Source organism: Micromonospora sp. DT68 (assembly GCF_049847245.1).
Taxonomy (GTDB): Bacteria; Actinomycetota; Actinomycetes; order Mycobacteriales; family Micromonosporaceae; genus Micromonospora; species Micromonospora profundi.
Genome location: NZ_JBNCNZ010000005.1, coordinates 226,965 through 283,478, shown reverse-complemented (window position 1 = coordinate 283,478; position 56,514 = coordinate 226,965). Strand labels below are relative to the sequence as shown.

Annotated in this window: 55 protein-coding genes (2 of these 55 running past the window's edge); 36 read left to right on the top strand and 19 right to left on the bottom strand. The window is 72.0% G+C overall.

The features are described 5' to 3' along the window. The 4 genes in view from ACPXB1_RS12040 to ACPXB1_RS12025 are tightly spaced (each overlapping or abutting the next) and all read left to right on the top strand, a layout consistent with a single transcriptional unit that may run on beyond the window. Positions 1-912, top strand: the 3' portion of a protein-coding gene (locus ACPXB1_RS12040; protein WP_053660030.1) for an urease subunit alpha. 792 nt of this gene lie to the left of the window's left edge; only the last 912 of its 1,704 coding nucleotides appear in the window; its start codon lies beyond the left edge, outside the window; the stop codon is at positions 910-912. Beyond that, a complete protein-coding gene (locus ACPXB1_RS12035; RefSeq protein ID WP_425735232.1) occupies positions 912-1,613 on the top strand; it encodes an urease accessory protein UreF in 702 nt (233 codons plus the stop codon). The genes ACPXB1_RS12040 and ACPXB1_RS12035 overlap by 1 nt, the downstream gene beginning before the upstream one ends. Then, entirely contained in the window at positions 1,603-2,367 is a 765-nt protein-coding gene (gene ureG / locus ACPXB1_RS12030; protein WP_082377661.1) for an urease accessory protein UreG, read from the top strand. Before ACPXB1_RS12035 ends, ureG begins: the two co-directional genes overlap by 11 nt. Continuing rightward, on the top strand, positions 2,367-3,122 hold the full coding sequence (locus ACPXB1_RS12025) for an urease accessory protein UreD (protein WP_425735231.1): 756 nt from the start codon (positions 2,367-2,369) through the stop codon (positions 3,120-3,122). Before ureG ends, ACPXB1_RS12025 begins: the two co-directional genes overlap by 1 nt. A gap of 690 nt (positions 3,123-3,812) precedes the next feature. Here the strand turns inward: ACPXB1_RS12025 and ACPXB1_RS12020 are convergent. Beyond that, complete coding sequence (locus ACPXB1_RS12020) at positions 3,813-4,316, bottom strand: MarR family winged helix-turn-helix transcriptional regulator (protein ID WP_425735230.1); 504 nt, start codon at positions 4,314-4,316, stop codon at positions 3,813-3,815. A gap of 96 nt (positions 4,317-4,412) precedes the next feature. On the opposite strand from ACPXB1_RS12020, the gene ACPXB1_RS12015 reads away from it, so the two are divergent. The 7 genes from ACPXB1_RS12015 (at position 4,413) to ACPXB1_RS11985 (ending at position 11,572) form a co-directional block, all read left to right on the top strand. Beyond that, positions 4,413-5,495: a substrate-binding domain-containing protein gene (locus ACPXB1_RS12015; protein ID WP_355588976.1), complete on the top strand. Its 1,083-nt coding sequence runs from the start codon at positions 4,413-4,415 to the stop codon at positions 5,493-5,495. Between the two features lie 504 nt (positions 5,496-5,999). Then, complete coding sequence (urtA, locus tag ACPXB1_RS12010; protein WP_082377684.1) at positions 6,000-7,244, top strand: urea ABC transporter substrate-binding protein; 1,245 nt, start codon at positions 6,000-6,002, stop codon at positions 7,242-7,244. Between the two features lie 75 nt (positions 7,245-7,319). Next, a complete protein-coding gene (gene urtB / locus ACPXB1_RS12005) occupies positions 7,320-8,207 on the top strand; it encodes an urea ABC transporter permease subunit UrtB (protein WP_355588978.1) in 888 nt (295 codons plus the stop codon). Beyond that, a complete protein-coding gene (gene urtC / locus ACPXB1_RS12000; RefSeq protein ID WP_355588980.1) occupies positions 8,204-9,391 on the top strand; it encodes an urea ABC transporter permease subunit UrtC in 1,188 nt (395 codons plus the stop codon). The genes urtB and urtC overlap by 4 nt, the downstream gene beginning before the upstream one ends. After that, the gene (gene urtD, locus ACPXB1_RS11995; protein WP_355588981.1) at positions 9,388-10,335 is read left to right on the top strand and encodes an urea ABC transporter ATP-binding protein UrtD; all 948 of its coding nucleotides are present in this window, start codon (positions 9,388-9,390) and stop codon (positions 10,333-10,335) included. Before urtC ends, urtD begins: the two co-directional genes overlap by 4 nt. Next, a complete protein-coding gene (gene urtE, locus ACPXB1_RS11990; RefSeq protein WP_425735229.1) occupies positions 10,332-11,027 on the top strand; it encodes an urea ABC transporter ATP-binding subunit UrtE in 696 nt (231 codons plus the stop codon). The genes urtD and urtE overlap by 4 nt, the downstream gene beginning before the upstream one ends. A gap of 59 nt (positions 11,028-11,086) precedes the next feature. Further along, entirely contained in the window at positions 11,087-11,572 is a 486-nt protein-coding gene (locus ACPXB1_RS11985) for a molybdenum cofactor biosysynthesis protein (protein WP_355588985.1), read from the top strand. Positions 11,573-11,593: 21 nt separating this feature from the next. Here ACPXB1_RS11985 and ACPXB1_RS11980 read toward each other — a convergent pair whose 3' ends face one another. From ACPXB1_RS11980 to ACPXB1_RS11970, 3 genes are all read right to left on the bottom strand, one after another. Then, positions 11,594-11,971 carry a nuclear transport factor 2 family protein gene (locus ACPXB1_RS11980; RefSeq protein WP_355632909.1) on the bottom strand — a complete coding sequence of 126 codons (378 nt, stop codon included), beginning with the start codon at positions 11,969-11,971 and terminating at the stop codon, positions 11,594-11,596. A 136-nt stretch (positions 11,972-12,107) separates the two neighbouring features. Beyond that, positions 12,108-12,539 carry an ATP-binding protein gene (locus ACPXB1_RS11975; protein ID WP_355632906.1) on the bottom strand — a complete coding sequence of 144 codons (432 nt, stop codon included), beginning with the start codon at positions 12,537-12,539 and terminating at the stop codon, positions 12,108-12,110. 108 nt (positions 12,540-12,647) lie between these two features. Continuing rightward, entirely contained in the window at positions 12,648-13,490 is an 843-nt protein-coding gene (locus tag ACPXB1_RS11970; RefSeq protein ID WP_425735228.1) for a copper resistance CopC family protein, read from the bottom strand. Positions 13,491-13,588: 98 nt separating this feature from the next. On the opposite strand from ACPXB1_RS11970, the gene ACPXB1_RS11965 reads away from it, so the two are divergent. Together ACPXB1_RS11965 and ACPXB1_RS11960 are read left to right on the top strand one after the other, a co-directional pair. Further along, entirely contained in the window at positions 13,589-14,059 is a 471-nt protein-coding gene (locus ACPXB1_RS11965) for a hypothetical protein (RefSeq protein ID WP_355588993.1), read from the top strand. A 5-nt stretch (positions 14,060-14,064) separates the two neighbouring features. Then, positions 14,065-15,453 carry a hypothetical protein gene (locus ACPXB1_RS11960; protein WP_355588995.1) on the top strand — a complete coding sequence of 463 codons (1,389 nt, stop codon included), beginning with the start codon at positions 14,065-14,067 and terminating at the stop codon, positions 15,451-15,453. An 83-nt stretch (positions 15,454-15,536) separates the two neighbouring features. Here ACPXB1_RS11960 and ACPXB1_RS11955 read toward each other — a convergent pair whose 3' ends face one another. Both ACPXB1_RS11955 and ACPXB1_RS11950 read right to left on the bottom strand, forming a co-directional pair. Beyond that, a complete protein-coding gene (locus ACPXB1_RS11955; protein WP_425735227.1) occupies positions 15,537-17,234 on the bottom strand; it encodes a hypothetical protein in 1,698 nt (565 codons plus the stop codon). Between the two features lie 149 nt (positions 17,235-17,383). Beyond that, positions 17,384-18,949 carry an FAD-dependent oxidoreductase gene (locus ACPXB1_RS11950; protein WP_425735226.1) on the bottom strand — a complete coding sequence of 522 codons (1,566 nt, stop codon included), beginning with the start codon at positions 18,947-18,949 and terminating at the stop codon, positions 17,384-17,386. 75 nt (positions 18,950-19,024) lie between these two features. Here ACPXB1_RS11950 and ACPXB1_RS11945 point away from each other — a divergent pair, with 75 nt between their 5' ends. Continuing rightward, positions 19,025-19,612: a helix-turn-helix domain-containing protein gene (locus ACPXB1_RS11945; RefSeq protein WP_355589001.1), complete on the top strand. Its 588-nt coding sequence runs from the start codon at positions 19,025-19,027 to the stop codon at positions 19,610-19,612. 174 nt (positions 19,613-19,786) lie between these two features. Here ACPXB1_RS11945 and ACPXB1_RS11940 read toward each other — a convergent pair whose 3' ends face one another. From ACPXB1_RS11940 to ACPXB1_RS11930, 3 genes are all read right to left on the bottom strand, one after another. Further along, positions 19,787-20,689 carry an RNA polymerase sigma-70 factor gene (locus tag ACPXB1_RS11940; RefSeq protein WP_425735225.1) on the bottom strand — a complete coding sequence of 301 codons (903 nt, stop codon included), beginning with the start codon at positions 20,687-20,689 and terminating at the stop codon, positions 19,787-19,789. Positions 20,690-20,821: 132 nt separating this feature from the next. After that, complete coding sequence (locus ACPXB1_RS11935) at positions 20,822-22,567, bottom strand: sulfatase-like hydrolase/transferase (protein ID WP_425735299.1); 1,746 nt, start codon at positions 22,565-22,567, stop codon at positions 20,822-20,824. Then, the gene (locus ACPXB1_RS11930; RefSeq protein ID WP_425735224.1) at positions 22,567-23,502 is read right to left on the bottom strand and encodes a CDP-alcohol phosphatidyltransferase family protein; all 936 of its coding nucleotides are present in this window, start codon (positions 23,500-23,502) and stop codon (positions 22,567-22,569) included. Before ACPXB1_RS11930 ends, ACPXB1_RS11935 begins: the two co-directional genes overlap by 1 nt. A 93-nt stretch (positions 23,503-23,595) precedes the next feature. Here ACPXB1_RS11930 and ACPXB1_RS11925 point away from each other — a divergent pair, with 93 nt between their 5' ends. From ACPXB1_RS11925 to ACPXB1_RS11890, 8 genes are all read left to right on the top strand, one after another. After that, positions 23,596-24,579, top strand: a complete 984-nt coding sequence (locus ACPXB1_RS11925) for a zinc-dependent alcohol dehydrogenase (RefSeq protein WP_355632894.1) — start codon at positions 23,596-23,598, stop codon at positions 24,577-24,579. Between the two features lie 2 nt (positions 24,580-24,581). After that, complete coding sequence (locus ACPXB1_RS11920; RefSeq protein ID WP_425735223.1) at positions 24,582-24,980, top strand: 6-pyruvoyl trahydropterin synthase family protein; 399 nt, start codon at positions 24,582-24,584, stop codon at positions 24,978-24,980. Positions 24,981-25,057: 77 nt separating this feature from the next. Then, complete coding sequence (locus ACPXB1_RS11915; RefSeq protein WP_355589422.1) at positions 25,058-26,083, top strand: glycosyltransferase family 4 protein; 1,026 nt, start codon at positions 25,058-25,060, stop codon at positions 26,081-26,083. After that, positions 26,080-26,895 (top strand): class I SAM-dependent methyltransferase, encoded by an 816-nt coding sequence (locus ACPXB1_RS11910; protein ID WP_425735222.1) that lies wholly within the window; start codon positions 26,080-26,082, stop codon positions 26,893-26,895. The genes ACPXB1_RS11915 and ACPXB1_RS11910 overlap by 4 nt, the downstream gene beginning before the upstream one ends. A gap of 64 nt (positions 26,896-26,959) precedes the next feature. Next, positions 26,960-27,898 carry a lysylphosphatidylglycerol synthase transmembrane domain-containing protein gene (locus ACPXB1_RS11905; RefSeq protein ID WP_355589424.1) on the top strand — a complete coding sequence of 313 codons (939 nt, stop codon included), beginning with the start codon at positions 26,960-26,962 and terminating at the stop codon, positions 27,896-27,898. 58 nt (positions 27,899-27,956) lie between these two features. Continuing rightward, positions 27,957-28,649, top strand: coding sequence for a GTP cyclohydrolase II (locus ACPXB1_RS11900; protein ID WP_425735221.1), 693 nt, complete (start codon positions 27,957-27,959; stop codon positions 28,647-28,649). Then, a complete protein-coding gene (locus ACPXB1_RS11895; protein WP_425735220.1) occupies positions 28,646-29,359 on the top strand; it encodes a RibD family protein in 714 nt (237 codons plus the stop codon). The genes ACPXB1_RS11900 and ACPXB1_RS11895 overlap by 4 nt, the downstream gene beginning before the upstream one ends. Positions 29,360-29,580: 221 nt before the next feature. Beyond that, on the top strand, positions 29,581-32,343 hold the full coding sequence (locus ACPXB1_RS11890; RefSeq protein WP_425735219.1) for an Hsp70 family protein: 2,763 nt from the start codon (positions 29,581-29,583) through the stop codon (positions 32,341-32,343). Positions 32,344-32,361: 18 nt separating this feature from the next. Here the strand turns inward: ACPXB1_RS11890 and ACPXB1_RS11885 are convergent, their stop codons facing one another. After that, a complete protein-coding gene (locus ACPXB1_RS11885; RefSeq protein ID WP_425735218.1) occupies positions 32,362-32,793 on the bottom strand; it encodes a Rieske (2Fe-2S) protein in 432 nt (143 codons plus the stop codon). Between the two features lie 198 nt (positions 32,794-32,991). On the opposite strand from ACPXB1_RS11885, the gene ACPXB1_RS11880 reads away from it, so the two are divergent. Further along, on the top strand, positions 32,992-33,564 hold the full coding sequence (locus ACPXB1_RS11880) for a nucleosidase (protein WP_425735217.1): 573 nt from the start codon (positions 32,992-32,994) through the stop codon (positions 33,562-33,564). A gap of 9 nt (positions 33,565-33,573) precedes the next feature. Here the strand turns inward: ACPXB1_RS11880 and ACPXB1_RS11875 are convergent, their stop codons facing one another. Beyond that, entirely contained in the window at positions 33,574-34,257 is a 684-nt protein-coding gene (locus tag ACPXB1_RS11875; protein ID WP_355589021.1) for a low temperature requirement protein A, read from the bottom strand. Between the two features lie 153 nt (positions 34,258-34,410). Here ACPXB1_RS11875 and ACPXB1_RS11870 point away from each other — a divergent pair, with 153 nt between their 5' ends. From ACPXB1_RS11870 to ACPXB1_RS11855, 4 genes are all read left to right on the top strand, one after another. Continuing rightward, positions 34,411-35,340: a S1 family peptidase gene (locus ACPXB1_RS11870; RefSeq protein ID WP_355589023.1), complete on the top strand. Its 930-nt coding sequence runs from the start codon at positions 34,411-34,413 to the stop codon at positions 35,338-35,340. A gap of 94 nt (positions 35,341-35,434) precedes the next feature. Then, complete coding sequence (locus ACPXB1_RS11865) at positions 35,435-36,445, top strand: sugar kinase (protein ID WP_355589025.1); 1,011 nt, start codon at positions 35,435-35,437, stop codon at positions 36,443-36,445. A gap of 3 nt (positions 36,446-36,448) precedes the next feature. Then, the gene (locus tag ACPXB1_RS11860; protein WP_355589027.1) at positions 36,449-37,192 is read left to right on the top strand and encodes an IclR family transcriptional regulator; all 744 of its coding nucleotides are present in this window, start codon (positions 36,449-36,451) and stop codon (positions 37,190-37,192) included. Then, positions 37,189-37,797, top strand: a complete 609-nt coding sequence (locus ACPXB1_RS11855; protein WP_425735216.1) for a bifunctional 4-hydroxy-2-oxoglutarate aldolase/2-dehydro-3-deoxy-phosphogluconate aldolase — start codon at positions 37,189-37,191, stop codon at positions 37,795-37,797. Before ACPXB1_RS11860 ends, ACPXB1_RS11855 begins: the two co-directional genes overlap by 4 nt. Positions 37,798-37,887: 90 nt before the next feature. Here the strand turns inward: ACPXB1_RS11855 and ACPXB1_RS11850 are convergent, their stop codons facing one another. Genes ACPXB1_RS11850 through ACPXB1_RS11830 form a run of 5 tightly spaced genes read right to left on the bottom strand, consistent with a single transcriptional unit; the run spans position 37,888 to position 43,500 of the window. Next, entirely contained in the window at positions 37,888-38,463 is a 576-nt protein-coding gene (locus ACPXB1_RS11850) for a GNAT family N-acetyltransferase (protein ID WP_425735215.1), read from the bottom strand. Next, complete coding sequence (locus tag ACPXB1_RS11845; RefSeq protein WP_425735214.1) at positions 38,453-40,522, bottom strand: penicillin acylase family protein; 2,070 nt, start codon at positions 40,520-40,522, stop codon at positions 38,453-38,455. The genes ACPXB1_RS11850 and ACPXB1_RS11845 overlap by 11 nt, the downstream gene beginning before the upstream one ends. Next, complete coding sequence (locus ACPXB1_RS11840) at positions 40,519-41,340, bottom strand: ABC transporter ATP-binding protein (protein ID WP_355589033.1); 822 nt, start codon at positions 41,338-41,340, stop codon at positions 40,519-40,521. Before ACPXB1_RS11840 ends, ACPXB1_RS11845 begins: the two co-directional genes overlap by 4 nt. Positions 41,341-41,369: 29 nt before the next feature. After that, positions 41,370-42,398 carry a FecCD family ABC transporter permease gene (locus ACPXB1_RS11835; RefSeq protein ID WP_355589035.1) on the bottom strand — a complete coding sequence of 343 codons (1,029 nt, stop codon included), beginning with the start codon at positions 42,396-42,398 and terminating at the stop codon, positions 41,370-41,372. Positions 42,399-42,453: 55 nt separating this feature from the next. Beyond that, positions 42,454-43,500, bottom strand: coding sequence for a FecCD family ABC transporter permease (locus ACPXB1_RS11830; protein WP_355632492.1), 1,047 nt, complete (start codon positions 43,498-43,500; stop codon positions 42,454-42,456). 145 nt (positions 43,501-43,645) lie between these two features. On the opposite strand from ACPXB1_RS11830, the gene ACPXB1_RS11825 reads away from it, so the two are divergent. The 7 genes from ACPXB1_RS11825 (at position 43,646) to ACPXB1_RS11795 (ending at position 53,208) form a co-directional block, all read left to right on the top strand. Beyond that, entirely contained in the window at positions 43,646-44,677 is a 1,032-nt protein-coding gene (locus ACPXB1_RS11825) for an ABC transporter substrate-binding protein (RefSeq protein WP_355589037.1), read from the top strand. A gap of 112 nt (positions 44,678-44,789) precedes the next feature. Beyond that, positions 44,790-46,361, top strand: coding sequence for a pyridoxal phosphate-dependent decarboxylase family protein (locus ACPXB1_RS11820; RefSeq protein ID WP_425735213.1), 1,572 nt, complete (start codon positions 44,790-44,792; stop codon positions 46,359-46,361). A 67-nt stretch (positions 46,362-46,428) separates the two neighbouring features. Next, a complete protein-coding gene (locus ACPXB1_RS11815; RefSeq protein ID WP_425735298.1) occupies positions 46,429-47,709 on the top strand; it encodes a lysine N(6)-hydroxylase/L-ornithine N(5)-oxygenase family protein in 1,281 nt (426 codons plus the stop codon). Beyond that, complete coding sequence (locus ACPXB1_RS11810) at positions 47,706-48,284, top strand: GNAT family N-acetyltransferase (RefSeq protein ID WP_425735212.1); 579 nt, start codon at positions 47,706-47,708, stop codon at positions 48,282-48,284. The genes ACPXB1_RS11815 and ACPXB1_RS11810 overlap by 4 nt, the downstream gene beginning before the upstream one ends. Continuing rightward, entirely contained in the window at positions 48,281-50,119 is a 1,839-nt protein-coding gene (locus tag ACPXB1_RS11805) for an IucA/IucC family protein (protein ID WP_355589041.1), read from the top strand. Before ACPXB1_RS11810 ends, ACPXB1_RS11805 begins: the two co-directional genes overlap by 4 nt. Positions 50,120-50,153: 34 nt before the next feature. After that, entirely contained in the window at positions 50,154-50,654 is a 501-nt protein-coding gene (locus ACPXB1_RS11800; protein WP_355589043.1) for a DUF1772 domain-containing protein, read from the top strand. Between the two features lie 220 nt (positions 50,655-50,874). Next, positions 50,875-53,208: a beta-L-arabinofuranosidase domain-containing protein gene (locus ACPXB1_RS11795; RefSeq protein WP_425735211.1), complete on the top strand. Its 2,334-nt coding sequence runs from the start codon at positions 50,875-50,877 to the stop codon at positions 53,206-53,208. Positions 53,209-53,226: 18 nt separating this feature from the next. On the opposite strand, the gene ACPXB1_RS11790 is transcribed toward ACPXB1_RS11795, so the two are convergent. After that, a complete protein-coding gene (locus tag ACPXB1_RS11790; protein WP_355589047.1) occupies positions 53,227-53,688 on the bottom strand; it encodes a MarR family winged helix-turn-helix transcriptional regulator in 462 nt (153 codons plus the stop codon). A gap of 146 nt (positions 53,689-53,834) precedes the next feature. On the opposite strand from ACPXB1_RS11790, the gene ACPXB1_RS11785 reads away from it, so the two are divergent. Beyond that, on the top strand, positions 53,835-54,395 hold the full coding sequence (locus tag ACPXB1_RS11785) for an NADPH-dependent FMN reductase (protein ID WP_425735210.1): 561 nt from the start codon (positions 53,835-53,837) through the stop codon (positions 54,393-54,395). A 38-nt stretch (positions 54,396-54,433) separates the two neighbouring features. Here the strand turns inward: ACPXB1_RS11785 and ACPXB1_RS11780 are convergent, their stop codons facing one another. After that, positions 54,434-55,561, bottom strand: a complete 1,128-nt coding sequence (locus ACPXB1_RS11780) for a hypothetical protein (protein ID WP_425735209.1) — start codon at positions 55,559-55,561, stop codon at positions 54,434-54,436. A gap of 195 nt (positions 55,562-55,756) precedes the next feature. On the opposite strand from ACPXB1_RS11780, the gene ACPXB1_RS11775 reads away from it, so the two are divergent. Beyond that, the gene (locus tag ACPXB1_RS11775; RefSeq protein ID WP_355589052.1) at positions 55,757-56,419 is read left to right on the top strand and encodes a fasciclin domain-containing protein; all 663 of its coding nucleotides are present in this window, start codon (positions 55,757-55,759) and stop codon (positions 56,417-56,419) included. An 86-nt stretch (positions 56,420-56,505) separates the two neighbouring features. Here the strand turns inward: ACPXB1_RS11775 and ACPXB1_RS11770 are convergent, their stop codons facing one another. Next, positions 56,506-56,514, bottom strand: partial view of a LacI family DNA-binding transcriptional regulator gene (locus ACPXB1_RS11770; RefSeq protein WP_355589054.1) — the final stretch only. It continues 1,035 nt past the right edge of the window; 9 of the gene's 1,044 nt are visible here — the last part of the coding sequence; the start codon falls outside the window, past its right edge — the gene reads right to left on this strand; the stop codon is at positions 56,506-56,508.

The following is a 56,514-nucleotide window of genomic DNA, read 5'->3' as shown; positions in this document are numbered from 1 at the left end:
GCCATCGGCGGGCGGGCCATCCACTCGTACCACACCGAAGGTGCCGGAGGCGGGCACGCGCCGGACATCATCACCGTGGCCGGCGAGCCGAACGTGCTGCCGTCCTCGACGAACCCGACCCGGCCGTACACCCGTAACACCCTCGCCGAGCACCTGGACATGCTGATGGTCTGCCACCACCTCAATCCGTCGGTGCCGGAGGACCTGGCTTTCGCCGAGAGCCGGATCCGACCGTCCACGATGGCCGCCGAGGACCTGCTGCACGACCTCGGGGCGATCTCGATCATCGGCTCTGACGCCCAGGCAATGGGCCGGGTCGGCGAGGTGATCCTGCGGACCTGGCAGAGCGCGCACGTGATGAAGGAACGGGTGGGCGCCCTGCCCGGCGACGGCGCGGCCGACAATCACCGCGCCCGGCGGTACGTCGCGAAATACACGATCTGCGCGGCCATGGCCAACGGGCTGGAACGGGAGATCGGCTCCGTCGAGCCGGGCAAGCTCGCCGACCTGGTGCTCTGGGACCCGGCCTTCTTCGGGGTACGCCCACACCTGGTGATCAAAGGAGGCATGATCGCGTACGCACAGATGGGTGACGCCAACGCGTCGATCCCCACCCCGCAGCCCATGCTTCCGCGCCCGATGTTCGGGGCGTACGGGGCTGCCGCGGCGGCCACCAGCCTCACCTTCGTGGCCCCGGCCGCGCTCGACGCCGGGCTCCGCCTCGATGTGCGGCGGAGGGTGGTGCCCGTCGCCGACGTACGGTCCCGGGGCAAGGCCGACCTGCCGGAGAACAACGCGATGCCCCGGATCGAGGTGGAGCCGGACACGTTCACGGTCCGGATCGACGGTCAGGTGGTGGAACCGGACCCGGTGCCCCAACTGCCGATGGCCCAGCGGTACTTCCTGTTCTGATGGCGACGTCCAGCCTGCTCCTGCTGCTTGCCGACGGGCGCTTTCCGGCCGGCGCGCACGCGCACTCCGGCGGCCTGGAGGCGGCCGTCGCGGCGGGCCGGGTCGACGACCTGGCCTCGTTGGAGGCGTTCCTGATCGGCCGGCTGGCCACCGCCGGACTGGTCGGTGCGGCGTTCGCGGCGGCGGCGCACCGGGCGGCAGCGCCAGACGGCACCGGGGCGAATGAGCACGCCGGGGCCGCCCTGGCGCGGCTCGACGCCGAGCTGGACGCGCGGACCGCCTCCCCGGCGCTGCGCGCCGTGTCCCGCCGGCAGGGCCGGGCGCTGCTGCGCGCCGGGCGGGCGATCTGGCCGGACGCCGCGTTCGCCGACCTGCCCACCACCCCCGGCGGAGCGCACCAGCCGCTCGTCCTGGGGCTGCTCTGCGCCGCCGCCGGCCTCAGCCGCACCGAAACCGCGACCGTCGCCGTGTACGGCACGGTGACCGGTGCGGCGAGCGCTGGCGTACGCCTGCTCGGCCTCGACCCGTACCAGGTCCAGGCCCTGCTGGTCGGCCTCGCCGACGCCTGCGACGGCATCGCCGCCGACGCGGCGCGGGTCGCCGACGACCCACCGGAGCGGCTGCCGGCCGCGGCCGCTCCACTCGCCGACATCTCAGCCGAAGTCCATGCCACCTGGGAGGTGCGTCTCTTTGCGTCCTGACACCGCTGTACCCGCGTCCGCCGCCGAGCCGACCGCTGTGCCGCACGACGAGTCCGTTCCGCATACCCACCCGGAACCGGGGGTGGACCCGCACCCGCCGCTGGCGCGGGCCGGCCGGGCGCTGCGCGTCGGCATCGGTGGGCCGGTCGGCTCCGGCAAGACCGCCCTGGTGGCGGCGCTCTGCCGAGCCTTCGCCGGAGAGTTGCGACTCGGCGTGGTGACAAACGACATCTACACGACCGAGGACGCCGACTTTCTCAAGCGGGCCGGCGTGCTCGATCCGGAGCGCATCCGCGCCGTGGAGACCGGTTGCTGCCCCCACACGGCCATCCGCGACGACATCGGCGCCAACCTCGACGCCGTGGACGAACTGGCCGAGACCGTCGGCCCGCTGGACCTCGTGCTTGTGGAGAGCGGTGGCGACAACCTCACCGCCACCTTCAGCCGGGGCCTTGTCGACCGGCAGATCTTCGTGGTCGACGTGGCCGGCGGGGACAAGGTGCCGCGCAAGGGCGGACCGGGGGTCACCGCCGCCGACCTCCTGGTGATCAACAAGACCGACCTTGCGCAAATGGTGGGTGCCGACCTGGGGGTGATGGACCGGGACGCCCGCGCCCGACGCGGTGACCTGCCAACCCTGTTCCTGTCCATCGTGGCCGATCCAACGGCGGGCCGGGTCGCCGACTGGATCCGGCACGAACTGGCCCACCACGCGGCTCTGTACCCACTCGCCGTGTCGCCCGGCACGACCTGATGCGGGCGTCCGCCCGGCTGGTGGCCCGGGCCGACGGGCGGGGTGGCACGACCCTTGTCGAGGTGCACGGCGAGACGCCGCTGCTGCTGCGTCAGACCCCGGCCCGAAACGGCACCCCCACGGTGTACGTCGTGGGAGGCGCCGCCGGCCCGCTGGCCGGCGACGACCTCCGGTTGGACATCGAGGTGGGGGCCGAGGCGGCGGTACGGGTGCACTCGGTCGCCGCGTCGGTCGCCCTGCCCGGCCGTCCCGGTGCCGTGTCCCGGATGGTCGTGCGGGCGGCGGTGCACGCCGGCGCCACGCTGCACTGGTTGCCGGAGCAACTGGTCGCGGCGGCCGGTTGCGCGCACCTCGCCGAAGCCCACATCGACCTGGCCGCAGGGGCAAGCCTGCGCTGGCGCGACGAGTTGATCTGTGGCCGTTTCGGTGAGGCGCCCGGCAGCGCCGTCGTCCATACCCACGTCGACCACGACGGCCGGCCGCTGCTGCGGCAGTCGCTGGCCGTCGGGCCGCACGCGCCCGGCTGGGCCGGCCCGGCAGTGCTCGGCGGAGCGCAGGCCACCGGCTCGCTGCTGGTGGTCGACCCGTCGCGACCCGCCGAACCACCCCAGGTGCTTGCCGACGGAGCCGTCGTGCGACTGCCCCTCGCAGACGGGCCGGCAACACTGTGGACCGCGACCGCCCCGGACGCACACACCCTGCGCGCCCACCTGACCGTTGAGGCTCGCGCGCACGCGGCCGGGTGGGCTTGCTGAGGGCTGGTGCCACGGCGGCGGCAGAGACGGCTGGGCGGCACGCGGCCTCCCGGACGGCGGCGTCCACCTCGTTGCGCCTCGGCGTCGGCGTGCGCGGCCCGCGGCGGACCTGTCGGCAGCGGCTTTGTCGCCGTCGGTCCCGTCGGCAGCGGTCCTGTCGCGGTGCCCGTCGAGGGCCGCCGGCTGTGACCGCGTGCCGGCAGGCATTGAGCGTGGCACGACGCCGGCGCGCCCGCGGCACTGACGGCAACGACCAGGGAACCACTGACGGCCGCGACCAAGGGGTGCAGTCGTCTCTGCTCGGGCAGGTTGGTCCGAAGCGTGATACCTGTGAGTCATCAAGATGACTCACAGGTATCACGCTCTAGAACCGCCCCGCCGAGGGCTGCTCCAGGGCGGCCCCCACCCATGGCTCGGACCCGCGCCCGCATCGCTGCTGGGATCCAGGTTCTCGGCATCGACCGGGACCCAGGTTTCGGCATCGACCGGCGCGTTCGTTGTGGCGGGATCGGCGCAGCACCCTCGCGGCTGCCTGGGGTGCCCGCGATGGCCTGGGAAGCGCGAGGGGCAGGCGGTGGCGGGCTCTGATGTGGCGCAGACACCGGGCTCTGATGTGGGGCAGGCGTCCGGCGTTCGTGTGAGCGCGGGTATCCGCCGGTGTGGGTACAGGCATCCGGGCGGAGGCGGAGGTCAGCGGTGCAGGCCCGCTGCGGTCGCGCGGTCGTGGTTGTGGTCGCGGTTGTGGTTGTGGTCGTGGCGGGAGGCCGGGTCGAGACGGTCGACCAGGGTGGCGAGCTGGTCGGTCAGGTCGGCCAGGTCGGTGGCGTCCCGGAGGCCCACCTCGGCGAGGTTGGCCCGGATCTGCTGGTCGATGCGCTCGTGCTCGCGGCGGCCCCGGGCCGTCAGGTACGCGCGGATCCGCCGGCGGTCCAGCACGTCGACGCGGCGGAAGACGAGGTTGCGGTCGACGAGTTGGTCGACAAGCTTGGTGAGGGTGCCGGGCGGCAGGAACGCCTCGGCGGACACCTCGCTCATCGGGTGGCCCTGGCCGTCGGCGAGCAGGCAGAGCACCCGCCACGCCTCGATGGTCAGCCCGTCGTCGGCCAGGACGGCGCCCAACCGGCGGGAGAGCAGCCGTTCGGCGCGAGTGAGCGAGCGCAGCAGGTCGGCTGGCGCCCCGGGCACGTCTGACATGGATCTCCCTGGTCCGGTGGCCCTGTCATGTTACCGAGTCGTCCCGGTCAGTGGTGAGCTCTGGTCTTCCGACCTGGGCCGGGCAATCATGTGCTCATGTCCGCGCCGGCAGCGCCGTGGCTCACAGTCGATTCGGCCGTGGTCAGCATCGCGCTGGTGTACCCGATGCGTGGGCCGGCGGGAATGTTCGGCCCGACCTGTGAACTCTGCGCCCAACTGGCGGTCGAGGAGATCAACAGGTGTGGCGGGGTGCTCGGCCGGGAGGTGCGGCTGGTTCCGGTCGACGGTGGGGCCCCGCCCGCCCAGGTGGCCGCCGAGGTCGAGGCGCTGGTGTCGGTCGGGGCCGTGCAAGGCGTGACCGGCTGGCACATCTCGTCGGTACGCCAAGCGCTGGCGCCCCGGGTCGCGCACCGGGTGCCGTACGTCTACACAGCCCTGTACGAGGGCGGCGAGCGTACCGAAGGGGTCTTCCTCACCAGTGAGACGCCGGACGCCCAACTGTGGCCTGCCATGCGGTTGCTCGCTCAGGAGCAGGGCGTACGCCGGTGGTTCGTGGTGGGCAACGACTACGTGTGGCCCCGGCGTACCGCGCGGGCGGCCCAGCGGTACGCGCTGCGCGGTGGTGGTCGGGTGGTGGGACTGAGCTTCCTGCCGCTGGAGACGCACGACTTCGACGAGGTGCTGCGCCGCATCGAGCACAGCGACGCCGACGCGGTGCTGATGCTCCTCGTCGGCGCCGACGCGGTGCGGTTCAACAGGGCGTTCGCCCGGTCCGGTCTGGACCAGCGTTGCCTGCGCCTGAGCACCCTCATGGACGAGAACATGCTGCTGGCCAGCGGTGCCGGTGCGACTCGACGGCTGTACAGCACGGCGGGCTTCTTCGCCGGCCTGGTGACCCAGGAGAACCTCGACTTCCATGGGGAGTTCGCCCGCCGGTTCGGGGTGGAGGCGCCGCCGCTGGGCAGTCTGGGGGAGTCCTGTTACGAAGGTGTGATGCTGCTGGCCGCCCTCATCGGACAGGCACGGACCCTCGACGTGCGGGCGATCGAGACGGCGGCCGACGACGTGGCGTACCACGGGCCGCGCGGGCGGCTGCGGCTGCGGCAACGGCACGTGCGGCAGCGGATCTACCTGGCCGAGGCAGACGGGCTCGACTTCACGGTCCTCGCCCAGCTCTGACCGTCGGCCGCACCGGTCGGCGACGATCGGCGCGTGACGATCGCACAAGCGTGGCACGGTGCTTGACAGCCGTACCCGGCGCGGCCCTAAGATGCTTCCTGTGTGAAGGATCTGGCTTGCGGGCCGGAGCCCACAAATGTGTGCCCACCCTCGGCGGAATCGCCCGCCGTCCATTGTGATGGCACTGATCCGCAGATTTCGTTAACGGGCCGACACCGCTATTTCAGCGCGGTGGCGGCCCGTTTTCGCGTACCCGTCGAACGGTGGCGCGGAAACAGTCAATTAAGGACCGGGAAACCTCCTCGCAATGATGCCGGTCGACGCTTTCGGTGCCCATATCCGAGCCGGTGCCCGGTCGGCGTCCACCCGCCGCACCAGACATCGCCCGCCTCAGCTCCACGGACCGCACCGCACCGTCAGGCACGACATCGACGCAGCCACGACCGCCCGGTCGATGGCGCCGAACGTCCATTCGCCACTTCACGTGCACCGCAGGGAGAATTGATGTCACTATTCCGGGGCCGCCGCATCCTGGCGGGTGCCATGACCCTGGTCGCCGCGGCCGCGATGACCGCGTGCGGCAGCAAGACCAGCGACGAGGGCGGCGCGGCCGGCGTCAGCGCCGACATCTCCGGCGACACCGTCAAGGTGGGCCTGCTCAACTCGCTGTCCGGGACCATGGCGATCAGCGAGGTCACCGTCCGCGACTCCATCATGCTCGCCGTCGAGGAGATCAACGCCGCTGGCGGCGTCCTCGGCAAGAAGATCCAGCCCGTCGGCGAGGACGGCGGATCGGACTGGCCCACCTTCGCGGAAAAGGCCGAGAAACTCATCTCCGAGGATCGCGTCGCCGCCGTCTTCGGCTGCTGGACGTCGGCCAGTCGCAAGGCTGTCAAGCCGGTGTTCGAGAAGAACAAGGCGCTGCTGTTCTACCCGGTGCAGTACGAGGGCCTGGAGCAGTCGCCGTACATCTTCTACACCGGAGCGACGACCAACCAGCAGATCGTTCCCGGCCTCGACTACCTCAAGGCGCAGGGCGTCAAATCGGTCTACCTGGTCGGCAGTGACTACGTCTTTCCGCGTACGGCAAACAAAATCATCAAGGCGTACGCGACAGCGAACGGGATGAACGTGCTGGGCGAGGATTACGCCCCGCTGGGCTCGACCGAGTTCGGCACGATCGTCAACAAGGTCAAGTCCTCCGGTGCGGCCGCCGTGTTCAACACCCTCAACGGCGACAGCAATGTGGCCTTCTTCAAGGAGTACAAGTCGGCCGGACTGACCGCTGCCGCGATGCCGGTGGTGTCGGTGTCGATCGCCGAGGAGGAGGTCAAGGGCATCGGCACGCAGTACCTCGAAGGCCAGTTGACCGCCTGGAACTACTACCAGACCACGCCCGGCGCGGCGAACGCGAAGTTCGTGGCCGCGTACAAGGCGAAGTACGGCGCGGACAAGCCGACAAGCGACCCGATGGAGGCCGCGTACGTCGGGGTGTACCTGTGGAAGGCGATGGTCGAGAAGGCTGGCGCGTTCGACGTGGAGAAGGTCCGTGCTGCCTCCGACGGGATCACCTTCGACGCGCCCGAGGGTCTGGTCACCGTCGACGGGGAGACGCAGCACATCGCGAAGACCGCCCGGATCGGCAAGGTCGGGGCCGACGGTCTGATCACCGAGGTGTGGAACTCCGGCAAGCCGATCGAGCCGGACCCGTACCTCAAGAGCTACCCGTGGGCGAGCGGCCTGAGCTGACGATGCCGGCCCGGGCGGGCCGTGTTGCCGCGCGACCCGCCCGGGCCACCCGACAAGCAGTTCGGAGTACGCACCGTGACAGTCCTCTTCGGTCAACTCTTCACAGGCATCAGCATCGGCGCGGTGCTGCTGCTCATCGCGCTCGGTCTCGCGCTGACGTTCGGGCAGATGAACGTGATCAACATGGCGCACGGCGAGTTCATCATGGCCGGCGCCTACACCACGTACGTCCTGCAACAGAGCATCACCGGCGCCGGAATGTCGCTGCTTGTCGCGCTGCCGGTGGCGTTCGTGGTGGCCGGCACGATGGGTGCGCTGCTGGAGGTCCTGCTGATCCGCAGGCTCTACGCCCGGCCGCTGGACACCCTGCTGGTCACCTGGGGCGTGTCGCTGATGCTGCAACAGTTGGCCCGTGACGTCTTCGGCAGCCCGAACGTGCAGACCCGCGCGCCGGAGCTGCTCACCGGCAACGTGGCGCTGCCCGGCGGCCTGACCGTCGCCAACAACCGCCTGTTCATCCTCGCCCTGGCGCTGGCCGCCGTCGCGGCGCTCACCCTGGCGCTGCGGCTCACCCCGCTCGGCCGCCGGATCCGCGCCGTCGTGCAGAACCGCGACCTCGCCGCCGTCTCGGGCATCCCCACCGCCCGGGTCGACCGGACGACCTTCTTCATCGGCTCCGGCCTGGCCGGGCTCGCCGGTGTGGCGCTCACCCTGCTCGGCCCGATCGGCCCGACGATGGGCACCAACCTGATCATCGACGCCTTCCTGGTCGTCGTGGTCGGCGGGATCGGTCAGCTCAAGGGCACCGTGATCGTCGCCTTCGCCCTCGGCGTGCTCCAGGCCACGGGGGAGTACCTGACCACCCTCAGCGTCGCCAAGGTGATCGTGTTCGTGGCGATCGTCGCGTTCCTCCAGTGGCGACCACAGGGACTGTTCACCCTGCGGACCAGGAGCCTCGCATGACCGCCGTGACACCCGCCCGACCGGACACCGCAGTGCAACCGGCACCTGCCGGCGCCGTACCGCCGAACCCGCCGGAGGGCCGGTCGCGGCTGCGGGCGGCGGCGGGCTTCGCGTTCGGCGCGGCGCTGCTGTTCGCCGTGGCGCCGCTGGTGCTGTCGGACTTCCGGTTGTCGCTGCTCGCCAAGTACCTCTGCGTGGCAATGGTCGCGGTAGGCATCGGGATCGCCTGGGGCCGGGGCGGGATGCTCACCCTCGGCCAGGGCGTCTTCTTCGGCCTCGGTGGCTACGCGATGGCCATGCATCTCAAGCTCGCCGACGCGGGTCCGGGCGGGATGCCCGACTTCATGCAGCTGTACGGGCAGCTCGACGAACTGCCGGTGTGGTGGCGGCCCTTCGCCAGCCCGTGGTTCGCGCTGCCCGCCACGGTGCTGCTGCCGATGGCTGTCGCGTTCGGGCTCGGCTCGCTGGTGTTCCGCCGCCGCGTACGGGGCGCGTACTTCGCCATCCTCAGCCAGGCCCTCGCCGCCGCAATGGTGATCCTGCTGATCGGCCAGCAGGGCACCACGGGTGGCACCAACGGGCTCACCGACATCGAGGGTTTCTTCGGCTACGACCTGGACGACCCGGTAAACCAGCGGATGGTCTACTTCATCATCGCCGGTGTCCTGCTGGCGCTGCTCGCGCTGGCCCGCCAGCTCATCCACAGCCGCTACGGCGAGCTGCTGGTGGCGGTCCGCGACGGCGAGGAACGCGTCCGTTTCCTCGGCTACGACCCGGCGTCGGTCAAGCTCGTCGCGTACGTGGTGGCCGCCGGCATGGCAGGGCTGGCCGGGGCGCTGTTCGTGCCGGCGGTCGGCATCATCTCGCCGGCGCTGATCGGCATCGTTCCGTCGATCGAGTTCGTCATCGGGGTCGCTGTGGGTGGTCGGGCCACCCTGCTCGGCCCGGTTCTCGGCGCGGTCGCTGTGGCCTGGGCGCGTACCGCCCTCTCCGAGCGGTTCCCCGGCACCTGGACGTACCTGCAGGGGTTGCTGTTCGTGGTGGTTGTCGCGTTCCTTCCCGGGGGCCTGGCGTCGCTGTGGGCGCTGGCCCGCCGCCGCGACGGCGGCGCGCAACCGCGCCGACGCGGGTGGTCGCCGCCGGGCCGGCGGCGGGCGGAGCGGACGGAGGTGCCGGTGCCATGAGCGAACGCACCGAGCGCAGCGAGGGCCGTGAGGGCGTGCCCGGCCAGCACGGCATGAGCGAACGCACCGAGTGCAGCGAGGGCCGTGAGGGCGTGCCCAGCCAGCACGGCATGAGCGAACGCACCGAGCGCAGCGAGGGCCGTGAGCGCGTGCCCAGCCGGCACAGCATGAGCGGCGAGCGGCTGGACGGGTTGTCCGTCCGTGACCTACGGGTCAGCTTCGACGGGTTCACGGCGGTCGACGGTGTCTCGTTGGAGGTGCCCGCCGGTGACATCCGGTTCCTGATCGGGCCCAACGGCGCCGGCAAGACCACTCTCGTGGACGCGGTCACCGGCCTGGTGCGGGCCACCGGCTCGGTCCGGTTCGGCGACCAGGAGCTGCTCGGCCGCCCGGTGCACAAGATCAGCCGGTTGGGCATCGGACGGACCTTCCAGACCTCGACGGTCTTCGAGGAGCTGACGGTGGTGCAGAACCTCGACATCGCCGCCGGCGCCCGGCGTAGCTGGGCGACACTTGCCCGTCGCCGCCGTGGCATCCCCGGCGAGGTTGCCGCCGCGCTGGACACGATCGGACTGACCGGGCGGGCCGACCAGCTCGCCGGGACGCTCGCGCACGGCCAGAAGCAGTGGCTGGAGATCGGCATGCTGCTGGTGCAGGACGCGCGGCTGCTGCTGCTCGACGAGCCGGTCGCCGGGATGAGCCACGAGGAACGCGACGCCACCGGCGCCCTGCTGGAGACGGTGAGCCGGGACCGCACTGTCGTCGTGATCGAGCATGACATGGACTTCCTGCGCCGGTTCGCCCGCAGCGTCACAGTGCTGCACGCCGGAAGGGTGCTCAGCGAGGGCACCGTGGCGCAGGTCCAGGCGGACCCGCGCGTACAGGAGGTCTACCTCGGCCACCCGGTCGACGCCGGGTCGGCCTCCAGCGGTCTGGAGGCATGATGCTTACCCTGCGCGGGGTGCACGCCGGATACGGGCGCAGTCGGGTGCTGCACGGAGTCGACCTCGCCGTCCCGCCCGACGGGGTGGCCGTGGTGCTCGGGCACAACGGCGCCGGAAAGAGCACGCTGCTGCGGGTCGCCGCCGGCCTGCTGCGTCCGAGCGCCGGCACTGTCGAGCTGGACGGCGAGGACGTCACCCGCCGCGGGCCGCACGAGCGGGTGGCGCGCGGGATGGCGTACGTCCCGCAGGGCCAGCAGTGCTTCCCGCACCTGACGGCGGCGGAGAACCTGCGCCTGGTCGCCGACGGCCGGCGCGACGGGGCCGTGGCCACGGCGGAGGTGCTGGACCTGTTCCCGGCGCTGCGTCCGCTGCTGCGTCGACGGGCCGGGCTGCTCTCCGGCGGTCAACGCCAGCAACTGGCGATCGCCCGCGCTCTGATCACCCGGCCGCGGCTGCTGATGCTCGACGAGCCGACCGAGGGCATCCAGCCGTCGGTCGTCGCGGAGATCCAGGAACGGATCGTCGAACTGACCCGGCAACCCGGGTTCAGCGTGCTCCTCGTCGAGCAGCACCTGGGTTTCGCGTTGCGGGTGGCGAGCCGCTACCACGTGCTGGAATCCGGCCGGGTGACCTCGCGCGGCGACGGCGGCGCGACGGCGGAACGGGAGGTCCGGGCAGCCCTGGCGGTCTGAGACGGCGGCGAACCTCGAGCCGACCCGGGACACGAGGTCCGGTTCGTAGAATTCGGGCCATGTCGCGGATCGTCGAGTTGCTGGCCTCACCGGTGCACCGCTTCCTGGGCCGGCCCGCCGACGGCCCGGCCCCGGCGCCACCCGGCGAACTGGTCGACGTCGTCCAGATCCGGGCCGGCCTCGGCATCGTCGGCGACCGCTACTTCGGCAAGCCGGCACACCGCGACGCCAGCGTGACTGTCATCGCCCAGGAGTCCCTGCCCGCCGGCACCGGCCTGGCACAGGTGCGGCGCAACATCCTCACCACGGGGCTCGCTGTGGACGAGCTGATCGGGAAGGTGCTCGTCCTCGACTCCGGCGACGGCCCGGTCAGCCTGCGGGTCAACCGAGCCGCCCGCCCGTGCGCGTGGATGGACGTGACTGTCGGCCCCGGGGCGTGGAAGGCGCTGCGCACCACCGGCGGCGTCCGCTGCACACCTCTCAACGACGGCGTGCTGCGCGTCGGGCCGACCGTCGCCACCGTCGAACGGGCGCCCGCGTCCTAGCCCGCGCGCCCACCGGCCGGGTCAGACGATGCCGATGTGGGCGGCGAGAACGCGCCAACCGTGCGGGTCGTCGTGGACCCACGTCCGGGTGTAGCGCAGACGCGCCGCGAACGGCTCACCGTCGAGCGCCCCGGCCACCCGGCCGAGGAAGAACGTCACACCGGTCGACCCGACGACGAGCAGATCCAGCCTCTCCTCGACCAGCTCCTCGATGACCGAGGTGCGGTCCCGGTGCGTGGCCAGGTCCTCCGACTTGGTGTACTGGCTACCGTCGGGACCCACAGCGATCAGCTGGTCCATGAGCAGCTGATCCAGGGCGGCGACGTCGCCGGCCCGTTGCGCGGCCTGCAGTGTGCGCTCGGCGTCGAGCAGTTCCGCCTCGCGTTCGCTGTCCGGCATGCTGCAGTCCTCCGGGTCTCCGTCCCGGCGCCGCCGTCCGGGCTGACCGCATTGTGGCAGCCGGCGCGGCCCGTACGCGGACGCATCGCCGCCGAACCCGCACCTCTTGTCGTACGCGTGCCGCCCCTCGGCCGGCTCAGATGCCCAGCCGGATCCGTACCACTGTTCCGTCGGGGTCGCTGAGCACGGCCACCTCGTCGCAGACCTGCTCGACGATGGCAAGCCCTCGGCCCCGTACCGCGTCGGCGGCCGGCATGCCCCGACCGAACGTTCGTACCGGCCCCTGGTCGACCACGTCGCAGAACAGGTGGCCCTCCTCTGCCCAGAGCCGCACCCGGCCCCCACCGGTCGTGTGCTGCAACGTGTTCGTTGCCAACTCGCTCACCGCAAGCGTCAGCAGCTCCACCCGCTGCGGCGACAGCCCTCGCGCCAGCGCCTCGGCGTGGACGAACGAGCGCAACGCCCGCAGGTCGGTCGCCATCTCGTACGTCATGCTGTCGACGATCGGGGGTGCGGACTGCTCGGCCGCGGTGCGGGTCTCCCGCCGGTCGGCCTCGAAGTGCGCCATGAGACAGCAGCACCTTCCTCGTTGCGAGAGCTGTTGTCGGCACATCATGTCATCCGGCGGTCGGCAGCCCGCTTCGTCCGTTGGGTGACGGTGCGGGACGCGGGCTGTTCAGCCCCGGGGGCGGCCGCCGCGGGCCGGCTTGCGGCTCCCACCCGGGCGCTGTCGGGGCGCGCTGCCGGACCGCGACGGCGTGCGCTTCGTCGCCGCGCGCGGGCGGTCTGCGCCGGGTCGAGGTGACGCCGGCTTGCGGCGGGCTGCCACGACGATGATCGCGCCGACGGCCACCACGACAGCGGCGGGCACCAGCCAGGGCGCAAGCCCGCCGTCCGGCTCGGACGCCTCCGGTTGCGCCGCCGCTGTGGCAGCGGCGGCGGTCGCGGCCGGCACGGCGGACGCCGACGAATGACCTTCGAGCTGTGCGAGCAGGGCGGGGGCCGGTTCGTCGGTCGGGGGTGTCCAGCCGGCCGGCGGCGCCGTGCTCGGACCCTGGTAGTCGAACGTCACGGCGCCCCGCACCGCCTCGCCGTCCGAGGCGACCGAGAGGTAACTCGCCGTGTACTTACCTTTCGCCGGCCAGTGCGCGACAGCCACCATTGCCGGAAAGCCCGTGTGGTAGAGCCGCGGTTCGAAGACGCCGTCGACCATGAAGTACTCCTGGACCGGCTTGTCCAGGCGCTTCGGCTCGCCGTTCGACCAGCCGTTGTCCACCCGCGTGCCGTTCGGGCCGGTGACGGTGAAGTGGGCGTTGTCGGCAGGCTTCTCGGTGAAGTACAACCCGAGCTGGGCCAGCGGCTCCCGGACCACGGTGCCGGTCAACGGGGTGGAGGTGGCCAACTGGCCGTGGGCGGAAGCCGCGGAGGCGGGCCACAGCAGCGTCGCCACAAGCATCGCGACCAGCGCCGCCGAGGCGCGGCTCAGGACGTGGCAGAAAGTGGCGGGCCTCGATCGCATTCGTTCATCATGTCATTTCCCCGGTGCCGAACAAGACGTAGAGTTCACCTCCCGACGATCATCTCCACCCCGTCCCCAGCGTCGTTCGGAGTCCGCCCGTGTTGGTTCGCGCACCCGGTTCCCGCCTTCCCGCACTCCTCGCCACCGGCCTGCTCACCGCGCTGCTCGTCACGGGTTGCGGGCAGGACGACGACGACCCGTCAGTGGCCGCACCTTCGGCGGCACCGACGTCCGCCGCCGCACCGACAACCACCCCGACGGCGGCGGGCAGCCCCACTCCCAGCGCCAGCCCCAGCACACCAGCTGTCGACCGGGAGATCACCGTGACCATCGCCAAGCGGCGGGTCGACCCGCCGACCGGCCGGGTAACGGTGGGCAAGGGCGAGTCGGTCCGGATCACCGTCACCTCGGACGTCGACGACGAACTGCACGTGCACGGGTACGACCTGGGCGCCCGACTGCCGGCCGGCGTTGCGGGCTCGGTGGAGTTCCGCGCCGACAAGACCGGCCTGTTCGAGGTGGAGACGCACGACAGCGAGCTGGTGCTGTTCCAGCTCGTCGTGCGCTGAGCAGGGTGGGCGGCGCTCCCACGCTGCTGGCGCACGGCGTCGGCGGCCGTCAGGACCTGCCCATCACGCTGGGGCAGCTCGTCGTCGCCGCAGCCCTGACGCTTGTCGTCACGTTCGTCGCGCTGGGCGTGCTCTGGCGCGAGCCCCGCCTGGACCGGGACGCGATCGGCGGCCGGCCGGTGCCGGGTTGGCTGACCCGCCTCGTCGACGCACCCGCGTTCCGGGTGGTGCTGCGCGGGCTGGGGCTGCTCGCCGCCGCCTGGTTCTGCGTGGGCCTGCTCGCCGGGCCGGACACGGCCGACAACCCGAGCGCCGGCGCGCTCTACGTGCTGCTCTGGGTCGGTCTGGTGCCCGTCTCGCTGCTGTTCGGCCCGGTCTGGCGAGCTGTCAACCCGTTGCGTACGGTCCACCTGCTCGTCGCGCTTGCCGTGCGGCGGGACCCCGAGCGTGGCATCCGCGAACTGCCGCCCGGCCTGGGCCTGTGGCCCGCCGCCGGCACCCTGCTCGGCTTCGTCTGGCTGGAACTGGTCGCCCCGGACCGGGCCACACTGCCGGTCATCGGCGCGTGGCTCGCCGGGTACGCCGTGCTCATGCTCGCCGGAGCGGCCCTGTTCGGCGCGGGTTGGTTCGACCGGGCCGACCCGTTCGAGGTCTACAGCGCGCTGGTCGGCCGGCTCGCCCCGATCGGCCGGGCCGCCGACGGCGTGCTGGTGTGGCGCAATCCGCTGGACGGCATCGCCGGGCTTCGGCCCCGCCCCGGGCTGGTCGCCGTGGTGATCGTGCTGCTCGGCTCGACAATGTTCGACAGTCTTTCCAACGCCCCGGCCTGGCTGCGTTTCTCCCAGGAGAACGGCCTGCCTCCGGCGGTCACCGGCACCGCCGGGCTGGTCGTGGTCATCGGCGTCGTCGCCGTCGCGTACCTCGCCGCCGTGACCGCCGCCGCCCGCATCGGGCAAACCGGTCAGCCCGGCGGCATGGTCCCGACTGACGGCGCGGTCTCGACCGAGGGTGCGGGGTCGGTCCGGCGGGCGCCCGGGGAGATCGCCCACTCGATAGTGCCGATCGCTGTGGGGTACGTGGTGGCGCACTACTACTCGCTGCTGATCCTCGAAGGCCAGCGCACCGTCGCGCTGCTCTCAGACCCCCTGGACACCGGCGCGAACTGGCTTGGCACCGCGGGCTGGCAACCGCACACCGGGCTTGTCACACCGTCCGGAGTGGCAAGTCTCCAGATCACCGTCATCATCCTCGGGCACCTGCTCGGCACGCTGCTCGCCCACGACCGAGCCCTGTACCTGTTTCCCCGGGCCCGCGCGGTGGCCGGTCAACTCCCACTGCTGGCGCTGATGGTCGCCTACACCGTCGCCGGTCTGCTGCTGCTCTACGCCGGCTAGAACAGCCACCGTCAGCCTCGACGTGGCCGGCGGCCCGACTCCGCGCGATTCGCCGCGTGAGCCGGGCCGGCCGGTCGTCGAGGTCAGTGCCGGCCGGCGCCGTTCTCGCTCACCGGCTGCCCGAAGGGCAGGAACGGCACCGGCACCGGGTCGGCGTCGGGCCGGGCCGGGAAGCGGTCGGCGTCGCCACCGGACTCCTCGGCAGAGAGCGCACGGTCGGTTGACGACGCCGCCTCGACGGTCGGCGTGTCCGCCCGCTCGCCACCGGACCCGTCGGGCCGCTCCTGGTAGTCGGCGGGCTGCTCGTTCCGATCCTGGTCGTTCCGATCCTGGTCGTCGCCGGTCTGGTCAGCCAGCGCCCGGTCGTCGCCTGCCCCGTCGGTGTGCGACCCGTCGGCGACGTCGACACCGTTGCGGTCGACCACCGGCCGGTCAACCGAGGGACGGTCGGGAACCAGCCGCTCGACAAGCGGCTGACCGGCAACCGGCCGGTCAGCGTGGGGACGGGCGCCGACCATCGGGTACTCAGCGGTCTCCGTGCCGCCGGCAGCGGCGGCCATCACTGCGGCGGCGGCCAGGTCGGCCACCCGCTTCGCCTCCCGCTGCACCCGGGCGCGGACCTCCTTGGCGTGCCGCTCGGCGGAGTCGCCGGCCCGGCGGGCCTCGTCCAACCGGGCCGCCTCGGCGGTGAGGTCCCGGCGCACCTCGACGAGCCGCTGCTGCATGCGGGACAGCTCGTTCTCCAGGGTCTCGCCCTCGACACGGATCTCGGCGAGTTGCTGCTCGGCGGTCTCCAGTTCGGTGTGCAGCTGGGTCGACTCCCGCTGGCGTTCCTCGATCTCCTGCTGGAGCGCCGCGAGCTGCTCCCGGTGGCTGGCGGCCTGCTCGTCGGCGCGGTTACGCAGCTCGGTCACATGCTGCTGCGCCTCGGCCAGCAGCGACGCGATCTGTTGCTCGGTCGAGCTGCGCTGCTCGGCCAGTTCCTCCTGGGCGGCGGCCTTCAGCTCGGCGATCTCCTGCTCGGCAGCGCTGCGCCGTTCGGCGACCTCACGTTCCACACCGGCCTGCCACTGGGCCATCTCCTGCTGGTTCTTGGCCCGAGCGGACTGGATCTCCTGCTGGATCTGCGTACGCGCCGACTTCATCAGGGCGTCGGCGGCCACCCGCGTCTGGTTGAGTTGCTGCGCGCTCTGTTCGGTGATGCGCTTCGCCTCGTGCTGCGCACGTTCGTACGCGGCCTCACCGTCGGCGCGCAGTTGCTCCGCGCGTTCCCGGATCGTGGTCAGCTCCGCCTCGGCGACGCTGCGCCGCTCCTCGTACGCCTGCTCCTGCTCGGCGCGCCGCGCGGCCACCTCCTCGGACAGGTCCTGGCGTGCCTGCGCGGCCCGTTCGCGGGTGTCGATGAGGATCCGCTCCGCCTCGGTGCGCAGCTCGTTCGCCCGGTCGGTGGCCGATTCGGTGATGAGAGCGGCCTGCTTCTCGGCGAGGGTCAGGATCTCACCGACCATCGGGCCCAGATCCTGGAACGAGGCGCGGTCCACCTGCACCGGCTGCTCGTGCACTTCGGCCAGTTCGGCACGCAGCCGCTGCACCTCGGCGGTCAGTTCGCGGACCCGCACGGCGGATCGCCCGTGCTCGCCGCTGAGCATCGCGATCTGACCATCGAGCTGCTCCAGGTGCCGGTCGACCTGGCGTTTGTCGTAGCCGCGCAGGGCGAGTTCGAAGCTCGGCCGAGAGGCCGCGTCGTCGCGTGCTGCGAGCGGCTCAGCGCCGATGGACATGCACCATCCTCCGTACGATCAAGGGCGCCGGGCCGGCGGCGCACCGCCGGCCCGGCCGCGAGTGTGGCGCAACGCTACCGCCGTACGCGCCCCGTGCGAAGACCTGCCCCGATCCCTGTTTCCGAAGCTGCCCGTCCTCGGTGGATGGGTCAGCGGCGGCGGGCCACGAGGACCGCGTCGTGGAAGGTGACGTCCGGCTCCGGCCCGGGGCGACGCCGGGCCTCGGCGGTGCGGACGTCCCACTCGGCCGGGTCCAGCCCGGCTGCCACCTCCTCGGCGGTGTACATCATGTCCGGCATGTGCATGCGGTGCCCCGGCGTCCACAGGTCCGACGGGTGGTGCCCGACGATCAGCAGGACGCCACCGGGGGCCACCGCGGCGGCGAGCCGGGTGAACAGCTCCTGCCGGGGCTCCGGGGGCAGGTGCATGAACTGCGCCGACACCAGGTCGTACGCCTGCTCGGCCGGCGGCTTCTCGCGCAGGTCGGCGTGCGTGAACTCGATCCGGTCCGCGACGCCGACGGCCTCGGCGTGCTCGGCCGCCCGGGTCAGGGCGGTGGTCGAGATGTCGACCGCCGTCACCTGCCAACCCCGCTCGGCCAGCCACACCGCGTCGGCGCCCTCCCCGCTGCCCACGTCAAGCGCCCGACCGGGGGTCAGCTCGGCGGCCTCGGTGACCAGTTGCGGGTTGGGTCGGCCGCTCCACACCGCCGGCTTGGACTGGTAACGCTCCTCCCACGCCGGCTCTTCGAAGGCGGTGGCGACAACCTGCCGGTACGCGGCGACGGCGTCACGGGTGTCCTCGGCGATCAGGTCCGCGTTGATCGCCGCGCCGGCCATCAGGCCCGCCGCCGCGGACGTGATCACCTGGCCTCGGAAGTCGGCCACGTTGCCGGCGACCCACACGCCCGGCACCGTCGTCGCCCCGACGTCGTCGGCCGGGATCTGGGTGCCGATCACATGCCCGCCGACCGTGACCTCCTCGGGGGCCAGGCCCAGCTCGACCAGTGGCTCGGCGCGGGCGACGGTGCGGGGCGCGACCACTACCGCGTCCAGCGCGACGACCCGGCCGTCGGCGAGGCGTACGCCGGTGAGCGCGTCGCCGGTCACCTCCAGCGCGGCGACCGGCCCCGGCACCACGGCGATGCCCCGGGCGGCGAGTCGTTCGGCAGCCTCCTCGTCGGGTGCCGGCGCGTCGTGCAGCAGGAGCAGCACCTGGTCGCTCCACTGTCGCCACATCTCGGCCTGGTGCACGGCCATCGGCCCGGTCGCCAGCACACCGATCCGCCGGTCCTGGACCTCCCAGCCGTGGCAGTACGGGCAGTGCAGCACGTCACGGCCCCACCGCTGCGCCACACCGGGCACGTCGGGCAGTTCGTCGACAAGCCCGGTGGCCACCAGCAGCCGGCGGGCACGCACCCTGCCGTCACCGTCGAGGTGGAGCAGGAACCCGTCGTCGTCCCGGGTGACGGCCGCCACCCGTCCAGCGCGGAACTGCCCGCCGTAGCTGGCCACCTCGGCGCTTCCGGCCGCGATCAGCTCGGCCGGCGGCGTGCCCTCGCGTCCCAGGTAGTTGTGGATGTGGTCGGCCGGCGCGTTGCGCGGCTCACCCGCGTCGATCACCAGCACCGACCGTCGCGCCCGGCTCAGCGACAGCGCGCCGCTGAGCCCCGCGGCGCCGCCGCCCACCACCACCACGTCATATGTCTCGCTCACCGGATTTTCCCCTTACTTGTCGGCTGAGCTCCACCATCCGCCGCTACCGGCCTGACGGCAACTATCCTTGCCGTTATGGCAAACGAGGACAGTGTGGCGCTGGCTGCTGTCGGCCCACGGCTACGCGCCCTGCGCCAGCAGCGCGGGACGACCCTGACCCAGCTCGCCGAACTGACCGACATCTCGGTGAGCACCCTGTCCCGGCTGGAGTCCGGAAATCGCAAGCCCACCCTGGAGCTGCTGCTCCCGCTGGCCAGGGCCTACCAGGTGCCGTTGGACGAGCTGGTGGACTCCCCGGTCGCCGGCGATCCCCGCGTACGCCCCAAGCCGATCGTCCGGCACGGCATCACGTTCCTGCCGCTGACCCGCCGGCCGGGTGGCGTTCAGGCGTTCAAAGTGATCTTCCCGCCGGAAGGCACAGCCGGGGAGCGGACCCAGCAGTCGCACGAGGGCTACGAGTGGCTCTACGTGCTCTCCGGCCGGTTGCTCCTGCTGCTCGGCGAGAACGACCTGACGCTTACCGAGGGGGAGGTGGCCGAGTTCGACACCCGGATCCCGCACCGAATTCTCAATCCCGGCCCGGGTGCCGCCGAGGCCCTGATCCTTTTCGGGCCGCAGGGGGAGCGGCTGCACGTCCGCGCCCGCCCCGCCGAGAAGCGGTAGCGCGGGTCGGGGCGCTGGCCGCACACGCGAGGGCCGGACCGGTTCCCCTCCGGTCCGACCCTCGCGATCACCTCGCGCTACGCGCGGGTCTTCGTTGCGCCAGAGGAGCCTAATGGGCGATTTGTATGCCTTTTGCGGATTTGAGGTAGATGTCTGGAAGGGCTGCTCCATTGATCAGCGGCGCAGGTCCGTCTCCTGCCGCATGTGCGAGAGCTTCGCCGGATTGCGCACGGCGTACAGCTCGGTGATGAGCCCGTCGTCGATGCGCAGCGCGACGACCGCGTCGATCTCGCCGTCGAGTCGCAGAACCAACGCCGGATAGCCGTTGGCCTCGACCGGCTCCGCCGACAGGTCGGCGACCAGGTCCGGCCTCGCGGTCAGCAGGCGGGCCACCTTGACGGCTCCGGTGATCGGCCGCGGGATCGCCTGCCGGATCCCACCACCGTCGCCGATCAGCACGACGTCCGGTGCGAGGATGTCGAGCAGCCCCTGCAGGTCACCTGTCTCGACCGCCCGGCGGAACGCCTCGACCGCCTGTCGGGCCTCGGCCCGGGAGACGACCCCGCGCGGCCGACGCGCCGCTACATGTGCCTGCGCCCGGTGCGCGATCTGACGGACCGCCGCCGGACTCCTGTCGACGGCTTCGGCGATCTCGTCATAGGCAAGGTCGAACACCTTGCGCAGCAGGAACACGGCCCGCTCGGTGGGGCCGAGCGTCTCCAGCACCAGCAGCATCGCCATCGAGACGCTCTCGGCCAACTCGACGTCCTCGGCGACGTCGGGCGCGGTCAGCAGCGGCTCGGGAAGCCACGAGCCGACGTAGGACTCCCGGCGCCGACCGAGGGTCCGCAGCCGGTTGAGCGACTGACGCGTGGTGATCTGGACGAGGTAGGCGCGCCGGTCCCGCACCGTGGAAAGGTCGACGTCCGCCCACCGCAGCCACGTCTCCTGGAGGACGTCCTCGGCGTCGGCGGCCGAGCCGAGCATCTCGTACGCCACAGTGAAGAGCAGGTTGCGGTGGTCGACGAACGCCTCGACGGCCGGGTCCGGACACTGCCCATCCGACGTGCTGGTCACGCGCGGCTCCTGTCTCCTCGATCGGGACGCCTCCGCATCAGACACCGACCCGCCGCATTCTGTGACACCGCGCCCCGCGCGGGGAGGGGCACCCACGGCACATCGACAGTCCTGCCGGGCGTCCGGTCCAGGTCAGCGCGGCGCGGCGAGCGGCGGCGGCGACGTCCCGAACGTGGTCAGGAAGCGGTCGCGGAAGGTGTCCATCGGCCACACCGGAGCCTGCGGGCCGGGCCGCAACCCGTCCTGCCAGCCCCAGCCCGCCACCCGGTCCAGCACGGCCCGATCCCGGGCGACGATGGTGATCGGCACGTCCCGGCTCGCACCTTCGCCGGTCACCACAGGGGAGGGCTGGTGGTCGCCGAGAAACACGAGCACCAGGTCGTCGTCCCCGTACGTCTGCACGTAGGAGATCAGCGTCTGAAGCGAGTAGGCGATGGCCTGCCGGTAGCCGGCACGAGCCCGCCCGGTGTCCCGGTCGTCGGTCTCGCCGTCGTCGGCCGCGGCGGCGTCATTGTGGTAGATCGAGCCGTCCCCCACCTGGTCCCAGCCGATCATCTGAGGCACCGCCGTCCACGGTGAGTGGCTGGAGATCAGCGGGATCTGCGCCATGATCGGACGGTCCGCCCCCGCGCGGACCTGCCGCTGGAAGAACGACAGCGTGTACTGGTCGGGCATCGGGGCGTAACTGAAATTCGGACCGCGGTAGCCGAGCGCCTCGGCGTCGTAATAGCGGTCGTAGGAGAAGAAGCCCTGCTCCGGCCACGGCTGGGTGGCTGCCGGCAGCACCCCGACGGTCTGCCAGCCGGCCCGACGGAACGCGCCGTTGAGGGTCAGCCGATCGCTGGACAGCAGGGCGCGGTGCCGCTGCTCGTTGTCCGTCCACAGCCCGGACAGCAGGGTGTCGTGCGCCAACCAGCTGCCGCCGCCGAACGTCGGGGAGGTGAGAAAGCCGCTGCGGCTGCCGTACCCGGCTGAGCGCAGCGCCTCGGTACCGGCGTCAAGCACCGCGTTGACCTGCGGAGCCAGCGCCGGGTTCTCCACCGCGTCACGCCCGTAGCTCTCCACGAACGCGAGGATGACGTCCTTGCCGCGCAGCCCGGTCAGCAACTGCTCACCCGGTACCTCCCGGAACGGGTCGCTGCCGATCTTCGCGGTGAACCGCCCACTGTCGCGCAACCTGTCGTCCACCCGGGCGGCGTGCGCGCCGACGAGTGCCGTGGCACCGGCGTCGGCCACCGGCACGCCGGGCACGATCCGCACCCCGACCACGGCGCAGGCCACCCAGGCGACGGTAAGCGCCGCCACCACCCGCGTCGCCGCCCGCTCGTGACCCACCAGCAGCGCCGCGAACCGCCGCAGCGCCACAGTCACCACAAGCAGCAGCACGACGATCACCAGCACGACGCCGACCGCCGCGCCGAGGGCGCCGGCCCGACCGGCCGAGTCCCTGACGAAACCGAACGCGTCGTCGAGCAGCAGCCAGTCCAGCACCAGGTCGAACGGCCGGTCGAGGGCCGTGCGGAAGCCCAGGTCGGCCAGCTTCACGACGGCCAGCAGGCCGAGCACCGGCCCGACGACGGCCACCACCGCCCGCCGGGGCCGCGCCGGCAACGCCAGCAGCAGCGCGGCGAGGAGCAGCCCCTCCAGCGGGATACGGACGAACGCGCCGGGAGTCAGCTCACTGAGCCGGTCCGGGCCGACAAGCACGCCGTACACAAGCAGAACCGCGAGCGCCGCGCCGAGCGCCCGCCTCGTCCGACCGCGACGGCCGTCGGATCCGGCCGGCACTTCGGGTGTACGCGGGGAGGCGTCGCCGGTGCGCGCGGGGCGCGGACGCTGCGGGCCGGTCAGCCGGCGCAGCCGGTCGGGAAGGCGCATCATCGCGTCCAGTGTGCGGGGACCGTGGCGCCCGAGAGGGTGGCCATCGCGGGTACGGGCAGCAGCGGCGGCACGATGACAGGCGTCTGCCCGTCGGTCAGCGGCAGCGCCACCGGAGTGTGGCCGGGCGCATGGGCCGGTGGCGTGGCCCCGGCCCGTCCGGCGACCAGCCGCGCGGCCGGCGCGGGAGCCAGCGCCACGGCGACCGGGGCGAACCGGGGACGTGCCGCCTGCTGACTGCGGGACGTCGGGCGGCGTCGCCACAGCCAGGCCACGTCCCTGCCGAACGACTCGATCAGCAGCGCCAGCGCCGCCACCAGCACAAGCGTGGTCCACGGCTGTGGCAGAACCTCCGCCGCGGCGACCGCCAACAGGACCCCCTGCGCTGCGGCCACCACCTTGCGCCACAGGCGCGGCGGCAGCGACCCACCCAGCCAGGGCAGCACCGCGCTCGCCGCGACGAACACGTACCGCATCAAACCGATGGCCAGCACCCAACTACCGGCGGCCGGGGCGACGTACACGCTGAGCACCAGGATGAGGAACGCGTCGACCTCCATGTCGAAGCGGGCACCCAGCGCGCTCACCGTGCCGGTGCGCCGCGCGACCTGACCGTCCACCGCGTCCAGCAGCAGGGCCACCGCCGCCACAGTGACCAGCAGCCCCACCGGCGTGGGGCGGGAGAACGAGTCCACCACCAGCGCGGTGACAGCGCCGACCAGGACAGCCCGGGTAAGCGTCACCCGGTCGGCCGGGCCGAGACCTGAAGCGCCGGCCCGGCGCAGACCCCGGCTCAGGGCGAGACAGGTGGCCGCCGCGTAGCCCACCCCGGCCAACCAGCCGGCACCGGTCAGACCCACGGTGACGGCGAGTACTGCGAGCACGACCAGTTGGGCGGTGAGCCCGATCACCGGACCGCTTCGAACTGTGGGCACCGTACCTCCGTGTTTATGATCGACGACCCCGACAGGGAACACGGAAAACACGGCCGTTCGGTTCGGTCCAGAGCGAAGGTGAGGTCCGCGACGGTGATCCGCGAAGCGTACGCCTGCTGGGTGCGCGAGCCCGGCGTGGCGGAGATCCGGCCGCTGTCGCTGCCCGAACCGGGCCCCGACGAGGTGCTGGTACGGGCCCGCTACTCCGGCGTCAGCCGGGGCACCGAGACACTTGTCTTCGCCGGCCGGGTGCCCCCCGACCAGTACGCCTCGATGCGCGCCCCGTTCCAGGAGGGCGACTTCCCCGGCCCGGTGAAGTACGGCTATCTCAACGTCGGCGTTGTCGAGCAGGGCCCGTCGGAACTGCTCGGGCGTACCGTCTTCTGCCTGCACCCGCACCAGAGCGCGTACGTCGTTCCGGCCAGTGCCGTGGTGCCGGTGCCGGACGACGTGCCGCCGGCCCGCGCGGTGCTCGCCGGCACAGTGGAGACCGCAGTGAACGCGCTGTGGGACGCCGCGCCGCTGGTCGGCGACCGGGTCACGGTGATCGGCGCGGGCATGGTGGGCTGCTGCGTGGCGGCGCTGCTGGCCCGGTTCCCCGGGGTGCACGTCGAACTCGTCGACACCGACGCCCGCCGGGCCGGGGTGGCCGGGGCGCTCGGCGTCGGGTTCGCCCGCCCCGACGACGCGGCCGGCGACCGGGACCTGGTGGTGCACGCCAGCGCCACCGCCGCCGGGCTGCAACGCTCGCTTGACCTGCTCGCCCCGGAGGGCACCGTGGTCGAGCTGAGCTGGTACGGGGACCGCCCGGTGCAGGTGTCGCTGGGCGGGGCGTTCCACTCCGGACGGCTCACCGTACGTAGCAGCCAGGTCGGCATGGTGGCACCCGCGCGGCGGGGTCGCCGCAGCTACGCCGACCGGCTGGCCCTGGCCCTGGACCTGCTCGACGACCCGGCCTTCGACGCGCTGATCACCGGCGCGTCCCGGTTCGCGGAGCTGCCCGACGTGCTCGCCCGACTCAGCACGGGCGAGTTGCCCGCGCTCTGCCATCTCATCACCTACGACGACGGGGAGTGACAGTGTTCAGCGTTACCGTTCGGGATCACATGATGATCGCCCACAGTTTCCGGGGCGAGGTGTTCGGCCCGGCCCAGCGCCTGCACGGCGCGACGTTCGTGGTGGACGCGACGTTCCGCCGGCCCGACCTGGACAGCGACGGCATCGTTGTCGACATCGGCCTGGCCACCGAGCAGTTGCGGGAGGTGGTCGGTGAGCTGTCCTACCGCAACCTCGACGACGAGCCGGCGTTCGCCGGGGTGAACACCACCACCGAGGTGTTGGCGCGTACCGTCGCCGACCGGCTGGCCGACCGGGTGCACGCCGGCGCGCTGGGGGACGGGGCACGTTCGCTGGCCGGCATCACCGTCACCCTGCACGAGTCACACGTCGCCTGGGCCAGCTACGAGCGGTCACTGTGATCGGTGCGGGCCGGGCGGCGTCGCACGACCGGCCCGCCGCCGACTCCGCACCAGCCCCTGATGAGCGCCGCCGGGTGGTGCACGTCGTGCTGCCCGGCGACATCGACGACCCGGCCACGCCAAGCGGCGGCAACTACTACGACCGGCGGATCTGCGCGGGGCTCGACGAGCACGGCTGGTCGGTGCGCGAGCACCCGGTGCCGGGGGAGTGGCCGAACCCTGACCCGGTCGCCCGTACGGCGCTGGCCCGGCTGCTCGCCGGCACCCCGGACGACGCCGTGGTGCTGCTCGACGGTCTGATCGCCTCGACCGTGCCGGACCTGCTCACCCCGCACACCCGACGGCTGCGCCTGGTCGTCCTTGTGCACATGCCACTGGACGACGAGGCCGAGGCCCGCGCGCTGGCCGCCGCCCGCGCGGTGGTCGCCACAAGCGAGTGGACCCGGCACCGGCTGCTGACCCGTCACCGCCTGCCCGTCGACCGGGTCCGTGTCGCCCCGCCGGGGGTGACACCCGCGCCGGTGGCGACCGGCTCGCCGGCCGGTGACCGGCTGCTCTGCGTGGCTGCCGTCACCCACCACAAGGGGCACGACGTGCTCGTCGACGCCCTGACCACGATCGCCGGGCGGCGCTGGACGCTCGTCTGCGCCGGCACGCTGACCCGGGAGCCCGACCTGGTACGCCTGCTGCGGGAGCGGCTCGCGGCGGCCGACCTCGACGACCGGGCCCGGCTGGCCGGTCCGCTGACCCCGGCAGCGCTGGACGCCGCGTACGCCGCCGCAGACCTGCTGGTGCTGCCGTCGCGCGGGGAGACGTACGGCATGGTCGTCACCGAGGCGCTGGCGCGCGGTCTGCCGGTGCTCGGCACCGACGTCGGTGGCCTGCCGGAGGCGCTCGGTCACGCCCCCGACGGCACCCGGCCCGGAATGCTGGTGCCGACGGACGATCCGGTCGCGCTGGCCGGCGCGCTGAAGCGGTGGCTGGATGACGGCCCGCTGCGGGCCCGGCTGCGGCACGCCGCGCTCGCCCGACGCGAGACCCTTACCGACTGGCCGGTGACCACCGCGCGCCTGGCCGCAGTGCTCGAGGAGGTGGCGGAGTGACCGCCGAGACCCTGCCGTTCGCCGACTGGCTGCGCCTGCGCGAGCCGGCCGACGCGGCGGCCCGCGCCGAGGACCTGCTGGACGCCGTCCGGCCCCGGCTGACCGGCGGCACCCCGATCCTCATTCACGACCTGGGCAGCGGCACCGGCTCGATGAGCCGCTGGCTGGCCGCCCGGCTGCCCGGCCCGCAGCACTGGGTCCTGCACGACCGCGACCCGGACCTGCTGGCCCGCGCCGCCGCCGGCATGGCCGGGGTGAGCGCCGCCGACGGCGCACCGGTCACCGTGGACACCCGCTGCGGCGACCTCACCCGGCTCACCACCGCCGACCTGGCCGACGGCGCGTTGATCACCGCGTCCGCGCTGCTGGACATGCTGACCGTCGACGAGGTCGACCGGGTGGTGGACGCCTGCGTCGGCCGCCCGGCCCTGTTCGCGGTCTCGGTGACCGGGCGGGTCCGGTTCACCCCGACCGATCCGCTGGACACCGTCGTTCAGGACGCGTTCAACGAGCACCAGCGGCGTATCGTCGACGGCCGGCGGCTGCTCGGCCCGGACGCCGCCGCGGCCACCGCAGCCGCGTTCACCAGGCGGGGCGTGGCCGTGCGGGAGCGGCCCAGCCCGTGGCGGCTCGGCCCGGAGCAGGCCGACCTGACCGCCGAGTGGTTCCGCGGCTGGCTGGGCGCCGCCTGCGAGCAACGCCCCGACCTGGTCGGCCCGACGCGGGCGTACGCCGAACGCCGGCTGGCCGATGCCGCCGCCGGCCGGCTCGACGTGCTTGTCGAGCACTGTGATCTCCTCGCGGGCGGATGAACCGTCGACACCCTGGGTACGTGCACTAGGGCAAGTGGACGATCTTCAGGAAGGACCGGCGCCGATGGTGTGGGCCTGGGCACGAGTGGTCGGCGGGGTGGGTCTGCTCGCCGTCCTGCTGTGGCAGGTGGGCGGCGGTCCGTTCCTGGCCGGGGTACGGCTTATCGACGCGCCGGCACTGACCGCGGCACTGCTCATCGGCGTTCTCACGACGGTCTGCGCGGCGTGGCGGTGGAGTCTCGTCGCGGGTGGGCTCGGGGTACGGCTGCCACTGGCGACCGCTGTCGCGCACTGCTACCGGGCGGTGTTCCTCAACGCGACGCTGCCCGGCGGTGTGCTCGGCGACGTCCACCGGGCGGTGCGCCACGGGCGCGACGCCGGCGACGTGAGCCGGGGCATCCGCGCTGTGGTCTGGGAACGTGCCGCCGGCCAGGTGGTGCTTGTGGGCGTCGCGCTCGTGGTGCTGGCGGCGTTTCCCTCGCCTGTACGGCCGTACCTGCCGGTCTCCGCCGCGGTGCTGCTGACCGTCGGGTTGGCCGCTGTGCTGCTGGCCCGGGTCCTGCCCCGGACCGGCGGCTCGCGGTGGGCCCGGGGCCTGCGCACTGCCGTCGCTGACGTGCGGTCCGGGCTCCTGTCCCGGCGGACCTGGCTCGGTGTGCTTGTCGCCTCCGCCGTCATGGTCGCCGGCCACCTGGCGACGTTCCTGGTGGCGGCACGTACCGCCGGCTCGGATGCCCCACTGTCACGGTTGCTGCCGCTTACCCTGCTGGCCCTGCTCGCCATGGGTCTGCCGCTGAACGTCGCCGGCTTCGGCCCGCGCGAGGGGGTGGCTGCGTGGGTGTTCGGCGCAGCCGGTCTCAGCGCCGCCGAGGGCGTCGCGACCGCCACCGTCTACGGTGCCCTCGTCCTGGTGGCCAGCCTGCCCGGCGCCGCCGTTCTGCTTGCCCGCCGTGCCCGCAAGCCCACCACCGCACGGGAAGCCGTCACCAGTGACGGCTGTTGAACAGGTGGTGAGACGGTACGCGTCGCCGCGTGACGGTGACGCCGGACAAAGGAGTCCCATGCCCGAAGCACTGCCGGTCGCCACGATCCGTACCCAGGTCACGGTGCCTCTGGCGTTCCCCGACGGCTACGCCACGACGGTCCGCGTGTTCTCGTTCAAGGGCCTGGTCGACGGCCGGGAACATCTCGCCCTCGGCGTCGGTGACTGGGCCGGTGCCCTGGACCGGCTCGCCGCCGGTGGTGAGCCGCCGCTGGTCCGCCCGCACAGCGAGTGCCTGACCGGCGACGTGTTCGGCAGCCAGCGCTGCGACTGCGGGCCGCAGTTGCGCGAGGCCGTGCAGCGGATCGCCGAGACCGGCGGGTTCCTGCTGTACATGCGCCAGGAGGGCAGGGGTATCGGCCTGTACGCCAAGCTCGACGCGTACGCCCTTCAGGACGCCGGGTTGGACACCTACCAGGCAAACGTCGCGCTCGGCCGTGGCGAGGACGAACGCGATTACAGCGCGGCCGCGCAGATGCTCGCCACCCTCGGCGTGCCGCGTGTCCGGCTGCTCAGCAACAACCCCGACAAGGCCGAGCAGTTGACCCGGCTGGGCGTGGCGGTCACCGAGCGTGTCCCCACGAGCGTTTTCCTGTCCCCGGCCAACGCCGAATACCTGGCGGCGAAGGCGGCGAAGGCGGCCGAGGTCGAGGCGGCGGAAGCGGGCGGGTCCGAGGCGGTCCTGACCCCTGACCGGCCCGTCTCCCGGTGAGCTGCCGGCCGGCGCCACCGCGGCCGTACGTGCTGCTGAGCTGCGCCACCTCCATCGACGGCTACATCGACGACGCCTCCGAACAGCGGCTGCTGCTGTCGAACGACGACGACCTGGACCGTGTCGACGCCGTCCGGGCCTCCTGTGACGCGATCCTGGTCGGCGCCGCCACGGTCCGCCGTGACGACCCCCGGCTGCTGGTGCGCTCCGCGGCGCGCCGCGCCGAGCGGGTGGCGCGTGGTCGGCCCGCCTCGCCGACGAAGGTGACGCTTACCGCCCGGGGCGACCTCGACCCGACCGCCCGGTTCTTCACCGCCGGTGACTCGGCCCGGCTCGTCTACTGCGCCACCGGCTCGGTGGAGAAGGCGCGGGAACGCCTCGGCCGGTTGGCGACAGTGGTGGACGCCAACGAGCCTGTCGACCCGGCCTGGATCCTTGCCGACCTGGCCGACCGAGGCGTACGCCGGCTGATGGTGGAGGGCGGCGGCACCGTGCACGCCCAGTTCCTCACCGCCGGTCTCGCCGACGAGCTGCACCTGGTGGTCGCCCCGTTCTTCGTCGGCGACGGTCGGGCGCCCCGGTTCGTCGGCGAGGGACGTTTCCCCTGGCACCCGGGTCGTCGCGCCCGGCTGGCCGAGACCCGCCAGATCGGCGACGTGGTGCTGCTGCGCTACGCCCTCTCCGACCGCTGCACCGACACCGACGGCTGACCGTCCGGGGCTGCCCAGCCCTCACGGTGCCCGGCCGGCAGCCTCGCTGGAAGCCTGATGACTCTGAGACATATTGATGTCCCAGAGTCATCACCCTCGATCGCGGGACCGGGGCCGTGGGCGGTCGACACATGCGCTGCGCACCGTGTGATCAGGACACCGGCGTCGGCTGCGTACCATGCGGGGCTGGGTTTCCTCGTCGCGGCGGAGGTATCGGGCAGATGGCAGGCCAGCACGACGGGTTCGCCCTCGGCGTCGACCTCGGCACCTCCAACACGGTCGCGGTGCTGCGCTGGCCGGACGGGCGGACCCGGCCACTGCTGATGGACGGTCAGCCGGTCAGCCCGTCCGGCGTGTACGCCGACCCGGACGGCACTCTGCACGCTGGCTGGGACGCTCGACGGCTGGCGCAGGCCGACCCGGCCCGGTTCGAGCCGAACCCGAAGCGCCGGGTGGACGAGCCGGCAGTGGTGCTCGGCGACCGCTCGTACCGCCCGGCCGAGCTGCTCGCCGCGGTGCTGGCTGCCGTCGGGCGGGCCGCTGTCAACACGGTGGGCTTCCTGCCCCCGGCGGTGCTCACCTTCCCGGCGGCCTGGGACGCGACGCGGCGGCAGGTCCTCGCCGACGCGCTGTTGCAGGCCGGCTGGCCGCAGGCCGCCGAGCACACCCTCGCCGGGCCGACGCCGCCGGGCACCCGACTGCTGCGTGAGCCGGTCGCCGCCGCCCGCTACTACACGCAGGTGCTGCACCGGCCGGTGCCGGTCGGCGGTGCCATCGCGGTGTTCGACTTCGGTGGCGGGACACTCGACGTCGCGGTGCTGCGCAACGAGGGTGCCGACCCGTGGGGCGACTCGGGCTTCAGCGTGGTGGCCGACGGCGGCCTGCCCGACCTGGGTGGCCTCGACCTCGACGCGGCGCTGCTGCGGAGGGTCGGTGAGCTGCTCGGCGAGCGGCACGCCGCGCAGTGGGCCCGGCTGGTCGGGCCGTCGGACCCGGCGCAACGCCGCGACCAGGTCCGACTGTGGGACGAGGTCCGGGGCGCGAAGGAGACACTGTCCCGGTCCACAGTGGCGCCGGTCGCGGTGCCCGGGGTACCCGAGGCGGTGCAGCTGACCCGCGCGGACGTCGAGCGGGTGGCCACGCCGCTGCTGCAACGCGCGGTGGACCGGGCCCGGGAGGTCATCGCCGCCGCCGGGCTCAGCCCCGACCAGCTCGCCGGGCTGTTCCTCGTCGGCGGCTCGTCGCGGATTCCGCTGGTGGCCCGCATGCTGCACGCCGAGTTGGGGGTGGCGCCGACGGTGCTGGACCAGCCGGAGCTGCCGGTGGCCGAGGGCGCGCTGACGGACCTGCCGCTGCGTCGACAGTTGCCGACGCCTGCGTACGCGGGAGCACCCGTCGCCCCGCCGGTATCTCCCGTGCCGCCGCCGATGGGCCCGCCGCCGTCGTCGTCGCCCGCGCCGACCATGCCGTCGTCGCCCGCACCCACCGCGCCGACCGTGCCGTCGCAGCCCGGGCCGCCGGGGTGGCCACCGGCGGCGGGGCCGACAGTGCCGGGGCCGGCGGGCATGCCCCGGACCCTTGTCGGTGGGCCTGCCGGAACGCCGCCGCCCACCCCGGCCGTGCGGTCGTCCTGGCGTCGGGTCCATTGGGTGGCGCTCGGCGCTGTGCTCGCCCTGGCCGGTGTGGTCACCGCGGCAACCCTCTACCTGACCCGGGACCGCTACCCGGACCTGGAATTCGGGTCACTGCGTGAGCTGGCGAGGCACCAGGCTGGCACCGAGCGGCCGCGTGCCATGTGGACGACTGTGCTCGACGACCGCGCCTACCTCGGCTACCCGCTGCCGGACAACCGGCTGGAGGTGATCGCGGTCGACGCCGGCACCGGCGACCAGCTGTGGCGCAAACCGACGAACCTCACCGCCGACAGGTGGACGGGGCTGGTCGCCGTCCCGGGGGCGGTAGCGGTTCTCGCCGAGGGCTCGGGTAGCGCTCCTGGTGCCGTGGCAGTCCTCGACGGCAAGTCGGGCACGCAGCGCTGGCAGCGGTCGATTCGAGGCGACGACGACGTCCACCTCTCCGGCGACATCGCCGTGCTTGTGGACCGCACCGCCGGTCAGCTGGTCGGTCTGCGCATGGGCGACGGCAGCGAGAAATGGAACACGCCGAACCCCCGCGACCAGAGCGGCGGGTTCCGTACCGCCGTCCGGCCGGTGGGTAGCGACAAGGCCGCGAGCGGGCCGGCGTTCCTCGACGGTTCGCCCCGCGACCCGTGGGCGGGCAAGGGGCGGCGGCTCGTGCAGATCGGCGCGGACCGCTCGGCGCGGCTGCTGGATATGACCACCGGCGCCGTGCTGCGCGAGTGGGGCAACGTCGCCGACCTCGACGACCTGGTGGTGGCGCACGAGGACCGGCTCTACGTGGCCGGCAACGAGGGTGGGTTCCAACTGCTGGCGTACGACCTGGGCTCCGACGCCGCCCCGGTGGTCCTCTACCGGGCCGGAAACGACCAGCACCGGCCGAAGGGGCTGGTGGCCTGCGGCGAACGGCGGGCGTGCCTGGTGCAGGTGCAGAGCAGCGACTCTGAGCGCACCGAGGTGGTGGCGGCCACCGAGGGCGAGACAGCGGTCCGCTGGTCGGCGCCCGGCACCACGGGTCTGGTGCCGCTGGGTGAGCACGTGCTCACCCAGCGGGAGTATCCGAAGCCGACTGTCACCCTCTACGACGCCGCCGGCAAGCCGCTGGCGCTGCGCGACCGCCCCGGCGTGGCAGCTCGACTGGACGCGGGCAACCTGCTGGTCTTCGCCGAGGCGCCGAGCAGCGTGGCGGACAACCGCAGCGTTGCCGGCGTGTGGGCCGGGTCAGGCAAGCACGACGAGTTGGGGGAGTTGCGGGACGTCCGCAGCGCCTCCTGCTCCTGGAACACCCGGCTGATCGCCTGCGGCGCCGACAAGGACTTCGTGCTGTACCGCTTCACCGACGGCTGACCGCGCAGCTCACAACGGTCAGGCGCGGACGATGTTCGTGCCGTCGACCCGGATGGGGATTTCGGTGAGGCCCCTGGTGGCCGGGCCGCCGAGGCGGGCGCCGTCGCCGACGGCGAACGTCGAGTTGTGCGCGGAGCAGGTGATCACTCCGTCGCGGGGAGCGCCGACGCGTGCGCCCTGGTGCGGGCATGTCGCGTCGTACGCCGTGAAGGTGCCGGCCTCGGGCTGCACGACGAGCACCCCGCCGACGAGCGTGCCGCCGCCGACCGGCACGTCGCCGGTGGCGGCGAGCACCGCGCCGGGTTCGGCAGCCGGCTGGGGCGAGGAGTCGTCGCCGGTGCCGCAGGCGCTCAGCACTCCGGCCACGCCGATCGCTCCGGCGCCGGTCAGCAGCGCCCGCCTGCTCAGGCACCAGCGCTTGTCGCGGAGGAACTCCTGCCCGTCGTACACCTCGTCACCTCTTTCGTCGGCGGACCGGACCGCCAAGGTCGTGGCGTCGCCAAGAGCGGGTCCGGTGGTCCGCCGGACCAGCCTGCCCCAGCCGGCTGGACACGGGATGCGACGAAGCTGGACGTTGCCTGTACGCCGGCCGGTTCGCGCCCCGAGGCGGTCGGCTGTCCCCGCGGCGGCGGCCCGTACGATGCTCCGGTGAATCTTCGGGGTACGGTCCGGGCCGATCGTCCGCTGGTGGTGCTCGCCGTTGGGGAGGAGGCCCGCTACCTGCCGCCCGACCTGCCGGTGCTGCTCACCGGGATCGGCAAGGTGAACGCCGCCAGCGCTGTCGCGACGGTGCTTGCCGTCGGACCGCGCCCCAACCTGCTGCTCAACCTGGGCACGGCCGGGGCGCTGCGCCCCGGTCTGGCCGGCATCCATGAGATCGCCACAGTGCTCCAGCACGACCTGGACACGGCCCTGCTGCGTGCGCTCACCGGCGAGACCTACGGGGCGCCGCTGGCGTTGGCGGCCGAGGGCGCGGTACTGGCCACCGGCGACACGTTCGTTGCCGACGACACCGCCCGGGACAGGTTGGCGCAGCGCGCCGACCTGGTCGACATGGAGGGGTACGCGGTCGCGTGGGCCGCGGCGCAGGCCGGTGTGCCGTGCCGGCTCGTCAAGCAGGTGAGCGACGAGGCGGGGGAGGGCGCGGCCCGTACCTGGCAGGAGTCGGTGGACGCGTGTGCCCGGGACCTCGCCGAGTGGGCCGGTCGACACCTCGTCTGACCTGCGCGGTCAGCCGGCCCCTTGCGGCCGCAGCCCCGGCGTGGTTTCCCGTCCCCCAGGGGGAAGCAGGACGTGGCCGGCCAGCGCGAGCGCCACGACCGCGCTGACCAGCACCGGTGGCCAGCCGCCGGCCCACGGCAGCGCCAGCAGGGGGAGCAGTTGCCACGCCGCCCGCCACCACGGCGGGTGGTCGGCCACGACAAGCGCGAACAGGGCGCGGCCGAGGACGAACAGCATCGGCCCGCCGATGATCAAAATCAGCAACCGCGCTGACGTCGTTCCATCCGGGTGTTCGACGACCAGGTGGAAGGCGGACGCCGTGCCGACCACGCCGACCAGCAACACCAGATGGGTGTACGGGGCGACGCGGGTGGCCCGGCGCCCCTTGAGCCCGGCCTCCAGGAGTTGCCCGGCCCGGAAGACGTAGATCTGCCAGAGCAGCAGCATCGTTGCGAACGCTTGCTGCGGGTCGTAGAACTCGGTGGTGGTGGAGGTGACCGCCCAGGTCCACCAGATCGCTGTCAGCATCAGCAACACCGACGCGACGCCGGGCCAGGCGTCGTGCTTGGTGATCAGCCCCGACACCATCGCGAGCGCCGCCACGAATACCACGTCGAAGAGCAGTTCCAGCAGAGTGGCCCGGGTCGACCCGTCCTGATCGCGTACCAGCGCCGGGGTGTCTCCGGTGGTCATGCCCGGCCTCCCGCCGTGTCCTGGGAAATTATCGGCGGCGCCGGTGCGGCCCGTCCGAGGATCGACGATTCCGGTCTGCCTGGTGTTGCCACGGCGACAGTCACCGCGCGATGCTCTAGGTATCTATATGTCTCGATCTCTTCGGAGGTTCGGATGCGCCGCTCCCCGCTCGCCGCCCTCGTCCTGACCGCTCTCCTTCTCGTCACGCCCGGCGCCGCGCAGGCCGCAGTGTCCGAGCGCGCCGCGGTGTCCGAGCGCGCCGCGGTGCCCGAGCGCGCCGCGGTGCCCGACCGTGCCAGTTCTGACCGCGTCGCCAGTTCCGACAGCGCCGTCGAGGCGCAGCTCGCCCGGGTCCGCACGGCGGGCACCGCCTGGGGGTTCGACCCGGCCACCGGCCGGATGACCCTCACTGTCGACGACACAGTGACCGCCGCCGAGGTGGCGAAGCTGCGGGCGGTCGCCGACCGGACCGGCGCCCTGCTGCGCCGGGAGCCCGGCACGCTGCGCACCCTGATCGCCGCCGGGCAGGGCATCTACGGCGGTGGCGGCAGATGCTCGCTGGGCGCCAACGTGCGCAGCGGCAGCACGTACTACGTGATCACGGCCGGGCACTGCACCGCTGCCGCCAGCACCTGGTACGCCGACAGCGCGCAGGCCACCGTGCTCGGCAGTCGCACCGCCACCAGCTACCCCGGCAACGACTACGGGCTGATCCGCTACACCAGCCGGATCGCTCACCCGAGCGCGATCTACACCTATCCCGGGCTGCTGGCCGTCAACAGCTACGGCAACGCGTACGTGGGTCAGGCGGTCTGCCGCAGCGGGGTGACCACGGGGGTGCGGTGCGGCACCGTCACCGGGCTCAACCAGACCGTCAACTACGCCGGTGGTTCCGTCTCCGGCCTGATCCGGACGAACATCTGCGCCGAGCCGGGTGACAGCGGCGGGCCGCTCTACGTCGCGTCCACCGGCGTCATCCTGGGCATCCTCTCCGGCGGCAGCGGCAACTGCACCTCCGGCGGCGTCTCCTACTACCAGCCGATCTCGGAGGTGCTTGCGGCGTACGGGCTGACACTGCCCTGACCATCGTTGCGCTCAGCGCAACGGTTGCTCAGACAGCGCAACGGGCCTAGGCTCGGCGGCACCCCGGACCCCTTCCGCGAGGACGTGTGCCCCCATGTCGACCGAGCCCCGACCCGACGACGCGGCCGTCCCGCCACCGCCGGTCGAGGTGGTAACGGTGGGGGAGACGATGGTCGTGCTCTGCCCCGCGCCGGGCGAGCCGCTTGAGCACGCCGAGCAGGTCGCCCTCTCCGTCGGCGGCGCCGAGTCCAACGTGGCCGGCTACCTGGCCCGGCTGGGGCACGACGCGGCGTGGGTGAGCCGGGTCGGTGACGACCCGTTCGGCCGGGCCGTCGTGCGGCACGTCGCGGCCGCAGGCGTCCACGTCGACCTGGTGACAGTGGACCCAACCGCCCCCACCGGCCTGTACGTCAAGGACCCTGGGCCGACGGCCACCGCCGTGCACTACTACCGGGCCGGCTCGGCGGCCTCCCGCATGGACGCCGACGCGCTGGCCGACCCTCGGCTGACCGGCGCGCGGGTGCTGCACCTGTCCGGCATCACCCCGGCGCTCTCCGACTCGTGCCGGGCTCTTGTCGCGCACGCGGTCACCGACCGGCCGGTGTCGGGCGCGCTCGTCAGCTTCGACGTCAACCACCGGGCCCGGCTCTGGCCGGCTGAGCAGGCCGCGCCGGTGCTGCGGGACCTGGCCGACCGCAGCGACCTCGTCTTCGTCGGCCAGGACGAGGCAGAGGCCCTGTGGGGCACCGACGACCCGCTGTCCGTACGCCGGTTGCTGCCCGGTCCGCGGACTGTCGTCGTCAAGGACGGCGCGGTGGGCGCCACCGCCCTGCGCCACGACGCCGAACCGGTGTTCGTTCCGGCGCCCCGGGTGGCGGTGGTGGAACCGGTCGGCGCCGGTGACGCGTTCGCCGCCGGCTACCTCGCCGGGGTGCTGCGCGGCCTCGACCCGGTGCGCCGGCTGCGCCTCGGGCATCTGGTCGCCGCGCAGGCGCTGGGCAGCAGCGGCGACAACGCGCCGGTGCCGCAGTGGTCGTGGTTCGACGGGTTGCTCGACGGCCCCTGGTCGCCACCGGACCTGACCGGCGTACGGGCCGAGGGCTGAGGCGTGTCCGAGGGCGTCGACCGGGCGATGCGGGTGCTCGAACTGCTGGCGCGTGAGCCGGCGCAGCTCGGCGCTGTGGCCGCCGATCTGGGCGTGCACAAGTCCACAGCGCTACGCCTGTTGCAGACCCTTGAGGCTGGCGGGTTCGCCCGCCGCAGCGACGGCGGCTGGGCAGTGGGCCTGCGTCTGATCGACCTCGCCCAACAGGCGCTGGACTCCCTGGACGTGCGCGCGGTGGCCCGCCCGCACCTGGCGGCGCTCGGCCGCGAATGCGGGCACACCATCCACCTGGCCCAGCTCGTCGACGACGACCTGGTCTACGTGGACAAGATCGAGGCCCGTGGTCAGGTGCGGATGTACTCCCGGATCGGTCGCACCGCGCCCTTGCACGCCAGCGGGGTGGGCAAGGTGGTGCTCGCGTACAGCCCGGAGTCCCGGCTGACCCGGCTGGTCGACGGCGCCGAGCTGCGCGCGTACACCCAGGCCACCATCTGTGATCCGGCCGCCCTGCGGGCGGAGCTGGCGACCGTCGCGGAGCAGGGCTGGGCCGCCGACGACGGCGAGTTCGAAACGCTCATCACCTGCGTGGCGGCGCCCGTGCGGCAGGCCGACGGGTCGGTCACCGCGGCGGTGTCGGTGACCGCGCCGACGGTGGTGGCCACCCTCGCCGACCTGCGCCGCCTGCTGCCCCGCCTGTTGGCCACCACCCGGCAGATCTCCCGCGACCTCGGATGGAGTGCACAATGACCACGACGGACTTCGACCACATCTTCGGCACCGCCCGGGTGATGGCCATCCTGCGCGGCCTTCCGGTCGCCGAGACCGTCCGCCTCGCCGAGCGCGCCTGGGATCTCGGCATCGACGTGGTGGAGGTCCCGGTGGCCACGCCCGACGCGGTGCCGGCGCTTTGCGCCGCCGTCGAGGCGGGCCGGGAGCGTGGCCGGATCGTCGGCGCCGGCACCGTGCTCGACGAGTCGCAGGTCGTCGCCGCGGCGGACGCGGGCGCCGCGTTCACCGTCGCGCCCGGCCTGGACCTCGCAATCGCCGACGCTGCAGCCGCCCGCGGCCTGCCGCACCTGCCTGGCGTGGCCACCCCGACCGAGGCACAGCAGGCGCTGCGGCACGGCCTCACCTGGCTCAAGGCGTTCCCGGCCATCTCGCTCGGCCCGGCCTGGTTCAAGGCCATGGCCGGCCCGCTGCCGCAGTTGCGCTTCGTCGCCACCGGCGGCCTCGACGCCGGCAACGCCGCCCAGTTCCTGAATGCCGGAGTACGCGTGGCAGCCGTAGGCTCAGCCCTCACAGACGAAACCCAGCTAGACCACCTGGCCAAGCTAGCGGGGCACCCGTCCTGAACCCGCCGCGTCGATCTTGCGCTTACTGCCCCGACGAAAGCCGCTAATCGGGACTCATCGGCGACCACAAGTGCAAGATCGACGGGGCGGTCAGCGGGGCTTGGCCGTGGGGCGGTCGAGGAAGAACAGGCGGGCGCGCTTGTCCGGCAGGTTGACTAGCGGGCCGGGGCGGAAGCCGGTGCGCAGCAGGCGCTCGATCATGCGGTCGTTGCGGGCGTCCGGCTCCATCACGATCCGCTGCCGTGTCGGGTCGGCGAGGACGAAGTCCAGGATCGCCCCGAACAGCGCACCGGTGAAGCCGGGCTCGACAGTTGACGGTGGCCCGATCAGCAGGTGCACGCCGACGTCGCCGGGGCGTACCTCGTAGCACTCGCCGACCGGGTCGGCCTCGGGCTGGTAGGTCTGCGCCAGCGCTGCCGGCACGCCGTCGCGGTGCACCAGGTAAGCGTGGTGGGTGTCCAGCGAGTCGAGGTACGCGTAGATCTCGTGCACCCGCTCGCGGCTCGCGTCGAGCATCCCCCAGAACCGGGCGCGTTCCTGGGTGACCCAGCCGTGCAGCAGGTCGGCGTCCTCGTCGGGTCGCACCGGCCGGATGGTGACCACACCGAACCCGGGGACGTCCCGCCGGTAGTGGTGCCCGTCGACGGCGAAGGTGTCACTGCTCATCTGGCTCCTCGGTGAGTTCGGCCCAGTCGGTGGTCACCGGCAGCAGTTCGCCGGCCAGCCACGCTGGGCTCTGGTCGTCGTGGTGCCTGTCGCCGGGCACCCCGCTGGCGCCCAGCGGGACCACCCAGCGGCTGTCGGCACGCCGCGCCAGGTCCCACACGAAACGCGCCGCGGGCCCCCGGAAGCACCGGTGCGTCACCCCGGGCACGCTTGAGGTCGCCAGCACGCAGTCGTGGTCGCCGTCGAGCCGGGCGCCCGGTCCGGCAGCCTGGTCGGGCAGCGCCCGCCACGGCGTCAGCCTGTGCAGGTCCCCCCAGGGCACCGGCCGTTCGGCCGCGACCTCCTCGGCCGCCGCGCGGACCACCGCCGCAACGTCCACGTCGGGCAGCGCGGTGCCGCCGAGCAGGTGCTCCAGCGCGTAGCCCACCCGCGGCGTCAGCGCCAGCCAGGGCGCGAACACCTCGGGGTACGCGGGCGGGTCGGCGAGCGCGGCCAGCGCCGGATGGGCGGCGAACCGGCGGACGACGGCGGCCCGCAGTGTGGCGAAGTCCGCCGCGTCGGTGCTGTCGGCGTTCATCCGCCGGTCCCAACGCAGCAGCCGGTCCCGCAGCGCGGCGGTGGCCGGGGCGAGCCCGGTCAGGTCCCGCAGCACCGCCAGCAGCGCGCCGGCCGACCCCAGATACGTGTCGGTGTGCACGGCTGCCATCTGGTCGGCAGTCCAGCGCTGCCCGGCGTCGAGCAGTTCGCCGATCCGGCGCGCGCGGTGCGGTGGGGCGAACTCGACTCCGAGGGGTGCGGCCAGCCCACGGTCGTTTGCCATCACCGCCCGGCCGGTCACCTCCGCCCGGGGCATCGGGGTGTGCCAAGCCCGCCAGGCGTGGGCGGCCTCCCAGGCCGGGACCACCCGCCGGCAGTTGTCGGGATGCCGCACCGGCACGGCGCCGGCGACCCGGTGCAGCAGTCCGCCCATGGTGTCGGCCGCCTGCACCACGTTCACCGGCTCCACCCAGCGCTCCACCGCAGCGTCCACATCGGCAACGGTACGGGCGCGCAGCAGCGCGGGAAGGACCGCGAAGCCCAGCTCGGAGCGGACCCGCGGCGGATAGCGCAGGCTGATGCCCGTCTCGTCGTCCGGCCCGCCGACGATCAACGGGCCCCGGTCGGTTTCCACCACGTCCACCCGCACCGGCTCCGCACCGGCTACCTCGATCGTCTCGACATGGTGGTGGACGTCCTGCCAGCCGTCCGGGCCGAGCGCCCGCACCCGTGTGCCGTCCCGGCGCAGCCGTTCGGCGTACAGGTCCTGGTAGTCGGCCATCGCGTTGGTGATCGCCCACGCCACCGCCCCGGTGTGACCGAAGTGGGCGATCCCCGGTACGCCGGGCACGGCCAGCCCCACCACGTCGTACTCCGGGCAGGCAAGCCGGATCTGCTGGTAGACGCCCGGATCTTCGATGAAGCGGTGCGGGTCACCGGCGAGCAGGGCCGCGCCCGTGCCGGTGCGCTCGGGGGCCAGCAGCCACCCGTTGCTGCCGGCGACTGCCGGCCCGTCGATGGCGAACAGGTCGACGGATGCCGGGCCGAGCTGGTGCGCGACGTGCTCGCGCCAGAGCTTGCCGGGGAACCCGGCGAACAGGATGTGGTGGCCCAGCCACACCGCGAGCGGCGTCCACGGCTCCCACCGGCCGGGGGCCAGCCCGACCGCCGCGAACTCCGGTGTCCTGCCCGCCCCGGCGGCGAGGCTGTCGTTGACCCCGTCGACGTACGCGCCGACCCACTCGGCGGTCGCCGGGTCCAGCGCGGCGTGGCAGCGGCGGGCGGTGTCGGCGAGCCGGACCTGCCGGGCGAAGCGGTCCCAGGCGAGTGCGTCGGCGCCGAGGAACGCGGCGGTGGTGCCCTGTGCCCGGTGCCGTTCCACCTCGATCTGCCACGCCCGGTCGTACGCGGTGGCCCGGCCTTGCGCCGCCGCGAGGGCGAGCGGGTCGTCGGCGCGCAGGTGCGGCACTCCCCAGCTGTCGCGGAACCGCCTGGCGGGACGCCGAGCATCGTCCTCGGTCACGCCAGCCCCGGCACCGTCACGGTGGCCCGTCGGCGGGCGGCCGGGACGACGAGGGGGGTGCCGGTCTCCGGGTCGTCGATCACCTGGCAGGGCAGCCCGAACACCTCGCCCACAAGGTCGGCGGTGACCACCGTCGCGGGGTCGCCGGCGGCCACCACGCGGCCGTCGCGCATGGCGATCAGATGGGTGGCGTAGCGGGCCGCGTGGTTCAGGTCGTGCAGCACCACGACGAGCGTGCGCCCCTGCTCCTCGTGCAGTTGGGCGCAGAGGTCCAGGATCTCGATCTGGTGGGCGATGTCGAGGTACGTGGTCGGCTCGTCGAGCAGCAGCAGCGGGGTCTGCTGGGCCAGCGCCATGGCGATCCAGACCCGCTGCCGTTGCCCGCCGGACAACTCGTCGACGGGCCGGTCGGCGAGGTCGGCGACGCCGGTGGCGGCCATCGACTCGTCGACGATCCGTTCGTCCTCGCGCGACCACTGCCGCAGCAGCCCCTGGTGGGGGTAGCGACCCCGGGCCACCAACTCGGCGACGCTGATGCCGTCCGGCGCGATCGACGACTGCGGCAGCAGGCCGAGGGTACGGGCCACCTTGCGGGCCGGCAGGTCGTGGATGTCCCGACCGTCGAGCAGCACCGCGCCGGCACTCGGACGCAGCATCCGCGACAGCGCACGCAGCAGCGTCGACTTGCCGCAGGCGTTCGGGCCGATGATCACCGTGAACGATTTGTCGGGCACCGCCACAGTGAGGTTCTCGGCGATGGTGCGCCGATCGTAGGCGAGCGTCAGCCCGGTGCCACCGAGGCGGGAACTGCCGTGCATTGATGCTCCTTCGAGGCTGTCGCGGGTGTTCACAGCCGACCTGCCCGGCGTTCGACGGCAAGCAGCCACACGAGGTAGCCGCCGCCGATCATCCCGGTCACCACGCCGACGGGGAGTTGGTGCTCGGTGAACGCGCGCTGCGCCAGCAGGTCGGCGCCGACCATCAGGGCCGCGCCGAGGGCCATCGACGGCAGCAGGTTCGGGCCGGGCGACCGTGTGAGCCGCTTGGCCAGGTGCGGCGCGACAAGCGCCAGGAAGGACACCGGGCCGGCGGCGGCCGCCGAGAACGAGACGAGGAGCACCGCTGCGGCGAGTAGGACGAGACGCAGCCGGCGCACGGGCACCCCGAGGGCGCTTGCCGTGTCGTCGCCCAACTCCATCATCCGCAGCGCGGGGCCGCAGACGACGAGCACCAGTGGCGTCAGTACGGCGGTGACGACCAGCAGCGGCCCGGCGTTGGCCCAGCCCCGCCCGTCCAGGCTGCCGGTGAGCCAGAGCACCGCGCGGGCGGCATCCATCAGAGGGGCCCGGGTCAGCAGGTAGCCGTTGACTCCGGTGAGGATCGCGGCGACACCGATGCCGACGAGGATGAGCCGGAAGCCGTGCACGCCGCGTCGCCAGGCGAGTGTGTAGATCAGCAGGCCGGTGCAGAGCCCGCCGACGACCGCCGCGCCGGCCAGGGCCATGCTGCTGCCGCCGAGCACGACCACCACGAGCGCGCCGGTCGACGCGCCCTGGGTGAAGCCGAGCATGTCGGGGCTGCCCAGCGGGTTGCGGACAAGCGACTGGAAGATCGTGCCGGACAGCGCCAGCGCCGCGCCGACAAGCAGGGCGGTGACCAGCCGGGGCAGTCTCAGCTCGTTCACGATGAACTGCTCGGCCGCGGTGCCGTCACCGCCCAGGGTGCGCAGCACGTCGGCGGGACCCATCGGGTAGTCGCCGCTGCCCAGCGCGACCAGGCCGAGCCCGGCCGCGAGCACTGCGGCGCCCGCGCCGACGGCAAGCGCGCGGGGGCGGAACCGCAGGGACAACCCGCCGGGGGTACGGATGACAGTCATGTCGCCGCTCCGCTGCGCTGCGCGCTGGCCTGCCGCGCCGAAACGCCCGGCCCGCTCACGGGTGCGCCACCCGGGAACGGGTGACCAGCCAGAGGAAGAGCGGGCCGCCCAGCACTGCTGTCACCATGCCCACCTGGAGCTCACCGGGCCGGCCGAGCACCCGGCCCAGCACGTCGGCGCCGAGCAGCAGCACCGGCGCGAGCACCGCGCAGTACGGCAGGAGCCAGCGCAGGTCGGGGCCGGTCAGGGCGCGTACGAGGTGGGGCACCAGCAGTCCCACGAAGACGATCGGGCCGCAGGCCGCGGTCGCCGCGCCGCAGAGCAGTGTGACAGCGACGATGACTGCCACCCGGATGAGCGCGGGTCGAGCGCCCAGCGCACGGGCGGCGTCGTCGCCGAGCGCGAGGGCGTTCAGCGGGCGGGCGGCGGCGAGGGCGACCAGCAGACCGACCACGATGAACGGTGCCACCCGGGTCACTGTCGCGGCGTCGGCGCTGGCCAGCGAGCCGACCGTCCAGAACCGCAGCCGGTCCAGTGACGCGGTGTCCAGCATCATGACCGCGCTGACGTACGAGTAGAGAGTGGCGTTGAGTGCCGCGCCGGCCAGCGCGAGGCGGGCCGGGGTGGCGCCACGTCCGCCGCCGACGGCGTAGACCAGGGCGGTGACCACCGCTGCGCCGGCGAGCGCGAACCAGACGTACCCGCCGATGGCGGTGACGCCCAGCAAGGCGGCGGTGGCCACTGCGGCGGACGCGCCCGCGTTGATGCCGAGCAGCCCGGGATCGGCAAGTGGGTTGCGGGTGAGGGCCTGCATCACCGCGCCGGCCATGCCGAGCGCCGCGCCGGCAAGCAATCCGAGCAGGGTGCGGGGCAGGCGCATCTGGTGCACCACCGCGTACTCGGCGGCGTCGCGGTCCAGCAGCCCGGACCAGACGTCGGCAAGCGGCAGGGACTTGGCGCCGACCGCGATGCTGAGCACCAGGACGACGCCGAGCAACGCCACGGCGGCGATCAGGCCGGCGGCGCGTGCCGCCTGGCGGGAGCGCCGCGCCGGCTGCGGCGCGGTCGGTGATGCCGTCGACCCGGGCGCGGATCGCGCCAGGGTGCTGACGGACGGTGTGGCGTCCAGGGTGAACTCCGGGGGTGTGGCGACACGGCGTACCGCTGTTGACAATGTCCGAGGTTAGGCTAACCTAAGCCCGCTGTCCCGGTCGACCCCGGCCGTCCCTTGATCGAAAGACGACACCATGCCCGAATCTTTGTCCGCCCGTCGCCTGTCCCGCCGTGGCCTGCTGGCCGCCGGAGGCGCCGCCACCCTTGCCGCTCTGCTCGCCGGCTGCGGCAAGGACGACGACGCGAAGCCCGCCGCCGGCAACACCGGTGGCCCCTGGTCGTTCACCGACGACCGCAACAAGAAGGTCGAGGCGGCGGCCCGCCCGGCACGCGTGGTGGCCTTCACCGGGGTGGCCGCAGCACTTGTCGATTTCGGTCTCGACAAGCAGATCGTCGGCGTGTTCGGTGAGACCAAGCGGGCCGACGGCACGACGGACCCGCAGGCTGGCGACCTCAACGTCGAGTCCGTGGAGATCCTCGGCAACGTGTGGGGCGAGTTCAGTGTCGAGAAGTACGCGGGCCTGCGCCCCGAACTGCTCGTCACGCACATGTACGACCCCGACGCCCTCTGGTACGTGCCGGACGAGAGCAAGGACAAGATCCTGCCGCTCGCGCCAAGCGTCGCGATCACCACGGCCCGGGTACCGATGACCAAGCCCATCGAGCGGTACGCCGCCCTGGCCGAGTCGCTCGGCGCGGACCTGTCCGCCAAGAAGGTCACCGACGCGAAGACCCGCTTCGAGGCCGCCGCCGAGAGCGTCCGCCAGGCCGTCAAGGCCAACCCCGGCATCAAGGTGATGGCCTGCTCCGGCAGCCCCGACCTGTTCTACGTCTCCAACCCCAAGGTGAGCACCGACCTGATGTACTTCGCTGAGTTGGGCGTCGACATCGTGGTGCCCAACAAGCTCGAATCCGGCGACTACTTCGAGGCGCTGAGCTGGGAGAACACCGGCAAGTTCCCAGCCGACCTGATCCTGCTCGACAACCGCAGCACAGCGCTTCAGCCCAAGGACCTGGCCGCCAAGCCCACCTGGGGTCAGCTGCCGGCGGTCAAGGCCAACCAGGTGACCCCGTGGGACGCCGTGCCCCGCTTCTCGTACGCCGGTGCCGCCCCGCTGCTGGAGAACCTGGCCACCGCGATCAAGAACGCCAAGAAGGTCAGCTGACGCGACGGCGCGTCTGAGCGGCGACACATCCCACAAGGCAGTACGACCCCCGGGCGCGTGACCGCGACGGGGGAGGGTTCCGGCTGCCCATCGTCGAGAACGTGGAGGACACGTGACCGTGCCGACGTACCCCGCCGAGAGCATTCCACCGGCACCGGCCACACAGTGGCCGGCCGCCGGGCCGCCGGGGACACTGGCCGGTGCGCGGGCGCAGCTGCTGCACGACGGCTCGGTCGAGCACTACCGGCGGACGATCGCCGACGGTGTCGACCGGGTCGTCCGGCGGGTGGCCACAGTGCAGCAGCCTGCCACGGGCATCACCCCCGCCGACCTGGCCCCCGTCGTCGACCGGGTCGACCTGGACCGGCCCCTCGGCGACGCGGGCGCGGCACTTGACGAGCTGGAGGACGTCTACCTGCGCGACACCGTCTGGTTCCACCACCCCCGCTATCTGGCCCACCTCAACTGCCCGGTGGTCATCCCGGCGTTGCTGGGTGAGGCGGTGCTCAGCGCGGTGAACTCCTCACTGGACACCTGGGACCAGAGTGCCGGCGCCACCCTCATCGAGCGACGGCTGATCGACTGGACCGCCGCCCGCGTCGGCCTCGGCCCGCACGCCGACGGCGTGTTCACAAGCGGGGGCAGCCAGTCGAACCTCCAGGCGCTGCTGCTGGCCCGGGAGGAGGCGTGCGCCGCGGCGCTCACCCCGGCGGCCCGCGCGGAGCTGCTGCCCCGGCTGCGCGTGCTCACGTCCGCCGCCGGCCACTTCAGCGTGCAGAAATCGGCAAAGCTGCTCGGTCTCGCCCCGGACGCGGTGGTAGCGGTGCCCACCGACGCGCGGCGGCGGATCCAGCCCGCCGCCGTCCGCGACGAGATCGACAGGTGCCGGCAGGCCGGGCAGGTGGTGATGGCTGTCGTCGGCACCGCGGGCACCACCGACTTCGGCTCCATCGACCCCCTCGCCGAACTGGCCGGGATCTGCGCGGCGGCCGGCGTCTGGCTGCACGTGGACGCCGCGTACGGCTGCGGTCTGCTCGTCTCACCGACGCGCCGGCACCTGCTCGACGGCATCGAGCGGGCCGACTCGGTGACAGTGGACTACCACAAGTCGTTCTTCCAGCCGGTCAGCTCCAGCGCGCTGCTGGTGCGCGACCGGCGGGTGCTGCGGCACGCCACCTACCACGCCGACTACCTCAACCCGGCGCGGATGGTGGAACAGCAGATCCCCAACCAGGTCGACAAGAGCCTGCAGACCACCCGCCGCTTCGACGCGTTGAAGTTGTGGCTGACGCTGCGGGTCATGGGCCCGGATGGCCTCGGCACGCTCTTCGACGAGGTGGTCGACAGGGCTGCGGACGCCTGGCAACTGGTAAGCGAGGATCCACGCTTCGAGGTGGTGACCCGCTCCGAGCTGAGCACAGTGGTCTTCCGCTACCTGCCCACCGGTCCGGGTCGCGACCTGGCCGACGGGGCCAACCTGTACGCCCGGGAGGCGCTTGCCGCCTCCGGTGCCGCGCTCGTCGCCGGGACCCGTGTCGACGGCCGGCACTTCCTGAAGTTCACGCTGCTCAATCCGGCCACCACCGTCGACGATGTGGGCCACGTCCTCGAACTGATCGCCGCCCATGCCGGCCGGTACGTGGCCGAGCGCACCGCCGCCGACCTGGCCTGCCATGTCGGCTGACGCCGGTGCCGAGCAGGCTGCCGCGTTGACCGACCCCGTGACCTCGCAACCGCGCCGGGAGGCCCGGATGTCCACCCACGACTTCGTCGCCATCGGGCTCGGCCCGTACAACCTGGGGTTGGCGTGTCTCACCGCGCCGATCGACGAGCTGGACGGCGTGTTCCTGGAGGCCCGGCCCAGCCTGGCCTGGCACCCGGGAATGCTGCTGGGGTCGGCCCGGTTGCAGACCCCGTTCATCGCCGACCTGGTAAGCCTCGCAGACCCCACGTCGCCGTACTCCTTTCTCAACTATCTGAAGGAGATCGGCCGGCTCTACCCGTTCTACATTCGGGAGAGCTTCTATCCGCTACGCAGTGAGTACGACGCGTACTGCCGGTGGGCTGCGGCGAAGCTGCCGAACCTGCGCTTCGGTCAGACAGTGGCCACAGTCGAGTACGACGCTGCCGACGAGCAGTACGTCGTGCGGGCCGACACCAGCGCGGGGGAGAGCGTCGAGTACCGCGCCCGGCACCTGGTGCTCGGCACCGGCACCCCACCGCACCTGCCCGCCGCCGTGGACGGGCTGCCCGGCGACGCGGTGCACAACTCGCGCTACCTGGAGCACCGGGACGCGCTGCGCACCAAGCGCAGCATCACTGTGGTGGGCAGCGGGCAGAGCGCCGCCGAGATCTACCACGACCTGCTCGGCGACCTCGACCGGTACGGCTACCAGCTCAACTGGGTGACCCGCTCGCCGCGGTTCTTCCCCCTCGAGTACACGAAGCTGACGCTGGAGATGACCTCACCGGACTACGTGGACTACTTCCACGCGCTGCCCGAGGACACCCGCTACCGGCTGGAGGCCGAGCAGAAGGGCCTGTTCAAGGGGATCAACGCCGACCTGATCAACGACATCTTCGACATGCTGTACGCCCACAGCGTCGACGGTCCGGTGAACACCCGGCTGCTGACGAACACCGAGCTGGTAAGCGCCGAGCACAGCGATGGGGAGTACACGCTGGGGTTGCGGCACGTCGAGCAGGAACGGGACTTCACACTGCGTACCGAGGGGCTGGTGCTGGCCACCGGCTACCACTACCGGGTGCCGGAGTTCCTCGCGCCGGTGCGCGACAGGATCCGCTGGGACGCGCACGGCCGCTTCGACGTGGCCCGCAACTACAGCATCGACCACACCGGCCGGGGAATCTTCCTCCAGAACGCCGGCACCCACACGCACAGCATCACCTCGCCCGACCTGGGCATGGGCCCGTACCGCAACTCCTTCATCATCCGTGAGCTGCTCGGCCGGGAGCACTACCCGATCGAGAAGAGCATCACCTTCCAGGAGTTCGGGGTGACGACGTCGTGACCACTGTCTTCACCCGCACCGACGGGCGGCTCGGCGAGTTCGCGCTGCGTACCCTCGATCCGGACGGCGACGTCGCGCTGCTGCACGCCTGGGTGACGAACCCGAAGGCGGCGTTCTGGCTGATGCAGGACGCCGACGAGGCAGCCGTGGCCACGGAGTACCGGCGCATCGCCGAGCACCCGCACCACGACGCGTACCTCGGGCTGTGGCGGGGGAGGCCCGCCTTCCTCGCCGAGCGCTACGACCCGGCCCACGTCGAGCTGGTCGGGCTCTACGACAACCAGCCCGGCGACGTGGGCATGCACTTCCTCTGCGCGCCCACCGACGCCCCGGAGCACGGCTTCACCCGCGCGGTGATCACCACAGTGCTGGCGTGGCTCTTCGCCGACCCGGCGACCCGGCGGGTGGTGGTGGAGCCGGACGTGCGCAACACCGCAGTGCACGCGTTGAACGCCGCCGTCGGCTTCGAGGTCGTCGGTCAGATCGCCAAGCCGGAGAAGGACGCGCTGCTCAGCGTCTGCACCAGGGCCCAGTTCCACGCCGCCGTCATCGACCTCGAAGGAGCCCAGGCGTGACCGCCACCGCCGTTCCCGCGTCACCGTCCGCGCCGGCCGTCGCCGACGACCCGGTCGGGCACCTCACGCCGCAGCGCTGGGCGCGGGCCAACCGGCTGCTGGTCCGCAAGGCGCTCGCCGAGTTCACCCACGAGCGGCTGATCACGCCCGAGCCGGTGCCCGGCGACGACGACCGGCAGTGGTACGAGGTCCGCAGCGACGACGGCACTGTCACCTACCGGTTCGCCGCCCGGCTGCTCGCACTGGAGCACTGGCAGATCGACGCCGACAGCATCATCCGGCACCGCGACGGCGCTCCGCTGCCGCCCGACGCGGTGGATCTCATCGTCGAGCTGCGCGGCACCCTCGGACTCTCCGCGCAGGTGCTGCCGGTCTACCTGGAGGAGATCACCTCCACGTTGGCCGGCGCCGCGTACAAGCTGGCCCAGGCCGGGCCGAGCGCCGCCGAGCTGGCCGTGGCCGACTTCCAGACCATCGAGACGTCGATGACCGAGGGGCATCCCTGCTTCGTGGCCAACAACGGCCGGCTCGGCTTCGGGGTCGACGAATACCACAGGTACGCCCCGGAGGCCGCCGCGCCGGTCCGCCTGGAGTGGTTGGCAGCGCACCGGGACCACTCGACGTTCAGCAGCGCCGCCGACCTCGACTACGACACCCTGATCGAGGGGGAGCTGGACGCGTCGACCCGTGACCGGTTCGCGGCCACGATGGCCGGTCTCGGCCTGGACCTCGCCGACTATCACCTGATCCCGGCGCACCCGTGGCAGTGGTTCAACAAGCTGGCTGTCACGTTCGCCGGTGAGCTCGCCGAGCGCCGGCTCGTGCACCTCGGCCCCGGGCCGGACGAGTACCTTGCCCAGCAGTCCATCCGTACGTTCTTCAACGTCACCGAGCCGCGCCGGCACTACGTCAAGACCGCCCTGTCGGTGCTCAACATGGGCTTCATGCGTGGGCTGTCCGCCGCGTACATGGCCGCCACTCCGGCGATCAACGACTGGCTTGCCGACCTGATCGCGGGCGACGAGGTGCTTGCCGGCACCGGGTTGACAGTGATCCGGGAGCGGGCCGCGGTGGGCTACCGGCACCGGCAGTACGAGGCGGCCACCGAGCGCACCTCCCCGTACCGGAAGATGTTCGCCGCCCTGTGGCGGGAGAGCCCGGTGCCGGGCCTCGCGCCGGGGCGACGACTGACCACGATGGCCGCGCTGCTGCACGTCGACGATGACGGTGGTTCGCTGGCGGCGGCCCTGATCGCCCGGTCGGGGCTGGCGCCGCAGGTATGGCTGCGTCGCTACCTGGACGCCTACCTCACCCCGCTGCTGCACAGTTTCTACGCCCACGACCTGGCCTTCATGCCGCACGGCGAGAACGTCATCCTGGTCCTCGACGAGAACGACACCGTCGAGCGGGTGATCTTCAAGGACATCGCCGAGGAGATCGCCGTGCTGAGCGCCGACGTCGTCCTGCCCGAGGCGGTGGAGCGGATCCGGGTCGAGGTGCCCGACGACACCAAGCTGCTGACCATCTTCACCGACGTCGTCGACTGCTTCCTGCGGCACCTCAACGCGGTGCTCGTCGATGCCGGAGTGCTGCCCGAGGACGACTTCTGGCGGACGGTAGCGGCCTGCGCTTCCGACTACTTCGACCGGGTGCCGCACCTGGCCGAGCGGGTACGCCACTACGACCTGTTCGCACCGGAGTTCACGTTGTCCTGCCTCAACCGGCTGCAACTGCGCAACAACAAGCAGATGATCGACCTCGCCGACCCGTCGGCAGCGCTCCAGTTCGTCGGCACCCTTACCAACCCGCTGGCCGCCCACGCCCCACGCCGCTGACACCGCCTGCGTCCGGTGGTGCAGTGTGGTGGGCATGGGTCTCCTCCGTACCGCGAGCCTTCTCGCCGCCGCCCTCACCACCGGTCTGACCGCAGGCCTGTTCACCGCGTTCGCCTACGCGGTGATGCCGGGTCTTCGCCGCACCGACGACCGCACGCTTGTGCTCGCCATGCAGCGGATAAACGAGTCCATCCTCAACGGATGGTTCGCCGTCTGCTTCGGTGGCGCGCTGGTGTTCACGCTTCTTGCGGCGGCGCTGCACCTGGACGCCGGACACCGGGCGGTGCTGCCGTGGATCGTCGCGGGGCTGCTGTCATACCTTGTGGTGCTCGGCCTGACCGCAGTGGTGAACGTGCCGCTCAACAACGTGCTCGCCCGAGCCGGCGACATCGACCGGGTCGCTGATCCCGCGGCGCTCCGGGAGCGTTTCGAGACGCCATGGGTACGCGCCAACGTGGTCCGTGCCGTCGCGTCGACCGTCGCGTTCGGGCTGCTCGCCTGGGCTCTGGTCGAGGCCGGCAGACTGTCCGCCTAGCCGCTCGTGTTATCGATAACACCGCCGGCGCCGGTGCATCACCACGGGTAACAGCGCTGATCAACGGTCGAACCACACTCATTGTCTTGAATGAAAGCGTCGATCGGCCGTAACATGCCGGACACGGATGTGAGCGCTAACGCTCGTGTCTGACCGCCCTGTCGAGCCCCGTCCCGCCCGGCTGTGCTCCGTCGCCTGTTGCGCTCTCCGTGGAGGTTCCATGTCACCCCTGCCCATCAGTCGTCGCCGCGTGCTGCAAGCCGCCGGCGCCACTGCCGTCATCTCCGCCACCGGCGGAACCGTCCTGGGCGCCGGCCCCGCCGCCGCTGCCGTCGTCCCACCGGCGCGCGCCGACCTTGGCGTCGGGGCCTACCCCTTCGAGCTCGGTCAGGTGCGACTGACCACCGGCCGCTGGCTTGACAACCAGAACCGCACCCTCAACTACCTGCGCTTCGTCGACGTCGACCGACTGCTCTACAACTTCCGGGCCAACCACCGGCTGTCGACGAACGGCGCCGCCACCAACGGAGGCTGGGACGCGCCGTCGTTTCCGTTCCGGACCCACATGCAGGGGCACTTCCTGACCGCCTGGGCACACGGGTACGCCGTGCTCGGCGACACCACCTGCCGGGACAAGGCGAACTACATGGTGGCCGAGCTTGCCAAGTGCCAGGCGAACAACGGCGCTGCCGGGTTCGGCGCGGGCTACCTCTCCGGCTTCCCGGAGTCCGACTTCACAGCGCTCGAGGCGCGGACGCTGTCCAACGGCAACGTGCCCTACTACTGCATCCACAAGACCCTCGCCGGCCTGCTCGACGTGTGGCGCTACACCGGCAACACCCAGGCACGCACGGTGCTGCTGGCACTGGCGGGCTGGGTCGACACCCGGACGAGCCGGTTGAGCTCCAGCCAGATGCAGTCGATGCTGGGCACCGAGTTCGGCGGCATGAACGAGGTGCTCACCGACATCTACCAGCAGACCGGCGACGCGCGGTGGCTCACCACCGCCCAGCGGTTCGACCACGCCTCCGTGTTCAACCCGCTGGCCGCCAACCAGGACCAGCTCAACGGACTGCACGCCAACACGCAGGTGCCCAAGTGGGTGGGCGCCGCACGGGAGTTCAAGGCCACCGGCACCACCAGGTACCGCGACATCGCCTCCAACGCCTGGAACATCACTGTCGGCGCGCACACGTACGTCATCGGCGGCAACAGCCAGGCGGAGCACTTCCGGGCGCCGAACGCCATCGCCGGCTACCTCAGCAACGACACCTGCGAGCAGTGCAACACCTACAACATGCTCAAGCTGACCCGCGAGTTGTGGCTGCTCGACCCCAACCGGACGGACTACTTCGACTTCTACGAGCGCGCCCTGATCAACCACCTGATCGGCGGCCAGAACCCCGCCGACAGCCACGGCCACATCACCTACTTCACCCCACTGCGGCCGGGCGGGCGTAGGGGCGTGGGTCCCGCGTGGGGCGGTGGCACCTGGAGCACCGACTACAACTCGTTCTGGTGCTGCCAGGGCACCGGCCTGGAGATCAACACGAAGCTGATGGACTCCATCTACTTCTACAACGGCACGACCCTGACGGTGAACCTGTTCGTGCCGTCGGTGCTGACCTGGTCGCAGCGGGGCGTCACCGTCACCCAGGCCACCAGCTATCCGGTTAGCGACTCCACCACGCTCACCCTGTCCGGCACCATGAGCGGCTCGTGGAGCATCCGGGTCCGCATCCCGGCGTGGACAAGCGGCGCGACGATCAGCGTCAACGGCGTGGCGCAGTCCGTGACCACCACACCCGGCAGCTACGCCACGATCACCCGGACCTGGGCCGCGGGCGACACCGTCACTGTGCGCCTGCCGATGCGGGTGATCATGCGGGCCGCCAACGACAACGCGTCCGTCGCCGCCGTCACGTACGGGCCGAGCGTCCTCTGCGGCAACTACGGCAACACCACACTGAACGCGCTTCCGTCCCTTGCCGTCTCGTCCATCGCCCGGACCAGCACCAGTTCGCTCGCGTTCACCGCCACCGCGAACGGGGCGACGGTCAACCTCGGGCCGTTCCAGGACGCCCACGGCTTCAACTACACCGTCTACTGGAACACCTCGGGCAGCAGCGGCGGTGGCAGTCACCGGCTCGTCAACGTCGGTACCGGCCTGGTCCTCGGCATCCAGAACATGTCCACGGCCGACGGCGGGCTCGCCGTGCAGTGGGGTGACAGCGGCACCGCCGACCACAACTGGGTAGTGGTGACCGACGGCGACGCCGTCCGGTTCCGCAACGTCAACAGCGGCAAGGTCCTCGGTGTGGAGAACATGTCCACCGCCGACAACGCCCGCGTCCTCCAGTGGGCCGACAACGGCACCGCCGACCACCGGTGGATCCTGGTGAACAACGGGGACGGCACCTACAAGATCCGCAACGTCAACAGCGGCAAGCTGCTGGGCATCCTGAACGGGTCGACGGCATGGGGTGCGCAGGCCGTGCAGGACCCGGACAACGGCAGCGCCGACAACCGCTGGCGGCTCGTGCCCAACGCCTGACGACGAGCCCGACCTGGCTCAGTCGGTCGTGCCGACCCGCTCGAACGCGCGGGCCAACTGAGCCAGGTCCAGGCCCTCGAAGTGCCGCAGGAACCGCCGACGTACGGCCGCCAGGTGGCTCGGCCAGGATTCCTCCAGGCGGGCCAGGCCCGCCTCGGTGAGGATGGCGTTCCAGCCGCGGGCGTCCTCCTCGCAGCGTTCCCGCTTCACCAGGCCCAGGGTCTCCAGCCGGGTCACGGTGCGGGTCATGCCGCTGAGCGAGAGGTGGCAGACCGAGGCGAGTTCGTGCATGCGCATCCGCCGCTCCGGGGCCTCGGAGAGGTTCATGAGCGCCGTGTACTCGGTCAGCGGCAGTTGGCGGTCACTGGCCATGTCGGCGTCGATCGTGCGGGGCAGCACGTACATCATCTGGCCCAGGGCGCGGACCAGTGCCTCCTCGTCGGGGGCGAGGGGACGTGGACGGGCGGGGCTGTCGGACATCCCTTCAGCATAGTTGCTTGATTGAGCAAGTGCTCACGCTCCGTGTGACGACGGTCATGGGCGCTGTTGTTGCTTGACCAAGCAAGTAATGGCTACGGTTCTCGACGGCACGCAGACCACGAACCTTTCGGAAAGGCGCCAACACCATGACCAGGATCGGGATCATCCTCGGAAGCACCCGCCCGGGGCGTAACGGTGAAGCCGTGGCCCGCTGGGTCCTCGATGTCGCCAGGCAACGCTCCGACGCGGAGTTCGAGCTGATCGACCTGCTCGACTACAAGCTGCCGCACCTCGACGAGGCGTATCCGCCCGCGATGGGGCAGTACACCCAGCCGCACACTTTGCGCTGGGCCGAGACGATCGCGTCGTTCGACGGGTTCGTGATGGTCACCCCCGAGTACAACCACTCCACCTCGGGGGCACTGAAGAACGCCATCGACTTCCTCTACGCCGAGTGGAACAACAAGGCCGTCGGCTTCGTCAGCTACGGCTCGGTGGGTGGGGCGCGGGCCGTCGAGCACCTGCGTCTGGTCGCCGGTGAGCTCCAGATGGCCGACGTACGCTCGCAGGTCGCGCTCTCGCTCTACACCGACTTCGAGAACTTCAGCGTCTTCACGCCCAACCAGCACCAGCAGGACGCGCTCGAGGTCACCCTCGACCAGGTCGTGGCCTGGAGCACCGCGCTCGCACCGCTGCGCCAGCGCTGACCTACGAGGCGGCCGCGGGACGGGATCCCGCGGCCGCCTCAGCTCGACCTACGGAGGCGGTTCGACTGGCTCCTCGCCAGCCGTTCGACTCGCCATCGTCCATATTCGTGGACCAGGGCGAGATAAAGGGCGACGGGGGCGACCGGAGTCCAGGCCCGCGCCGGCAGTCCGCCGGTCAGCCGCCGCAGAACGGACCGGACATCGAAGGGAATGAACTCCCACGACTCAATCTCCAGCGCACGGTCCTTTGCGCTTCGTTGCAGGCGGCGATCGAGTTGCTCTGAGCTGAGGTCGTGCGCATACGCCACGAACACCGAATCCCATTGGTGACGCTCGGTGTCGATGGTGAAGCCGAGCAGGGCCAGGCGATACTCATGGTCTTCGAGGGACAGCTCCTCGCACAGCCCTCTGCGGGCGGTGGCATGGAGCCGAGGTGGAAGACCACTTGGGGAGTCGAGCTTTGCGCTGAGCCCTTCGTCTGCCGAAACCCCCCAGTGCAGAGGGCGTGATCCGACGTTGGGGCCACGCTGGCAGATCAGGACACGGTGGTCGGTCGTAATGACCAGAACGCTGGTGCCGATGCTCAGCGACATGAACGCAGGTGCCCGGCGGTGGCCGACGGGGTCGATCCATCTGCTCCGCGGCGTGGTGCCGTCCCTGAATCGCCTGTCGAGGTGCTGACTGGCCAGGAAGCTGTAGTAGTCGGTTCGTCGTAGCTGAAGGAAGATTTCGACTTCCTCGTCGCGGTCGGTTCGCTCCTCAACAAGCTCCTCGACTGCGAAACAGTCGCCGTTCCAGTGATGCGGTGCCCCAGCTGCCCTCTTTGCCTGCTCCTCAGTGGCGATCTCCGACCGCCATGCCGCCAACTCCGCAGGTAGTTCAAGGGGTTCGTCACTGACTACGAGATGCACCAGCTCCTCCCTGATGGCCTCGGTGCCGTCACCTGCCACGATCATGCAAGGCGATGTGACACCGCCGAACTCGAACTCCGCCACGTTCGGTGTCCGCCGTCTCGGCCGTAGCCGCCTGCTCCTTCGACGAATCCGTTGCAGGCGTTTCTTGAGCGGATCCTCAAAGCCCACTGTCATCAGCAGGCCCAGCACCGCCCCGATGAGAAGACCGCCGCCGCCCGTGGAAATCCACGTCAGTGCTCCCTTGAGCGTCACGGTGGGAGCTTATCGATGAAGCACAATCGGCCGGGCTACCCGATCACGGCATAGAACTGCGCGCCTGCGTACCCCTGATGGCGCGCCTGTAGTCGAACTTTTTCGGCCGTCGATGCATCCGGGTGACCTACCTGGTGCGAAGCATGGATCGTGACGAGACGTCACGGATCCGTCGCATCGACGAAAGGCCCGCTGATGAAGATCGCACGACTCGCCGCCAGGATGGCCGTGGGCGCCATGGCCACCGCGCTGGCCACCACGGCTGTCGCGGTGCCGGCCGCTTCGGCGACCGGCAAGGCCAAGCCGCTCGGCACGACGTCCCTCGCCCAGGTGCTCACCAAGGACACCAGCGGCTTCGACCGCAACTCGCGGGACTTCGACGTGCTGACCGCCGCCGTGCTGGCCGTCCTGGAGGCCAAGCCCAACTCGCCGGTCAAGGTGCTCACCGACGGCACCGTCGCTCTGACCGCGTTCATTCCGACCGACGCCGCGTTCCAGCAGCTGGTACGCGAGATCACGCAGGCCACGAAGCTGCCGAGTGAGAGCGCCGCGTTCAGCGCCGTCGCCGGCCTGGGCATCGACACCGTGGAGAACGTGCTGCTCTACCACGTGGTGCCGGGCGCCACTGTCGACCGCAGGACGGCGGTCCGGGCCGACGGCACGGACCTGACCACCGCGCTCGGCTCGACCGTCGAGGTCGACGTGCGCACCTACCTGTACATCTTCCGCCAGGTGCGGCTTGTCGACGCCGACACCAACGACCGGGACGCCCGCGTCGTCACCTTCGACGTCAACAAGGGCAACCGGCAGATCGCGCACTCAGTGGACCGGGTGCTGCGCCCGATCGACCTGCCCTGATCGGGTTCGGGTGGCGTCCGACCACACGTCGGGCGCCACCCGCGCCGGATCGTCAAGCCGTGCCGATCGTCAAGCGGTGCCGACCGTCAGGCCGT

Bases quoted from the DNA above. Each gene is read 5' to 3' on its own strand.
- ACPXB1_RS12035 (WP_425735232.1), top strand. From the start codon at position 912: ATGGCGACGTCCAGCCTGCTCCTGCTGCTTGCCGACGGGCGCTTTCCG.
- ACPXB1_RS12025 (WP_425735231.1), top strand. From the start codon at position 2,367: ATGCGGGCGTCCGCCCGGCTGGTGGCCCGGGCCGACGGGCGGGGTGGC.
- ACPXB1_RS12020 (WP_425735230.1), bottom strand. From the start codon at position 4,316: ATGTCAGACGTGCCCGGGGCGCCAGCCGACCTGCTGCGCTCGCTCACT.
- ACPXB1_RS12015 (WP_355588976.1), top strand. From the start codon at position 4,413: ATGTCCGCGCCGGCAGCGCCGTGGCTCACAGTCGATTCGGCCGTGGTC.
- urtA (WP_082377684.1), top strand. From the start codon at position 6,000: ATGTCACTATTCCGGGGCCGCCGCATCCTGGCGGGTGCCATGACCCTG.
- urtC (WP_355588980.1), top strand. From the start codon at position 8,204: ATGACCGCCGTGACACCCGCCCGACCGGACACCGCAGTGCAACCGGCA.
- urtD (WP_355588981.1), top strand. From the start codon at position 9,388: ATGAGCGAACGCACCGAGCGCAGCGAGGGCCGTGAGGGCGTGCCCGGC.
- urtE (WP_425735229.1), top strand. From the start codon at position 10,332: ATGATGCTTACCCTGCGCGGGGTGCACGCCGGATACGGGCGCAGTCGG.
- ACPXB1_RS11985 (WP_355588985.1), top strand. From the start codon at position 11,087: ATGTCGCGGATCGTCGAGTTGCTGGCCTCACCGGTGCACCGCTTCCTG.
- ACPXB1_RS11980 (WP_355632909.1), bottom strand. From the start codon at position 11,971: ATGCCGGACAGCGAACGCGAGGCGGAACTGCTCGACGCCGAGCGCACA.
- ACPXB1_RS11975 (WP_355632906.1), bottom strand. From the start codon at position 12,539: ATGGCGCACTTCGAGGCCGACCGGCGGGAGACCCGCACCGCGGCCGAG.
- ACPXB1_RS11970 (WP_425735228.1), bottom strand. From the start codon at position 13,490: ATGCGATCGAGGCCCGCCACTTTCTGCCACGTCCTGAGCCGCGCCTCG.
- ACPXB1_RS11955 (WP_425735227.1), bottom strand. From the start codon at position 17,234: ATGTCCATCGGCGCTGAGCCGCTCGCAGCACGCGACGACGCGGCCTCT.
- ACPXB1_RS11945 (WP_355589001.1), top strand. From the start codon at position 19,025: ATGGCAAACGAGGACAGTGTGGCGCTGGCTGCTGTCGGCCCACGGCTA.
- ACPXB1_RS11935 (WP_425735299.1), bottom strand. From the start codon at position 22,567: ATGCGCCTTCCCGACCGGCTGCGCCGGCTGACCGGCCCGCAGCGTCCG.
- ACPXB1_RS11905 (WP_355589424.1), top strand. From the start codon at position 26,960: ATGGTGTGGGCCTGGGCACGAGTGGTCGGCGGGGTGGGTCTGCTCGCC.
- ACPXB1_RS11900 (WP_425735221.1), top strand. From the start codon at position 27,957: ATGCCCGAAGCACTGCCGGTCGCCACGATCCGTACCCAGGTCACGGTG.
- ACPXB1_RS11890 (WP_425735219.1), top strand. From the start codon at position 29,581: ATGGCAGGCCAGCACGACGGGTTCGCCCTCGGCGTCGACCTCGGCACC.
- ACPXB1_RS11875 (WP_355589021.1), bottom strand. From the start codon at position 34,257: ATGACCACCGGAGACACCCCGGCGCTGGTACGCGATCAGGACGGGTCG.
- ACPXB1_RS11870 (WP_355589023.1), top strand. From the start codon at position 34,411: ATGCGCCGCTCCCCGCTCGCCGCCCTCGTCCTGACCGCTCTCCTTCTC.
- ACPXB1_RS11865 (WP_355589025.1), top strand. From the start codon at position 35,435: ATGTCGACCGAGCCCCGACCCGACGACGCGGCCGTCCCGCCACCGCCG.
- ACPXB1_RS11855 (WP_425735216.1), top strand. From the start codon at position 37,189: ATGACCACGACGGACTTCGACCACATCTTCGGCACCGCCCGGGTGATG.
- ACPXB1_RS11850 (WP_425735215.1), bottom strand. From the start codon at position 38,463: ATGAGCAGTGACACCTTCGCCGTCGACGGGCACCACTACCGGCGGGAC.
- ACPXB1_RS11840 (WP_355589033.1), bottom strand. From the start codon at position 41,340: ATGCACGGCAGTTCCCGCCTCGGTGGCACCGGGCTGACGCTCGCCTAC.
- ACPXB1_RS11835 (WP_355589035.1), bottom strand. From the start codon at position 42,398: ATGACTGTCATCCGTACCCCCGGCGGGTTGTCCCTGCGGTTCCGCCCC.
- ACPXB1_RS11825 (WP_355589037.1), top strand. From the start codon at position 43,646: ATGCCCGAATCTTTGTCCGCCCGTCGCCTGTCCCGCCGTGGCCTGCTG.
- ACPXB1_RS11815 (WP_425735298.1), top strand. From the start codon at position 46,429: ATGTCCACCCACGACTTCGTCGCCATCGGGCTCGGCCCGTACAACCTG.
- ACPXB1_RS11800 (WP_355589043.1), top strand. From the start codon at position 50,154: ATGGGTCTCCTCCGTACCGCGAGCCTTCTCGCCGCCGCCCTCACCACC.
- ACPXB1_RS11795 (WP_425735211.1), top strand. From the start codon at position 50,875: ATGTCACCCCTGCCCATCAGTCGTCGCCGCGTGCTGCAAGCCGCCGGC.
- ACPXB1_RS11790 (WP_355589047.1), bottom strand. From the start codon at position 53,688: ATGTCCGACAGCCCCGCCCGTCCACGTCCCCTCGCCCCCGACGAGGAG.
- ACPXB1_RS11785 (WP_425735210.1), top strand. From the start codon at position 53,835: ATGACCAGGATCGGGATCATCCTCGGAAGCACCCGCCCGGGGCGTAAC.
- ACPXB1_RS11775 (WP_355589052.1), top strand. From the start codon at position 55,757: ATGAAGATCGCACGACTCGCCGCCAGGATGGCCGTGGGCGCCATGGCC.